The 55578-nt window shown below is 71.6% G+C and carries 53 protein-coding genes and 1 pseudogene (1 of these 54 only partly in view); 27 read left to right on the top strand and 27 right to left on the bottom strand.

The window, feature by feature from the left end:
- From J2Y69_RS11855 to J2Y69_RS11845, 3 genes are all read right to left on the bottom strand, one after another.
- Positions 1-157: the 5' portion of a response regulator gene (locus J2Y69_RS11855; protein ID WP_310020933.1), read on the bottom strand. 59 nt of this gene lie to the left of the window's left edge; 157 of the gene's 216 nt are visible here — the first part of the coding sequence; it begins with the start codon at positions 155-157; its stop codon lies beyond the left edge, outside the window.
- Positions 158-181: 24 nt separating this feature from the next.
- Positions 182-661 carry an A24 family peptidase gene (locus tag J2Y69_RS11850; protein WP_310020930.1) on the bottom strand — a complete coding sequence of 160 codons (480 nt, stop codon included), beginning with the start codon at positions 659-661 and terminating at the stop codon, positions 182-184.
- 84 nt (positions 662-745) lie between these two features.
- Positions 746-1036, bottom strand: a complete 291-nt coding sequence (locus J2Y69_RS11845; protein ID WP_310020927.1) for a DUF1905 domain-containing protein — start codon at positions 1034-1036, stop codon at positions 746-748.
- Between the two features lie 136 nt (positions 1037-1172).
- On the opposite strand from J2Y69_RS11845, the gene J2Y69_RS11840 reads away from it, so the two are divergent.
- Genes J2Y69_RS11840 through J2Y69_RS11830 form a run of 3 tightly spaced genes read left to right on the top strand, consistent with a single transcriptional unit; the run spans position 1173 to position 6882 of the window.
- Complete coding sequence (locus J2Y69_RS11840; protein WP_310020925.1) at positions 1173-1943, top strand: hypothetical protein; 771 nt, start codon at positions 1173-1175, stop codon at positions 1941-1943.
- Positions 1940-3481, top strand: a complete 1542-nt coding sequence (locus J2Y69_RS11835; protein WP_310020922.1) for a DNA polymerase Y family protein — start codon at positions 1940-1942, stop codon at positions 3479-3481. Before J2Y69_RS11840 ends, J2Y69_RS11835 begins: the two co-directional genes overlap by 4 nt.
- The gene (locus J2Y69_RS11830; protein WP_310020918.1) at positions 3481-6882 is read left to right on the top strand and encodes an error-prone DNA polymerase; all 3402 of its coding nucleotides are present in this window, start codon (positions 3481-3483) and stop codon (positions 6880-6882) included. Before J2Y69_RS11835 ends, J2Y69_RS11830 begins: the two co-directional genes overlap by 1 nt.
- 37 nt (positions 6883-6919) lie before the next feature.
- Here the strand turns inward: J2Y69_RS11830 and J2Y69_RS11825 are convergent, their stop codons facing one another.
- The 4 genes from J2Y69_RS11825 to J2Y69_RS11810 form a co-directional block, all read right to left on the bottom strand.
- Positions 6920-7309: a hypothetical protein gene (locus tag J2Y69_RS11825; protein ID WP_310020914.1), complete on the bottom strand. Its 390-nt coding sequence runs from the start codon at positions 7307-7309 to the stop codon at positions 6920-6922.
- A 52-nt stretch (positions 7310-7361) separates the two neighbouring features.
- Complete coding sequence (locus tag J2Y69_RS11820) at positions 7362-7862, bottom strand: flavin reductase family protein (RefSeq protein WP_310020911.1); 501 nt, start codon at positions 7860-7862, stop codon at positions 7362-7364.
- A 161-nt stretch (positions 7863-8023) separates the two neighbouring features.
- The gene (locus tag J2Y69_RS11815) at positions 8024-9814 is read right to left on the bottom strand and encodes an ABC transporter ATP-binding protein (RefSeq protein ID WP_310020907.1); all 1791 of its coding nucleotides are present in this window, start codon (positions 9812-9814) and stop codon (positions 8024-8026) included.
- A complete protein-coding gene (locus J2Y69_RS11810; protein ID WP_310020904.1) occupies positions 9811-11454 on the bottom strand; it encodes an ABC transporter ATP-binding protein in 1644 nt (547 codons plus the stop codon). Before J2Y69_RS11810 ends, J2Y69_RS11815 begins: the two co-directional genes overlap by 4 nt.
- Positions 11455-11605: 151 nt before the next feature.
- On the opposite strand from J2Y69_RS11810, the gene J2Y69_RS11805 reads away from it, so the two are divergent.
- The 6 genes from J2Y69_RS11805 to J2Y69_RS11780 all read left to right on the top strand — a co-directional run bounded on the left by J2Y69_RS11805 (position 11606) and on the right by J2Y69_RS11780 (position 17552).
- Entirely contained in the window at positions 11606-12418 is an 813-nt protein-coding gene (locus tag J2Y69_RS11805; protein ID WP_310021152.1) for a helix-turn-helix transcriptional regulator, read from the top strand.
- Positions 12419-12532: 114 nt separating this feature from the next.
- Positions 12533-13594 (top strand): iron-siderophore ABC transporter substrate-binding protein, encoded by a 1062-nt coding sequence (locus J2Y69_RS11800; RefSeq protein WP_310020901.1) that lies wholly within the window; start codon positions 12533-12535, stop codon positions 13592-13594.
- An 11-nt stretch (positions 13595-13605) separates the two neighbouring features.
- Entirely contained in the window at positions 13606-14520 is a 915-nt protein-coding gene (locus J2Y69_RS11795; protein WP_310020899.1) for a siderophore-interacting protein, read from the top strand.
- Positions 14517-15590, top strand: coding sequence for a FecCD family ABC transporter permease (locus J2Y69_RS11790; protein ID WP_310020897.1), 1074 nt, complete (start codon positions 14517-14519; stop codon positions 15588-15590). Before J2Y69_RS11795 ends, J2Y69_RS11790 begins: the two co-directional genes overlap by 4 nt.
- Entirely contained in the window at positions 15587-16675 is a 1089-nt protein-coding gene (locus tag J2Y69_RS11785; protein ID WP_310020894.1) for a FecCD family ABC transporter permease, read from the top strand. Before J2Y69_RS11790 ends, J2Y69_RS11785 begins: the two co-directional genes overlap by 4 nt.
- 46 nt (positions 16676-16721) lie before the next feature.
- Entirely contained in the window at positions 16722-17552 is an 831-nt protein-coding gene (locus J2Y69_RS11780) for an ABC transporter ATP-binding protein (RefSeq protein ID WP_310020891.1), read from the top strand.
- A 203-nt stretch (positions 17553-17755) separates the two neighbouring features.
- On the opposite strand, the gene J2Y69_RS11775 is transcribed toward J2Y69_RS11780, so the two are convergent.
- Complete coding sequence (locus tag J2Y69_RS11775) at positions 17756-19177, bottom strand: MFS transporter (protein WP_310020889.1); 1422 nt, start codon at positions 19175-19177, stop codon at positions 17756-17758.
- Between the two features lie 83 nt (positions 19178-19260).
- Between J2Y69_RS11775 and J2Y69_RS11770 the strand changes: the two genes are divergently transcribed.
- Positions 19261-19911, top strand: a complete 651-nt coding sequence (locus tag J2Y69_RS11770; protein WP_310020887.1) for a TetR/AcrR family transcriptional regulator — start codon at positions 19261-19263, stop codon at positions 19909-19911.
- Positions 19912-20131: 220 nt separating this feature from the next.
- Here J2Y69_RS11770 and pucL read toward each other — a convergent pair whose 3' ends face one another.
- From pucL to J2Y69_RS11700, 14 genes and pseudogenes are all read right to left on the bottom strand, one after another.
- Positions 20132-21079 carry a factor-independent urate hydroxylase gene (gene pucL / locus J2Y69_RS11765; protein ID WP_310020884.1) on the bottom strand — a complete coding sequence of 316 codons (948 nt, stop codon included), beginning with the start codon at positions 21077-21079 and terminating at the stop codon, positions 20132-20134.
- Positions 21080-21085: 6 nt separating this feature from the next.
- Entirely contained in the window at positions 21086-21427 is a 342-nt protein-coding gene (gene uraH / locus J2Y69_RS11760; protein WP_310020881.1) for a hydroxyisourate hydrolase, read from the bottom strand.
- Positions 21424-21921 carry a 2-oxo-4-hydroxy-4-carboxy-5-ureidoimidazoline decarboxylase gene (gene uraD, locus J2Y69_RS11755; protein WP_310020877.1) on the bottom strand — a complete coding sequence of 166 codons (498 nt, stop codon included), beginning with the start codon at positions 21919-21921 and terminating at the stop codon, positions 21424-21426. Before uraD ends, uraH begins: the two co-directional genes overlap by 4 nt.
- Positions 21922-22121: 200 nt before the next feature.
- The gene (gene bcp / locus J2Y69_RS11750; protein ID WP_310020874.1) at positions 22122-22598 is read right to left on the bottom strand and encodes a thioredoxin-dependent thiol peroxidase; all 477 of its coding nucleotides are present in this window, start codon (positions 22596-22598) and stop codon (positions 22122-22124) included.
- On the bottom strand, positions 22595-23953 hold the full coding sequence (gene allB / locus J2Y69_RS11745; RefSeq protein ID WP_310021150.1) for an allantoinase AllB: 1359 nt from the start codon (positions 23951-23953) through the stop codon (positions 22595-22597). The genes bcp and allB overlap by 4 nt, the downstream gene beginning before the upstream one ends.
- A 9-nt stretch (positions 23954-23962) precedes the next feature.
- A pseudogene (locus tag J2Y69_RS11740) lies at positions 23963-25084 on the bottom strand (glycerate kinase); the annotation flags it as partial.
- Positions 25085-25086: 2 nt separating this feature from the next.
- Positions 25087-26868, bottom strand: a complete 1782-nt coding sequence (gcl, locus tag J2Y69_RS11735) for a glyoxylate carboligase (RefSeq protein ID WP_310020872.1) — start codon at positions 26866-26868, stop codon at positions 25087-25089.
- Positions 26869-26891: 23 nt separating this feature from the next.
- Positions 26892-27770: a 2-hydroxy-3-oxopropionate reductase gene (locus tag J2Y69_RS11730; RefSeq protein ID WP_310020869.1), complete on the bottom strand. Its 879-nt coding sequence runs from the start codon at positions 27768-27770 to the stop codon at positions 26892-26894.
- A gap of 70 nt (positions 27771-27840) precedes the next feature.
- The gene (locus J2Y69_RS11725) at positions 27841-28647 is read right to left on the bottom strand and encodes a hydroxypyruvate isomerase family protein (protein ID WP_310020866.1); all 807 of its coding nucleotides are present in this window, start codon (positions 28645-28647) and stop codon (positions 27841-27843) included.
- Positions 28648-28834: 187 nt separating this feature from the next.
- On the bottom strand, positions 28835-29482 hold the full coding sequence (locus J2Y69_RS11720) for an MIP/aquaporin family protein (protein WP_310020864.1): 648 nt from the start codon (positions 29480-29482) through the stop codon (positions 28835-28837).
- Between the two features lie 41 nt (positions 29483-29523).
- Positions 29524-30360 (bottom strand): bifunctional allantoicase/(S)-ureidoglycine aminohydrolase, encoded by an 837-nt coding sequence (locus J2Y69_RS11715; protein ID WP_310020861.1) that lies wholly within the window; start codon positions 30358-30360, stop codon positions 29524-29526.
- A gap of 41 nt (positions 30361-30401) precedes the next feature.
- Positions 30402-31655: a DUF6986 family protein gene (locus J2Y69_RS11710; RefSeq protein ID WP_310020857.1), complete on the bottom strand. Its 1254-nt coding sequence runs from the start codon at positions 31653-31655 to the stop codon at positions 30402-30404.
- Positions 31652-33280, bottom strand: coding sequence for a malate synthase A (aceB, locus tag J2Y69_RS11705; RefSeq protein ID WP_310020854.1), 1629 nt, complete (start codon positions 33278-33280; stop codon positions 31652-31654). The genes J2Y69_RS11710 and aceB overlap by 4 nt, the downstream gene beginning before the upstream one ends.
- Positions 33277-34713, bottom strand: a complete 1437-nt coding sequence (locus J2Y69_RS11700) for an NAD(P)-dependent malic enzyme (protein ID WP_310020851.1) — start codon at positions 34711-34713, stop codon at positions 33277-33279. The genes aceB and J2Y69_RS11700 overlap by 4 nt, the downstream gene beginning before the upstream one ends.
- A 229-nt stretch (positions 34714-34942) precedes the next feature.
- Here J2Y69_RS11700 and J2Y69_RS11695 point away from each other — a divergent pair, with 229 nt between their 5' ends.
- The 6 genes from J2Y69_RS11695 (at position 34943) to J2Y69_RS11670 (ending at position 41870) form a co-directional block, all read left to right on the top strand.
- Positions 34943-35698 carry an IclR family transcriptional regulator gene (locus tag J2Y69_RS11695; protein WP_310020848.1) on the top strand — a complete coding sequence of 252 codons (756 nt, stop codon included), beginning with the start codon at positions 34943-34945 and terminating at the stop codon, positions 35696-35698.
- Between the two features lie 384 nt (positions 35699-36082).
- Positions 36083-36238: a hypothetical protein gene (locus tag J2Y69_RS11690; protein ID WP_310020846.1), complete on the top strand. Its 156-nt coding sequence runs from the start codon at positions 36083-36085 to the stop codon at positions 36236-36238.
- A gap of 109 nt (positions 36239-36347) precedes the next feature.
- Positions 36348-37820, top strand: coding sequence for a xanthine dehydrogenase small subunit (locus tag J2Y69_RS11685; RefSeq protein WP_310020843.1), 1473 nt, complete (start codon positions 36348-36350; stop codon positions 37818-37820).
- Positions 37817-40201, top strand: coding sequence for a xanthine dehydrogenase molybdopterin binding subunit (gene xdhB / locus J2Y69_RS11680; protein WP_310020841.1), 2385 nt, complete (start codon positions 37817-37819; stop codon positions 40199-40201). The genes J2Y69_RS11685 and xdhB overlap by 4 nt, the downstream gene beginning before the upstream one ends.
- Before the next feature lie 8 nt (positions 40202-40209).
- A complete protein-coding gene (gene xdhC, locus J2Y69_RS11675; RefSeq protein WP_310020840.1) occupies positions 40210-41064 on the top strand; it encodes a xanthine dehydrogenase accessory protein XdhC in 855 nt (284 codons plus the stop codon).
- Entirely contained in the window at positions 41061-41870 is an 810-nt protein-coding gene (locus tag J2Y69_RS11670; protein ID WP_310020839.1) for an SDR family oxidoreductase, read from the top strand. Before xdhC ends, J2Y69_RS11670 begins: the two co-directional genes overlap by 4 nt.
- 10 nt (positions 41871-41880) lie before the next feature.
- On the opposite strand, the gene J2Y69_RS11665 is transcribed toward J2Y69_RS11670, so the two are convergent.
- The 3 genes from J2Y69_RS11665 to J2Y69_RS11655 all read right to left on the bottom strand — a co-directional run bounded on the left by J2Y69_RS11665 (position 41881) and on the right by J2Y69_RS11655 (position 45226).
- The gene (locus J2Y69_RS11665) at positions 41881-43101 is read right to left on the bottom strand and encodes an MFS transporter (protein WP_310020838.1); all 1221 of its coding nucleotides are present in this window, start codon (positions 43099-43101) and stop codon (positions 41881-41883) included.
- Between the two features lie 91 nt (positions 43102-43192).
- A complete protein-coding gene (locus J2Y69_RS11660) occupies positions 43193-44656 on the bottom strand; it encodes an NCS2 family permease (protein WP_310020837.1) in 1464 nt (487 codons plus the stop codon).
- 39 nt (positions 44657-44695) lie between these two features.
- Positions 44696-45226, bottom strand: coding sequence for a nucleoside deaminase (locus tag J2Y69_RS11655; protein ID WP_310020836.1), 531 nt, complete (start codon positions 45224-45226; stop codon positions 44696-44698).
- Positions 45227-45464: 238 nt separating this feature from the next.
- On the opposite strand from J2Y69_RS11655, the gene J2Y69_RS11650 reads away from it, so the two are divergent.
- Genes J2Y69_RS11650 through moaA form a run of 5 tightly spaced genes read left to right on the top strand, consistent with a single transcriptional unit; the run spans position 45465 to position 49817 of the window.
- Positions 45465-45872 carry a TOBE domain-containing protein gene (locus tag J2Y69_RS11650; protein WP_310020835.1) on the top strand — a complete coding sequence of 136 codons (408 nt, stop codon included), beginning with the start codon at positions 45465-45467 and terminating at the stop codon, positions 45870-45872.
- A complete protein-coding gene (gene modA / locus J2Y69_RS11645; RefSeq protein ID WP_310020834.1) occupies positions 45869-46714 on the top strand; it encodes a molybdate ABC transporter substrate-binding protein in 846 nt (281 codons plus the stop codon). Before J2Y69_RS11650 ends, modA begins: the two co-directional genes overlap by 4 nt.
- The gene (locus J2Y69_RS11640) at positions 46711-47550 is read left to right on the top strand and encodes an ABC transporter permease (RefSeq protein WP_310020833.1); all 840 of its coding nucleotides are present in this window, start codon (positions 46711-46713) and stop codon (positions 47548-47550) included. Before modA ends, J2Y69_RS11640 begins: the two co-directional genes overlap by 4 nt.
- The gene (locus J2Y69_RS11635; RefSeq protein WP_310020831.1) at positions 47547-48662 is read left to right on the top strand and encodes a sulfate/molybdate ABC transporter ATP-binding protein; all 1116 of its coding nucleotides are present in this window, start codon (positions 47547-47549) and stop codon (positions 48660-48662) included. Before J2Y69_RS11640 ends, J2Y69_RS11635 begins: the two co-directional genes overlap by 4 nt.
- Positions 48663-48698: 36 nt before the next feature.
- Positions 48699-49817 carry a GTP 3',8-cyclase MoaA gene (gene moaA, locus J2Y69_RS11630; RefSeq protein ID WP_310020829.1) on the top strand — a complete coding sequence of 373 codons (1119 nt, stop codon included), beginning with the start codon at positions 48699-48701 and terminating at the stop codon, positions 49815-49817.
- A 30-nt stretch (positions 49818-49847) separates the two neighbouring features.
- Here the strand turns inward: moaA and J2Y69_RS11625 are convergent, their stop codons facing one another.
- Together J2Y69_RS11625 and J2Y69_RS11620 are read right to left on the bottom strand one after the other, a co-directional pair.
- On the bottom strand, positions 49848-50261 hold the full coding sequence (locus J2Y69_RS11625) for a molybdenum cofactor biosynthesis protein MoaE (RefSeq protein ID WP_310020828.1): 414 nt from the start codon (positions 50259-50261) through the stop codon (positions 49848-49850).
- On the bottom strand, positions 50258-51439 hold the full coding sequence (locus J2Y69_RS11620; RefSeq protein WP_310020826.1) for a ThiF family adenylyltransferase: 1182 nt from the start codon (positions 51437-51439) through the stop codon (positions 50258-50260). The genes J2Y69_RS11625 and J2Y69_RS11620 overlap by 4 nt, the downstream gene beginning before the upstream one ends.
- 90 nt (positions 51440-51529) lie before the next feature.
- Here J2Y69_RS11620 and J2Y69_RS11615 point away from each other — a divergent pair, with 90 nt between their 5' ends.
- The 6 genes from J2Y69_RS11615 (at position 51530) to J2Y69_RS11590 (ending at position 55465) form a co-directional block, all read left to right on the top strand.
- Positions 51530-51778, top strand: a complete 249-nt coding sequence (locus J2Y69_RS11615) for a MoaD/ThiS family protein (protein WP_310020824.1) — start codon at positions 51530-51532, stop codon at positions 51776-51778.
- Positions 51779-51828: 50 nt separating this feature from the next.
- Positions 51829-53139 (top strand): molybdopterin molybdotransferase MoeA, encoded by a 1311-nt coding sequence (locus tag J2Y69_RS11610; protein WP_310020822.1) that lies wholly within the window; start codon positions 51829-51831, stop codon positions 53137-53139.
- On the top strand, positions 53132-53602 hold the full coding sequence (gene moaC, locus J2Y69_RS11605) for a cyclic pyranopterin monophosphate synthase MoaC (RefSeq protein WP_310020820.1): 471 nt from the start codon (positions 53132-53134) through the stop codon (positions 53600-53602). Before J2Y69_RS11610 ends, moaC begins: the two co-directional genes overlap by 8 nt.
- Positions 53599-54078 carry a MogA/MoaB family molybdenum cofactor biosynthesis protein gene (locus J2Y69_RS11600; RefSeq protein ID WP_310020818.1) on the top strand — a complete coding sequence of 160 codons (480 nt, stop codon included), beginning with the start codon at positions 53599-53601 and terminating at the stop codon, positions 54076-54078. The genes moaC and J2Y69_RS11600 overlap by 4 nt, the downstream gene beginning before the upstream one ends.
- A gap of 89 nt (positions 54079-54167) precedes the next feature.
- Positions 54168-54635, top strand: coding sequence for a YqeB family protein (locus J2Y69_RS11595; RefSeq protein ID WP_310020816.1), 468 nt, complete (start codon positions 54168-54170; stop codon positions 54633-54635).
- Positions 54632-55465, top strand: a complete 834-nt coding sequence (locus tag J2Y69_RS11590; protein WP_310020814.1) for a PaaX family transcriptional regulator — start codon at positions 54632-54634, stop codon at positions 55463-55465. The genes J2Y69_RS11595 and J2Y69_RS11590 overlap by 4 nt, the downstream gene beginning before the upstream one ends.
- The last annotated feature ends 113 nt before the right edge of the window (positions 55466-55578 follow it).

Raw genomic sequence — 55578 nt, 5'->3', positions numbered from 1 at the left:
TGGGACCGTCGTCGGAACCGGTGTGCGTGGGCTCGCCGTCGCGCCGGTAGATGACCTGGGTCTCGCTGTAGGGGACGATGAGCGAGTCCTGCCCGGTGTCGTCGAGCGGGAGGATCTGCCCGTCGAGCGGGCCGCCGTGAAGCCGTGCGAGTGCCATGACCTCACCATAGTCCTCCCCCGCTCATCCGGCCGGGACCCCGATCACCGCGCCCATGATCATCCACGGCCCGAACGCGATCTGCGTGCGCGCATCGGCCCGCCGCGCGGCGATGAGCGCACCGGCGGCAGCCGCGCCGAGCACGAAGGCCGCGGCGCCCCCGACGATCAGGGCACGCCAGCCGTGCCAGCCCAGGAGGAGGCCGATCGCGACGGCGAGCTTGACGTCCCCTCCGCCGACGCCGCCCTCACTGAGCCGACGCAGCAGTGCGTAGAAGCCCCCGAGGAGGAGCGCTCCCGCGCTCGAACGGCCGAGGTCCACGGCATCGCCCGACCAGACGGCGTCGATGAGGACGACCGCGAGCAGAGCGCCGATCATGGGCAGCACGATCCGATCGGGAAGCCGGTGCTCGGCGATGTCGATCACGACCAGGACGGCTCCTGCCACGAGGAGACCACCGTGCACGAGCACCGCGGCGAGGGTGCGCACATCCATCGGGTCCATCCGCACATGCTAGGGATCCACGGGCGACGCCGGAGACGCCTGTGGACAACCTGTCGGCGGGACGGGAAAGGGCTCCGCGGTCACTCAGAGGTCGACGATCTCGAGCTCGATCGTGATCACATCGCCCTCGGCGATCCCCTCCGCATCCCGCACCGCGCGCTTCAGCGGCAGCGAGTACGTTCCCCGGGAGAAGAAGATCGAGGTGCTCCAACGGGTGGCGCCCACCCGGACCCGCACCCGCAGCGCGCCGAACCCGCGCGGCGGTGCCGGCAGCTCCCTGATGTCGGCGGACAGCTCTTCGGGGATGACCGCGAAGTACCAGGAGTCGGTACGGGCATCCCATCGCTGCACCTCGGCGTCGAACTCGATCTGCACGTGATCAGGCTAGCGACGGGGGCCGACATGCACAGGTCCGCCGGGCTCTCACGGCATCCGCCGCACCGTGTCCGATGTACGAGCTACGCTCTGTGGATACCTTGCAGAATTCGAAACAATGTTCGAGGATGGATCCATGGGGAACGCACTCCACACCGCCGATCCCGGCGAAGCCGTACGCGCAGGGGACATCCTGCGCCTGCGGCAGGAGATCACCCGCATGCAGCGGCGACGCAGCGACCTTCCGCTGATCCCCCTCCACCCCGCGCTCGCCCCTCTGCTGCCCGAGGGCGGTCTCCAGGTCGGGGCCGTCTACGGACTCTCCGCCTCGCCCGGCCTCGTCGCCGCCCTCCTCGCCTCCGCCTCCCGTCGCGGCTCCTGGTGCGCGGCCGTCGGGATGCCCACTCTGGGCGTCGAGGCGCTCGCCGGGCACGGCGTGGACCTCTCCCGCCTGATCCTGGTCCCCGAGCCGGGCAGCCGTTGGCTGGCCGCGACCTCTGCCCTCTCCGAGGTCGTGCCGCTCATCGCCGTCCGCCCCTCCTCCCGGGTTCGCGATGCCGAGGTCTCCCGGCTGACCGCGCGGCTCCGCGATCGCGGATGCACCCTGCTCGTGGCCTCCGCAGACCCCTGGCCGCAGAGCGAGGGCCGTATCCGCGCCCATGACCCGCAATGGAACGGGCTGGGCACCGGGTGGGGGCTCCTAGAGGCCTGCGAGGTCACCGTGACCGCACAGACACGCCGGTCACCCGTGCCCCGCAGCGTCCGCGTCCGCCTCCCCGACAACCGCGGCATGGTCGAGGCCGCCGGGGCCACCACCACCGGGATCGCCACCGCCGAGGCCCGCACCGTTGAAGCCCGTACCGTCGAGCCTGCGGCGTTCCCCCGGCTCCGGGCGGTGGGCGGATGACCGATCCCACCCGCGTCCTCGTGCTGTGGTTCCCGGACTGGCCCCTCCGCGCAGCGCTCGGGCACTCTCCTCATCCGCCCGCGGCGATCGTCCATGCGAACCTCGTGCAGGCCTGCACCCCCTCCGCCCGCGAGCACGGCGTACGGATCGGGCAGCGACGCCGAGAGGCCCAGGGACTGCTCCCCTCGCTCCGGCTCCTCCCCGCCGATCCGGACCGGGACGAGCGGGCGTTCCACCCGGTCCTGCGGGTCATCGACGCCGAGGCGCCCGGTGTCCAGATGCTCCGTCCCGGGCTCGCCGTGCTCCGCGCCCGCGGCCTCTCCCGCTACCACGGCGGGGAGGACGCGGCGGCGCGGGCGCTCCTCGTCCGGCTCGCCTCCGCCGGCCATCCCGGCATGCGCATCGGCATCGCGGACGGCCCGTTCACCGCGGAGCTCGCCGCCCGAGGCGCCGCGCACGGGGGCGCGGACCCCGACGGCGGACACCTCATCGTCCCGCCCGGAGCCGCTGCCGCCTTCCTCGCCCCGTTGCCGGTGCACGTCCTGCACGACACCGAGATCGCGAGCCTCCTCGTCCGGCTCGGCGTCCGCACCCTCGGCGATCTCGCCGCCCTCCCGGCCCTCGACGTGCGCGACCGGTTCGGCGAACGGGGCGCCCGACTGCATGCGCTGTCCCGAGGCGCCGACTCCCGACCCGTGCTCTCCCGCCCACCGGATCCCGAGCTCGCGGCAGAGATCGCGTTCGAGACCCCTCTGGCCCAATCCGATCAGATCGCCTTCGCGGTCCGGCAGACGGCCGACGCCGTGTCCCTCGCGCTCGCCACCGCCTCGCTGGTGTGCACCGAGGTGCGCATCGACCTCACCGATGACGACGACGAGGTCTTCTCCCGCACCTGGCTGCACCCGACCTGTTTCGAGGCCGCCGACCTCGTGGACCGCGTGAGGTGGCAGCTGGAGTCCCTCGCCGGCTCCGGGGAGGACGAACGCCCCTTCCGGGGGATCGCCAGGGTACGGCTCGCCCCCGTCGCGGTGGACGACGCCGCCCATCACCAACCCGGCCTGTTCGGCTCGGCCGGGGAGGGACGACTCCACCACGCGGTGTCGCGCGTGCAGTCGCTCCTGGGCCACGACGGCGTCCTCGTCGGAACGGTCTCGGGCGGGCGCCGGCTCGCCGACCGGCAGCAGCTCACGCCCTGGGGCGAGCGCGTGGTGGCGGCCAGGGATCCCGCTCTCCCCTGGCCGGGCAGCCTCCCCGATCCGTTGCCCGCGGAGGTCTTCGCGCCTCCTCGGGCAATCGCCGTGCTCACCTCCGACGGCCACGCGGTCGAGGTCGACGGGCGCGGACGCCTCTCCGGCCCTCCCTCGCTCGTGGAGGGCAGCCCCGTCACATCCTGGGCCGGGCCATGGCCGATGCGGGACCGCCGCGGCGAGCGGGACGAGATCAGCGGCGAGCGCCTTCAGCTCGTCGACGAGCAGCAGCGGGCCTGGCTCGTGCTGCACCTGGACGGCCGGTGGTGGGCCGAAGGGAGGTATCACTGATGGGCTGGAGCAATCCGCCGATGTCATGGACCGAGATGGAGCGGACCCTCAGCGGCAGACCGCTCCCGAAGGGCGCGCTCGCCGACGAGGCCCCGTCTCGTGCGCACAAGAGGCCGCCGCTCGACCTCGGCCGCATCTCCCGTCCGGAGGACGCCGTGCCGTACGCCGAACTGCACGCGCACTCGTCGTTCTCCTTCCTCGACGGCTCCTCCTCCCCCGCCGAGCTCATCGCGGAGGCCGAGCGTCTGGGGCTCACGGCCCTCGCGATCACCGACCATGACGGCTTCTACGGCGCGGCGCGGTTCGCCGAGGCGGCCGAGCAGACGAGCGTGCAGACGGTCTTCGGCGCTGAGCTGTCGCTCGGTCTCCCCTCCCGGCAGAACGGCGAGCCGGATCCGGCCGGGGAGCATCTCCTCGTCCTCGCTCGCGGGGAGGAGGGCTACCACCGGCTGTCGGCGGCGATCACACACGCGCAGCTGCGCGGCGGGGAGAAGGGCCGACCGCTCTACGAGCCGGAGGATCTCGCCGCGAGGGCGGGAGGGCACTGGACGATCCTCACCGGATGCCGCAAGGGCGGTGTCCGTCGGCGGCTCGACGCGGAGGGCGCCGACGGGGCCGGGCGCGCCCTCGGCACCCTCATCGACCTGTTCGGCGCGGATCATGTGGCCGTCGAGCTCATCGATCACGGCGACCCCCTCGACTCCCGGCGGAACGATGCCCTGGCCGCTCTGGCGGCGGAACAGTGCCTGCCCGTGGTCGCGACGAACAACGTGCACTACGCCGCGCCGGAGCGGGCGGCGCTGGCCGAGGCCGTCGCCGCGGTGCGCGCCACCCGGAGCATGCGGGATCTGGAGGGATGGCTGCCCGCGCACGGCTCAGCGCATCTCCGCTCAGGGGCGGAGATGACTGCCCGCTTCGCCCGCTATCCGGACGCGATCCGCAACGGTCTGCGCATCGCCGAGGAGAGCGCCTTCCCGCTGCGCAGGGCGAAGCCGGCTCTGCCCACCATGAAGGTCCCCGCCGGGCACACGCCCATGAGCCATCTGCGCGCCCTCGTCTGGGCGGCGGTCCCGAAGAAGTACCCCGCGCTCGATGAGAAGGGGCGCACGCGGATCGAACGAGAGCTGGCCGTGATCGAGGAGAAGGACTTCCCCGGGTACTTCCTCATCGTGCACGGGATCGTCGCCGAGGCACGAGATCGTGGAATCCTGTGTCAGGGCCGGGGGTCGGCGGCGGCGAGCGCGGTCTGCTATCTGCTGGACATCACCGCCGTGGACCCGATCCAGTACGACCTCCCCTTCGAGCGGTTCCTGGCAACCACCCGCACCGAGGAGCCCGACATCGACGTGGACTTCGACTCCAGCCGCCGGGAGGAGATCATCCAGTGGGTGTACGACGAGTACGGACGGGAGTGCGCCGCCCAGGTGGCGAACGTCATCCAGTACCGTCCCAAGAACGCCGTCCGCGACATGGCCCGCGCCCTGGGCTACTCCCCCGGGCAGCAGGACGCCTGGTCCCGGCAGGTCGAGCGCTGGGGCCCTGACCTCTCCCCCTCGGACGACGACGACATCCCCGAAGAGGTCGTCCTGCGCGCGGCAGAGCTGCTGAAGGCCCCCCGCCATCTGGGCATCCACTCCGGCGGGATGGTCCTGACCCAGCGCCCCGTGGGCGAGGTCGTCCCCGTGGAGCATGCGCGGATGGAGAACAGGACCGTGATCCAGTGGGACAAGGACGACGCCGCCTGGATGGGCCTGGTGAAGTTCGATCTGCTGGGTCTGGGGATGCTGGCGGCGCTGCGACACTGCTTCGACCTCGTCGCCGCCACCGGAGAGCAGTGGGCGCTCGCCACCATCCCGAAGGAGGAGGAGGCGGTCTACGACATGATGTGCCGCGCCGACACGATCGGGGTGTTCCAGGTGGAGTCCCGGGCGCAGATGGGCCTGCTCCCGCGCTTGCGGCCGCGGGAGTTCTACGAGCTCGCCATCCAGATCGCCCTGATCCGTCCCGGTCCCATCCAGGGCGGGGCGGTGCATCCGTTCGTCCGACGCAAGCTCGGCGAGGAGGACGTCACATACGCCCATCCGCTGTTGGAGCCGGTGCTGAAACGCACGCTCGGGATCCCGGTGTTCCAGGAGCAGCTCATCCAGATGGCCACGACCCTCGGCGACTGCACCGCCGACGAGGCGGACACCCTGCGCCGCGCGATGGGGTCCAAGCGAGGGCTGGAGCGGATCGACAGCATCAAGGAGAGCCTGTACGCGGGGATGGAGCGTCACGGACTCGACCTGGCGTCCTCGGACCGCATCTACGCGCAGATCCAGGCCTTCTCGGATTTCGGGTTCGCCGAATCGCACTCGCTGTCCTTCGCGCTCCTCGTCTACGCCAGCGCCTGGCTCAAGCTCCACTATCCCGCCGCCTTCCTGGCCGGGCTCCTGCGCGCGCAGCCGATGGGCTTCTACTCCGCCGCGACCCTCACCGCCGATGCCCGGCGCCACGGGGTGGAGGTGCGTCGTCCCGATCTGCACCTGTCCGGGGCGACCGAGACGTTGGAGCCCCTCGTCCCGGCAGCGGCGGACGCCTGCCCTCCGGCTCCGACGGGGCTCGATGCCTGCCTGCATCCGAAGCAGCCGAAGCCCTCGAAGGAGTTCGACCCGACGCGTCCCGACGAGGGCGCCGCGCACCGCAGAGACGGTCGCTTCGCCGTTCGCCTCGGCCTCTCCGGGGTCACCGGCATCGGCGAGCAGACCGCGGAGCGGATCGTCGCCGAGCGCGAGCGGAACGGCCCGTACCGGGACCTCCACGATCTCGTGCGCCGGACGGACGTCACCGCGGCCCAGCTGGAGGCGCTGGCCACCGCAGGGGCGTTCGACTGCTTCGACCTGCTCCGGCGCGAGGCGATCTGGCTCGCCGGCTCCGCAGCGGAGGACCGCGCCCGCTATCTGCCCGATACGACGATCGCCGTGCAGCCGCCGCTCTTCCCCGATCAGACGAGCCACGAGATCCTCGCCGCCGACCTGTGGGCGACCGGGGTTTCGACCGACGATCATCCGCTGACGCACTTCCGTGCGGACCTCGAGGTCCGCGGGGTCCTCCCCTCCGACCGCCTCCGCACCCATGAGGCCGGCCGACGCGTGGAGGTCGCCGGTCTCGTGACCCACCGTCAGCGTCCCGCGACGGCCGGCGGGGTGACCTTCCTGAACCTCGAGGACGAGCACGGGCTCATCAACGTGGTGTGCTCGCAGGGGGTCTGGACGCGCTACCGGAGGATCGCGAGGGATTCCCCGGCGCTCATCGTCCGCGGCATCCTGGAACGTTCCGCGGAAGGGGTGGTCAACGTGCTCGCGGACGCCTTCGAGCCTCTCCGCGTCGGCGTCTCCCACCGCTCACGGGACTTCCAATGACTCCGCACCACGGTGCCCGTTCACCAGAAGCGCCCGTTCACCAGAAGCGCTCGGGCTCCTCCCGCGGCGGCCGGTCGCCGCCGCCCCACAGCGCGGCCTGCGCCCCGGCGGACGCTGCGGCCTGCTCCGCCCCGGACAACGCCACAGCCGCCCCTCCCGGGGAAGCGCCGACGGGCTCTCCGAACGGCAGGAGCACCAGCTCGGTGGATGCCGACCCGCCGCCCTCACCGCGGATCGTGCACGCGATCACCCTCGCCTGCCCCGACGGAAGGAGATCCATCAGCGCAGCACCGACCTCGTAGCGGACGCCCGTGTCGACGTCACGGAGCACCGGTCGCCCGTGGGATGCGTCCTCCCGCTCGACCTCGACGACCTTCCCGAGGGCGAGCGGCGCCGGAAAAGGGAGGACGAGGGTGACGGTCATCATGGTTCCACCCTCGCTCAGGTCGACAGCCGGGGCAAGCCCTTTGACGGTCTGCTCAGCGGACGGGGACAGCCAGTCTGTCGTAGTGGCGGTCGTGGTAGAGCAGCGGATCGCCCTCGACGCCGGGGAGAACCTCGACGACGTCCGCGAGGACCAGGGCGGATCCCCCGACCGAGAGGGTCTCGCGGATCGTGCACCGCAGGGCGACCCGTGCCGACGGCAGATACGGCTCACCGGTGGCGAGCGTCTGCCATCCCTGCTCCGACGTGAACCGCGGCTGCCCCGATCGGGCGAAGGCGTCGGCGATCCCCTCCTGTCCGACGAGGAGGAAGTGGACGACCATGCTCGGCGCGCCGAGGATCCCTCCGGCGCTTCCGGTGGCCTTCGTGACGGAGAAGACGAGGACGGCGGGATCGGCGCTGACCGAGGCGACGCTGGAGAGGGTGAGCCCCACCGGGCCTTCCGCCGTGCTCGCCGTGACCAGAGAGACACCGGCCGGATGACTCCGGAAGGCGTCCTTGAACTCGTCCGCGATCTCGGGGGTCGTGCCGGTCATCGTGCCTCTCATCCGGGCGCCGTCGAGCGGGCGCCCTGTCCTCCACGTTAAGAGTTCAACCGTGGTTGAGGACAAATCCTTCCCTCTCTCATGACCGCGTGTGACCCCGTGTGACCCCCGCATGTCCACATGTGCTCTCGGAGCCTCACGCACGGCCGACATCAGCATCGGGACCCGTCGACCCCGTCATGCCCGTCCCGGCTCCCGGCCCCATCCCCGTCGTCCCCATCCCGTGCCCCGTCGCCCCCGCTCGCGGCCCACAGGCGCGCGAACACTCCACCGGGACGACGGATGAGGTCTTCCCTCTTCCCCTTCTCCACGATCGCACCGCGCTCGAAGACCGCGACGGCGTCCGCGGAGCGAGTCTGGCCGAGGCGGTGCGCGACGACGATCGCGGTCCTCCCCCGGGCGACGGCGGCGAGCGCGTCGTCGAGCTCGCCGCCATGTCCGCCCTGGGCGCTCGCCTCGTCCAGCACCACCACGGGAGGATCGGCGAGGAGCACCCGCGCGAGGGCGATCTGCTGGGCGCGGAGGAGATCGGTCTCCCCGCCGACCCTCCGATCAAGACCTCCGACGGCCCAGGTCGCCCCCACCGCGACGAGCGAGTCCGTCATCTCCCGGTGTGTCGCGTCCGGCCGCCCCAGGAGCAGGTTGTCCGCGAGCGTGCCGTCGAAGAGCCGAACCTCCTGCGTCACCAGCTGCACGGCCGGGCGTCCTCGATACCGTGCGCGTCCGGCAGGAACCCCGCCGATGAGGACATCGCCTCGTCGTGGAACGTGGATGCCGGCGACGATCCGCGCAAGGGTCGACTTGCCCGACCCCGAGGCGCCGACCAGGACGGTGGCCGTCCCCGCCGGCAGCCGGAGGCCGACGCCGTGGAGCGCGTCGGCCTCCGCGGCGGGGTAGCGGTAGGAGACGCCCTGGATGCGCACCTCGGCATCGCGGATCTCCTCGGCGTCCTCGCCCCGGGCACGCCCTGCCCCGGCGAGCCCGACCAGCCGCTCCAGCCCCGCCTGCGCACGCTGGAGATCGTCGAGGCTGCCAAGGAGCGCACCGATCGGCCCGAACAGTCGATGGAAGAACAGCGCGGCCGCGGTCACGGCTCCGACCGTGAGGATGCCGGCGTCCACTCTGAGGAAGCCGACAGCGAGGATGCCGGCGAGCCCCGCGAACTCGGCGAGGTTGAGCCCGCCGTTGAACCCGTTGCGCACCCTGGCCGCGTCCCGCTGGGTCTCCACGGCGATGAGGCTGAGCTCGGCGATGCGGGAGAGCCGCTCGCCCTGGACGCCATAGGCACGGACGGTGCGCGCGCCGTCCACCGTCTCGATAACGGACTGGCCGCGTGCGGCCTCCTCCCGCCGCAATCGGGTGTACAGCGGGCGAGAGCGCCGGAGGAAGCGCATCGTGACGAGGACCTGGATGGGAACGGCGGCGGATGCGGCGAGCGCCAGCCAGGGGTCGAGCGCCGCGAGTCCGACCGCCGTGAGGACGATCGTGAACGTGGCCTGGACGAAGCGGGGAAGGACCCCGGAGACGGCCTCGGTCACGGCCTCGACGTCCCCGGTGACGCGGGAGACGACGTCCGCGCTCCCCGCCCCCTCGACCACGACGGGATCGAGGGAGACCGCTGCAGCGAACACATCCTCGCGAAGCTCGGCGAGCGCGTCCTGCAGGACCCGCACCAGCAGTCGGCCACCCGTCCAGAGGAGGAACGCGGAGAGGAGCCCGGACGCGAGGATGACCGCGCAGATCGCGACCAGCGATCTGAGGGGCGCGGCGGCGATCACCGCGTCGACGAGGGCGCCCAGCGCCGGCGGAGCGGCCAGGCCTGCGGCGGTGCCGATCAGGAGGAGGGCCGTCGTCGCGAGGAGGGCGCCGGAGCGGGCGGTGAGAAGACGACGGCAGACGGCCGCCGTGGCACGAGGAGCCGCGACCGGGAGGGAGATGCTCATGCGGCATGCCCCTCCGCCTCGACGGACGGCGCGTCCTGCACGACATGGCACTCCCGGAGCAGTGCCCGGCTGGATGTGACGACGACGATCGTGCGTCCGAGCCCCCGGAGACCGGCGGCGACCCGTGTCTCGGTGACCGGGTCGAGAGCCGTCACCGGCTCTTCGAGGACGACCACCCCTGCCCGCGAGTGCAGCGCCCGGGCGAGCAGCACCCGTTGCCGCTGCCCGCCCGAGAGGCGGCGTCCGCCCTCGCCGATCTCCTGGTCGGGGCCGCCCAGATCCGCGATCACGTCGTCCAGGGCGATCGCCGCGACCACCGCCGTGTCGAGGACTCCGTCCGCCGTGACGTTCTCCCGCAAGGAGCCGGAGAAGAGCGCGGCGTCGTGCGGCGGTGCGCAGATCCGCGCCGCGAACGCGACGGGCCCTGCCGACCGCGCATCGACTCCGCCGACGAGGAGCTCGCCCGGTGCACCGACCTCCCGGAACGACAGCCGCGCGGCGACCCGTCCCGCCTCGCCGGCATCCGCGACCCGCACCCCGACCAGGCGTGCGGGAAGGGCGCGGATCGGGTCCCCGGCCGACGGATGCCAGCTGAGCGGAGCGGGTTCGGGTCCGGGGCCGATGACCGGTGTCGCCGCCGACACCAGATCCGGATGCGTGAAGCCGTCCGCGAGGACGGCGTGCAGGCGACGGGCGGATGCGCGCTTGTGCGCCCAGTTCGCCCCGAACGTGCCGACATGGGCGAGCGACCCCTGGAGGAACTGCGCGAGGCCCACCACCGTGACGAGCTGCCCGACCGTGATGAGCCCCTCGGACGCCATCCCCGCGGCGACGAGCGCCAGGGCCGCGAGATACAGCACCGAGACGCCCGTGCTCACGGCCTGATAGGTGAGCAGCGAGCGGGCCGATCTCACGGCTCCCCGCTTCGACGCCGCGCTCGCCACGCGATAGCGCCGCGCCATCTCGCTCTGCGCGCCCAGCCCGTGCACGATGCGGAGACCAGCCATCGCGTCGGTCGCGACGTCGCTGGCCGCCGCGACCGACTCCTGCTCGGCGAGCCCGAGGCGCTCGATCGGCCGGGCGAGCACATGCATGGTGACGAGGACGGCCACGGCTCCGAGGAGCACGCCCACCCCCAGCGGCACGGAGATAACCAGCAGGGCGATCGCGGCGACGATCACGGCGGCGGCCGTCGCGCCCTGTTCGGCGATGCTCCAGACGATCCCGGCGACCCGATACGCGTCGCTGGTCGCCACCGAGAGCACCTCGCCCGTGCCCCGCCGACCCGTCGATCCGCGCGGGTGCAGCACCCGGCCGACGGCGAGCTGGCGCAGATCGTGCTCGGCGAGGCAGTAGGAGCGCACGATCCCGAGGATCGACCGCTGGTAGCTGAGCGAGAGCACGACGAAGACCGCGCCGAGGACGCCGAGCCAGAGCAGCAGCGCCTGCGGATCACCGGGAGCGATGGCCCGGTCGATGACGACGCCGATGAGGATCGGCACCGCGGCCTCACAGGCCTGATGGAGCATGAGGCCGGCGGTCCCGGCAACGAGCAGGGCGCCCCGGCGCCCTCGGAGGAGTGCGAGCCGGAGCACGGCGCCGATGGTGAGCCGGTCGGGACGATCGAGGAGAGTCTGCATCCTGACCGACGGTACGGACGCCGGGGGCTCGGCGGCGGACAATATCTGTCGTCGGGCGGACAGTTCGTCCGCGGACCTCGGCTCATTTCAAGCAAGAGCCTCGCTTCAAGTAAGGTTAGCCTTACCTGATAGGAGAATGCCCGTGTCATCCATGCCTCTCCCGCTCACCGCCGAGGCCCCCCGCCTGGTTCCTCTGCACGGGACGATCGTCCCGGACGGCTATCTGCTCACCACGCGGTTCCTCGCCTCACCCTTCATCGACGAGTACGACGGGTGCCGGCAACGGCCGCATGCGCACCCGGAGCACCTGATCTTCTGGCCGCAACGCGGCAGCGCGTCGGTCGAGATCGACGGTCGGCGCTGGGACCTCTCCCCCGGCCACGGCGTCTGGGTGCCCTCGGGGACGAGCCACACGGTCCAACGCGGGCCGGGGACGACCCTGGCCGCCGTCCACATCCTCGTCGAGGCCTGGCACGGCCCGGCCGGCGGGGTCCGGCCCGTCCTCGTGAACGCGGCGCTGCGTGAGCTCCTGAGCCATCTCGCCTCGACCGACATGCCGAGCGAGAGGAGACTGCGCGCGCAACGGGTCTGCATGGAGCTCGTCGCCGAGGCGAATCGTCCCCGCAGGGTCCCGGACGCCCCTCGGGACCACCGCATCCTCCCGATCGCGGAGGCGATCCTCAGAGACCCCGCCGATGACCGTTCGATCGAGGACTGGGCGGTGCTGACGTCCCAGTCCACCAGGACCATCGCCCGGGCCTTCCGTGCGGACACCGGCCTGACCTTCACCCGCTGGCGGACGGAGGTCAGGATGGCGGCAGCCCTCGATCTCCTGCACACCGGCACACCGGTCGGCGTGGTCGCGCGGCGCGTCGGCTACACGACCCTCAGCGCCTTCAGCGCGGCGTTCCACCGCACCGTGGGCAGACCTCCGCACGTCTTCCTCGGTCGATCAGGCATCTGAGCGACTGGGAGGGCTGTCACCTCGGCGACGGAGGTTGTCGGATCGCGACAACCCGCGCTCCGTAGCGTCGAGGACGGCGACTCCGCCTCCGTGACCGACCAGAGAAAGCACCCCATGCCGCGCATCCTCAGACGCCTCGCCTCCCTCGCCGCGATGACCGCGCTGGCCCTCGCCGCCACCGCATGCGCGGGCGGCGCCCCTGCCTCCTCCGCACCGGTCGCGTCCGCCGCGGACGGCGCCTTCCCCGTCACCGTCTCGCACGTCTACGGGAAGACGACGATCCCGGAGCAGCCGAAGCGGGTGGTCACGATCGGCTGGATGACGCAGGACATCGTGGCAGCGCTGGGAACGGCACCTGTCGGGGTCTCGACGAGCTGGGGCGGCGACGATGAGGGCTTCACCCCCTGGTTCCGGCACCAAGTCGAGGAGGTCCTCCATGCGGACATGCCGACCGTCCTCGCCGAGGGCGAGGAGCCGGACTTCGAGCAGATCCTCTCCCTCGCCCCCGACCTCATCCTCGCCCCGCACTCCGGCGTGACGGAGAGCCAGTACGCGCGTCTGAGCGAGATCGCGCCGACCATCGCCTTCGCCGAGCGGCCGTGGCAGTCCGGCACCTGGCAGGAGCTCACCGACGTCGTCGCCACGGCCCTCGGCACGACGGACCGGGCGGCTGGGCTCATCGCGGACACGCAGAAGGGCATCGACGACGCCGTCGCGGCCCACCCGGGCCTCAAAGGCGCCTCGTTCGTCTACGGCGTGACCCTCTCGGAGGGGGCGACGGAGGTCGGCCTCTACGTCTCCGGTGACCCCCGAGTGCGTTTCCTCCGCGGCTTCGGGCTGGTCGACAGCCCCAGCCTCGAGAGCGCCCTCTCGGGGCTGGGCCCCGAGGACTTCTACGGCGCGGTGAGCCTGGAGAAGCTCGACACGGTCGACGCCGACGTCTTCGTCGCCTGGTCCTCCACCCCCGAGGAGACCAAGGCGACGCTGACGAACCCCCTCTTCTCGCGCTGGAAGCCGATCGCCGAAGGCCGTTCCTACGTCCTGGAGGACGCCACGATGGGCATGGCGACGAACGGCCCGACCCTCCTCAGCATCCCGTGGGCGATCGAGAACGGCTTCGTCGACGACCTCGCACGGGCGATCGACGGTGACGCCGTCGTGCGCCCGAGCCGGTGAGGAGACGGCTCATGACCGCGAAGCGCCTCCCGTACCCCGGCCTCCCCGACGCCTACGATCCCCGGGTCCACCGCGCCGAGGTCGTCGCGGTCCGTCGCGTGAGCGACGGGATGGTGCGGATCGCCCTCGGCGGGCCCGACATGCGCGACTATCCGACGACGGGGATCGGCGACGAGTACGTCCGCCTCTTCTTCCCCGATACCCCTGCGGAGCCGGTCCGGCTCCCCTTCCTCACCGAGAGCGGGTGGGACTATCCGGAGGGCGTCGCCCCCTCGGCGATGCGCACCTACACGATCCGCGCGCATCGGGAGGGCGCCGTCGACATCGACTTCGCCACCCACGAAGGGGGGATCGCCGCGGCCTGGGCGCTCCAGGCCCGTCCGGGGCAGGAGCTCGGGATCAACCCGCCGCGGCCCATCTACGAGCGTCCCGTGTGGGCGACACGGCAGCTGCTGATCGCCGACGAGCCGGCGCTCCCCGCCGCGCTCCGGATCGCCGAGCTCACCGCGGGTCAGGTCGACACGACGATCATCGCCGAGGTGCGCGGACCCGGCCATCAGATGCTCGCGGACGCCGACGGGGTCGACTATGTCTGGCTCCGCGGCACCGGCAACGGCCACGGCCCGAGCGAGCTCCTCCCGGCGCTGCGGCGCACCGGCCTCGACGAGCGCACCTATGTGTGGTTCGGCGGGGAGGCGCGGGTGAACCGTGAGGTGCGCCGCCTGCTCAGGCACGACCGGGCGCTCCCGGCCGGGGCGCAGACGACGCTCGGCTACTGGACGGACCGCTCCGAGGAGTGGGGCGCCCGCTACGAGGCCCTCGGCGAGGACTTCCACGAACGGATCCGCCTGCTCTACGAGAGCGATCGCGACACCGAGGAGGTCGTCGACGAGGTGTTCCGTCTCTACGAGGCCGCGGGACTGTGACGACCGGCACCCTGCCGCCCCCGACGGCCAGGAGCGCCTCGTCCGGCACCGCGCCGACCGGCATCGCCCGGGGGCGGGCGGCGCGGCTCGCCGGCCTCATCGGCTGCATCGCCGTGCTGGCGGTCGTGGTCGTCGCGAGCATCGGTGTGGGCGCGCGCCCGATCGCGCCCTCGACGATCTGGGACGCGGTCTGGGCCTATGACGACGCGGTGGACGAGCACGTCATGATTCTGGACCTCCGGATCCCCCGGACGGTCGTCGGCCTCGTCGTCGGCCCGGCGCTCGGCCTGTGCGGGGCACTGATCCAGGCGTTCACCAGGAACCCCCTCGCCGACCCGGGCATCCTGGGCGTCAACGCCGGTGCGACCTTCGCGGTGACGATCGCCGTCGGAGCGCTCGGGGTCACCGCACCGCTCGGGTACGTCTGGTTCGCGCTCCTCGGGGCCGCCGGCGTCACGGTCCTCGTCGCCGCCCTCGGGTCGATCGGCGGCAACCGCGCGACGCCGGCGAAGATGACCCTCGCCGGCGTCGCGGTCAGCGCCGCTCTCGGCGGGGCGACGACCGCGCTCACGCTCGCGGACCGCAAGGCCTTCGACGACCTCCGCTTCTGGGGCGTGGGATCGATCGGCGGGCGCGACCTCGACCTCGTGCTCGCCTTCGCACCGCTGATCGCCCTCGGCCTGATCCTCGGCCTCGCCTCCGCCCGCCCGCTCAACGCGCTCGCCCTCGGCGAGGAGCTGGGATCGTCGCTCGGGGTGCGGATCCGCGCGACGAGGGTCGTCGTCATCATCGCGGTCACGCTCCTCGCCGGCACCGCCACCGCCCTCGCCGGCCCCATCGCCTTCCTCGGCCTCATGGTGCCGCACGTCGTCCGCTGGTTCGTCGGTCCCGATCAGCGCTGGGTCTTCGCCTACACCCTGGTCGTCGCCCCGGTGATCCTGCTCGTCGCCGACATCCTGGGCCGGATCCTGCTCCCCAGCGGCGAAGTCCGCGTCGGGCTGGTCACCGCGCTCGTCGGAGCGCCCGTCCTCATCCTCCTCGCCCGTCGCAGATCGGTCTCGGGCCTGTGAACGCCACCCCCCGCCCCGCTGCACCGTCCGGACACATCGAACCGTCCGAACGCATCGAGCACGGCTACCGTTCGTTCTCCCTGCGCGTCGGTCGGCTCTCGGCGCTGTTGAGCGTCCGCACCACGATCGTCTGCACGGCCCTCGTGATCGGCATCGTGCTGCTCGCCCTCCTCTCGCTCGGAATGGGCAGCTACGCCCTCGACATCGGGGAGGTCATCGCGACCCTCACCGGCGGAGGCGACGCCCAGGCCCGACTTCTCGTCCTCGGATGGCGGCTCCCCCGGGTGCTGCTGGCGATCGCCTGCGGCGTCGCGCTCGCGGTGTCCGGCGCCGTCTTCCAGTCCCTCACCCGGAACCCGCTCGGCTCCCCGGACATCATCGGATTCTCCGCGGGCTCCTACACGGGGGCGATCGTCGTCATGCTCTGGCTGGGCTCTGCACGCTATCTGGACGTCGCCGCCGGCTCGCTGATCGGCGGATGCGCCACGGCGGCGGTCGTCTATCTGCTCGCCGTCCGCGGCGGCATCCGGCCGTTCCGCCTCATCATCGTCGGGATCGGGATCAGCGCGCTCCTGTCGTCCCTGAACTCGATGCTCATGCTGATGGTGGACGTCGACTCCGCCATGCTCGCCGCCGTCTGGTCCGCAGGTTCGCTCAACGGGCTGGGACACGAGCAGGCCTGGCCGATGATCGCGGTGCTGGTCGTGCTGCTCGCCCTCCTCGTCGGCGTCGCCCCGGGCCTCCGGCAGACCGAGCTGGGGGACGATGCCGCCCTCGCGCTCGGGACCTCTCCCACCCGGGCTCGCACCGCGGCGACGTTCCTCGGCGTCGCGCTGGTCGCGCTCGTCACGGCGGCGGCAGGTCCGATCTCCTTCGTCGCGCTGGCCGCGCCGCAGATCGCTCGGCGACTGGTCCGCGGATCCGGCCTGCTCCTGGTCCCCTCCGCGCTCACGGGGGCGGCGGTGCTCCTCGCCTCCGACATGCTGGCGCAGCGGCTGGCCTTCCCCGTCGGGGTCGTGACCGCCGTCCTCGGCGGCGTCTACCTGGCCTGGCTGCTGGCCTCCGAGTTCCGCAGGCGACGGTGAGCGGATGCCGCACCGACGCACACCCGACCACCCGAGAGGACAAGAGATGACCACGATCTCCGAGGATCCGCGGCTGCTGCCCACCCCGGCGCTCTCCGCCGAGGGCGTACGCGTCGGATACGACGGTCGCGTGATCTGCGACGGGGTCGACCTCCGCATCGAGCCGGGCTCCTACACCGCGATCCTGGGCCCCAACGCCTGCGGCAAGTCGACGCTGCTGCGCGCGATGGCCCGCGTCCTCCCGATCGCCGGCGGGCGCGTCGTGCTGGACGGCGCCGACATCGCCGCCCTGCCCGCGAAGGAGCTCGCCCGACGCCTCGGCCTTCTTCCGCAGACCTCGCTCGCCCCCGAGGGCATCCGTGTGGCCGATCTCGTCGCCCGCGGACGCTACCCGCATCAACGCCTGTTCGACCGGTGGTCGACGCAGGACGAGCGTGCCGTCGCCGACGCGCTCCGCGCGACCGGGACCACCGCACTCTCGGGCCGTCTCGTCGACGAGCTCTCCGGTGGTCAGCGGCAGCGCGCCTGGCTGGCGATGGTCCTCGCCCAGCAGACGCCTCTACTCCTGCTCGACGAGCCGACGACCTTTCTCGACATCGCCCATCAGTACGCCCTGCTGGAGCTGTTCGAGCGGCTCCGCACGGATCACGGACGGACCGTCGTCGTCGTCCTGCACGATCTCAACCAGGCCGCGCGCTACGCCGACCACCTCATCGTCATGAAAGACGGCGCGGTGGTGGTCGCCGGGCCGCCCACCACGGTCATCACGGCCGAGCTGGTCGAGGAGGTCTACGGCCTGCCCTGCCGGGTGGAGCCAGATCCCGAGACCGGGACGCCGATGGTCATCCCCCGGGCCGCTCTCCCCGTGCTCCCCTGATCCGGCCCGTTCCTCCCCGTCCACCCCTCCCGCCGCCCTTGACCGGCCGCTGACCGCGAGACTGCAACTGCGTCTCGAGACTGCGCGATTTCTGCGCAGTCTCGGAACGCAGTTGCAGTCTCGCGGAAGCCGAGAGCCGGAAGCGGGGACAGAGAGCCGGGAGCGGGAAACCGGGAGCGGGGAGTCGAGGGCGGCGCGCCGGCTCATCGACTCGGCGGTACCCGGATCGCACCGCCGAGCAGCGCTCCGGCGACGCAGGCGGCGGCCGCCACCGCGAACAGTAGGACGAACCCCCCTCCCCCCGACGCACCAGCACCGGCACCGGCACCGGCACCGGCACCGGCACCGGCACCAGCGATGAGCAGCATCGTCACGGGGGTTCCGAAGGCCGAGCCGACCGTGCGGAGCACCCCGTTCACGCCGACGGCGGCCGCGATCTCGTCCCGGGGCACCAGACGCGAGACGAGATCGGCAGCGAGCGCGAACCCCAGGCCGTTGCCGAGCCCCACGAGGGAGAAGGACGCGATCACGGCGGGGAGCGAGCCCAGGAGAACAGCCGCGCCAACGCTGCCGATCCCCATGAGCAGCAGCGCGAGGATCGCGACCGTCGCCGGGCGGAATCGGACGAGGAGGACGGGGGCCAGCCGTCCACCCAGGAACACGAGGACCGCGCCGGGCAGCATCGCCAGCCCGGTGCCGGCGACCGTCATGCCGAACCCCGAGGGCTCCGGCCCCTGGAACAGGATCGGCAGGCCGACGTAGAACAGATACGGGATGAACCCGAGCAGCAGGGTCAGCAGGTTGGTGAGGGCGAGGGCGGGCCGCGTCAGGACGCGTACGTCCACGAGCGGCGTGGGGATCCGTCGCTCCACAAGCCACAGGGCGACGAACGCCACGACGGACACGGCGAGCAGTCCGATCAGAGCACCCGCTCCCCAGACACTCCCCTGAGCGACGGCCAGCAGCAGGGCGAGGAGGGCGACGCTGAGCAGCACTGCGCCGACGCCGTCGATGCGCCCGGCTTCCTGCTCCCGCGGATGGGGCGATGCGGGGACGCAGAGCGCGACGAGGACGATGCTCACCACCCCGAGGACCGCGCCGGTGCCGAACAGCCACGGCCAGGACAGCGTCTGCGCGATCACCCCGCCCACCACGAGCGCGACTCCGGCACCGAGGCCGAGGGTCCCGCTGAGCCAGCCCACGGCCGCGGCCTGCGCATCCACGGGGAGATGGCGACGCACGATCGCGAGCGCGAGCGGGAACGACGCGGTCGCCGCCCCCTGCAGCACCCGGCCGAGGAGGAACACCGGATACGACCCGCCGAACGCGCACAGTGCCCCGCCCAGGACGAAGACCATCAACGCACCGAGGAGCACTCGCCGATGACCGCGCCGATCGCCGAGGGCGCCGAGGATCGGGGCGGCGACCGCCCCGCTGAGCAGATAGGAGGTGAGGATCCATCCCCCGCCCGCCGCATCCAGTCCGAGATCGGACACGAGCTCAGGAAGGGCCGGGACGAGGAGCGTCTGCATCAGCGAGAAGGACAGCACGGCGCAGAGCAGCGCGGGGAGCGTTCCGGGACGCGATCGGGCCTCGGCGCGGAGGACGGGCACGGGAGCGGTCATCGTCACCTCATATCTTGATCGGAACGGAATCATCCGTTCCGATCAAGATATCGGCATTCTCCGCACCTCGCTACCCTGAGGTGATGCACAGCGCCCCCGACTCCCCCGCCACCGACCGCGGACGTGCCCGCGAGGCGCGTGCGAACGACAGGGCGGTCCTGGAGGCGGCGCGCGACGTGTTCGCCGCTCAGGGCTTCGACGCGCCGACCGCGGCGATCGCCCGGCGGGCCGGGGTCGGCGTCGCCACGGTCTACCGTCGCTACCGCTCCAAGGACGAGCTCGTGCACGCGCTGCGCCTCCTCGCGCTCGAGGACGTGACGCGGATCGCTCAGGATGTGGCCGCCGAACGCCCGCCCCTCGCGATCGGCCGCTTCCTCGTCCGCCACCTGCAGGAGGCTGCGAGCCCGCTGGCCACCACGTTCGGCCGGCTCCTGCCCTCGTCCCCCGAGATCGAGGCGGCATCCGACCGACTGCGCGACGCGCTCGATCACCTCATCGCCCTCGATCGGGATCGCGACCTGATCCCGGAGGACTACACGGCCGGAGAGGTCATGCTCGCGATCGCCCATCTGCGTCCGCACCTCATGGTTCCTCGCGAGCGCGCGACGGAGCTCCATCTGCGCCAGCTCGACCTGTACCTCGCCGGTCTCCGCGAGGTCGCGCAGGGTCGCGCGAAACAGCGGGGCGCTGCCCTGACCTGGGACGAGTGGGTCAGCTTCAACAGCGCACCCTGATCCTGCCCGCCCTCCTCCTCACCCACCCCTCCGCGAGACGGCAACTGCGTCTCCGGACTGCGCGATTTTCACGCAGTCTCGGGACGCAGTTGCAGTCTCGCGGTCAGCAGCGGCGCAGCCAGGGGCGCACGGGGGCGGGGCGGGGCGCGCACAAGGACGGGCGCCGCGATCACCCCCATGATCGCGACGCCCGCCGGCCCGTGCGGGTCGAGGACCCGTCTCAGCAGAAGGAGGTCGCAGCCTCCCACGCGAGGGGGACCTCGTCCTGGTTCTCCCGCGTCACGGTCGCCTCGATCAGTCCGTAGGAGCGGTCGGAGGCGAAGAAGACCTCGTTCGGGTTGTCGAGCCCGAACGGCGAGAGGTCGACGACGAAGTGGTGCTTGTTCGGCATCGACATCCGGATCTCCGCGATCTCCGGGTGCGCCTCGAGCACGACGCGCCCCATGTCGAAGAGCGTCGTCTGGAGGGCCGCCGAGTACCGCCGGGTGAACTCCTCCAGCAGCAGGGTCTTGACGTCCGCATAGATCGCGGAGAAGTCCAGATCACGGGACGAGGCATCGGGGGCGTACCGCCAGCGCGCCGTCACGTCGGTGGCGAGGATCCGGTCGGTCGTCTCCTTCAGCGACGTGTAGCGGTCCTTCGGGTAGCCGACGAAACCGGACTCCGTCGTCTTCAGCACCGTGAGGCCCTTCAGGCCGGCGATGATGTGGCGGTCCGCGCCGTCGGCGACGACGACCGCGGTCCGCGTCTCCTGCCCGGTGCGGACGAAGGAGTGGTCGTGGCCCTCGCCGTCGACGAGGATCCGCTCCCAGGCGTAGCTCTCCGCGGTCCAGCGTCCGCCCTCGACCCAGTCGAAGGAGCCCGTGAAGTGATCCGCGAGACGCAGCAGGAAGCCCTCGGGGGATCCGATGCCGTCCCGGGCGAACGCGAAGACCGTGTTCTTCTGCGTGTCGGTCGGCACGACGTGCGCGTTGTCGCCGTCGAGGTGGGCGGCGGTGAAGTCCCCCCGCAGCTGGGAGGAGACGTTGAGGTCCTCGATCTCGTGACGGTCGGTGTCGCGCGTGACCTTCACGACGCGGACCTCGGCCTTGCCGTACTGGTTGTGCCCCAGCACGATGCCGCCGGTGGCGGGAGCGGTGGAGTCGGTGGCGGTCAGGATGTCGGTCATTGTTCTCTAGCTTCCTCGGTAGGTCGAATAGGCGAAGGGGCTCAGCAGCAGCGGCACGTGATAATGCCGGGCGTCGTCGATGACGAAGGTGAGCAGCGCTTCCGGATAGAAGGTGGGGATGCCGCGTTCGGCGAAGTACGCCCCCGTGTCGAAACGCAGACGGTAGGTCCCGGCGGGCAGCGCCTCCGGCCCGAGCTGCTTCGCCCGACCGTCCGCGTCCGTCACCGCCTCGGCGATGACCTGCCACTGCTCGCCCTCCTGGGCGAACAGCTGCACCGGGACGCCCGGGGCGGGAAACCCCTGGACGGCGTCGAGGACGTGGGTCGTGATGTGCGAGACGGTCGTCATGCGGTCACGGTTCCTTTCAATCGGAGCAGGGCGATCTCCCGCAGCTGCTCGGCGACGATCCGATCCTCGGCCTCGGCGTCGTTGCGCAGACGCTCCTGCAGGCTCGACAGGATCTCCCGCGCGTCGCGGCCGGCGGCGCGGATCAGGAACACCCGGCCGAAGCGCTGCTCGTAGGCGAGGTTGCCCTCGTTGAGCGCCTCCTGCACGGCCTGATCGGCGGGATCGACCCCCGCCTGCTCCGCCCGGGACATCGCCGCCTCGCGGCTGCTCCCGTCGGCGCGCTCCCCGATCCGCGGATGATGGGCGAGGGCGGCGGCGACCTCGTCCGTCGTGAACGGAGCGGCTGCGCCCGCTGCCTCCGCCGCGAGGGCCTCGATCGTGCCGTATGGTCTGCGGTCCGCGATCTGCTCGCACCACCGCGTCACATCGACGCAGGGGCGGAGCGCGGCGATGGCGCCGTCGCGATCCGCGCTGTTGAACTCCTCAAGCAACATTGCTTGATCTTCCTTTTCGTTCTGCTGGCATCCACGGTGTAGGAACACGAGATCATTGATTTCGTATCGTGGAACTGTTATTTCAGCATGCGACAATTCTAACCCGGGATTCGCGATCGGACAAGGCCTCCCGCCCGATTCGTCCCGGATGCGGAGAACCCCGCCCCGGACAGACCGGGACGGGGTTCCGCAGGACGCCGTCAGGCGCCCAGCGCCTCGCGGAGACGGGCGACGTGGCCATGGGGATCGACGTTGTACTCCACCGAGAGCACGCGTCCTTCGGCATCCACCACGACCGTGGAGCGGATCAGGCCGTCGAAGGTCCGTCCGTTCACGGTCTTCTGCCCCCAGGCGCCCCACGCGCGGGCAACCTCCGCCGACTCATCGGAGAGGAGCGTGAAGGGCAGCTGCTCGGCAGCGGCGAACTCGGCGAGCTTCGACACCGGATCCGGCGAGATCCCGAGCACCGCGTACCCGGCGCCCTGGAACGAGGCGAGGTTGTCTCGGAAGTCGCAGGCCTCGGTGGTGCAGCCCGGTGTGAAGGCGGCCGGGTAGAAGTAGACGATGACCGGGGTGCCGCGCAGCTCGGACAGCGAGCGCGGTGCGCCGGAGGCATCGGTGAGGGTGAAGTCGGGGGCGGGACGACCCGCCTCCAGCTCCTCGGACGAGTTGATCATGCCGTTTCTCCGTTCTCGTTCTGTCCGCGGCGCAGCAGCCTGCCGCGGGGATGGTCCTGATCCACGGGCGAGCCCGCGAGGTAGGTCGCATGGACGACCCCGGTGAGCTCGCGTCCGTCGTACGGGGTGATCGGGTGGCGGTGTGCGAGGCTCCTCGCGTCCACGACGAAGGACTCCTCCGGCGCGAAGACCGCGAAGTCCGCCGCATTCCCCACGGCGATCGACCCCTTGCCCTCGAGTCCCGCCCGCGCCGCCGGCTTCTCCGACATCAGCGCCACGACCCGCTCCAGCGGGATGCCGCGGCGCCTGGCCTCCGACCAGATCAGCGGGAGCCCCAGCTGAAGGGAGGAGATGCCGCCCCATGCCGCCGCGAAGTCGCCGTCTCCGGCGTACTTCAGCTCCGGCGTCGATGGCGAGTGGTCCGAGACGATGAAGTCGATCGTCCCGTCCGCGATCCCGCGCCACAGGGCGTCCCTGTTGCCCTCCTCGCGGATCGGCGGACAGCACTTGAAAGCGGTGGCGCCGGACGGGATGTCCTCCGCCGCGATGGCGAGGTAGTGCGGGCAGGTCTCGACCGTGAGATCGACGCCGTCCGCCTTCGCCGCGGCGATCCGCGCCAGCGAGTCGCTGTTGGAGAGGTGCAGGACGTGTGCGCGCACTCCCGTGTCCGCGGCGCCCTGGATCACCTCGGCGATCGCCGCGTCCTCGGCGGAGCGCGGACGGGAGGCCAGGAAGTCGGCGTACTCGTGGCTCGCCTCGTGGACGGAGTCCTCGATGATGCGGGCGTCCTCCGCATGGACGATGAGGAGGGAGCCGAGCTCCGCGAGCGTCGACATCGCCGTCCGCATCTCCGCGACCGAGACATCGGGGAACTCGTCCACGCCCGAGGGCAGCAGGAAGCACTTGAAGCCGTAGACGCCCGCGGCGTGCAGGGGCGCGAGATCGGCGTCGTTGCCGGGGATCACGCCTCCCCAGAAGCCGACGTCGACGAAGACGCGTCCTTCGGCGGTGGCGCGCTTGACCTCCAGCGCCTCGACGGAGACCGTCGGCGGGATGCTGTTGAGCGGCATGTCGACGATCGTGGTGACCCCGCCGGCGGCGGCGGCCCTGGTCGCGGACTCGAAGCCCTCCCACTCTGTGCGTCCCGGCTCGTTGACATGCACGTGGGTGTCGACGAGGCCGGGGAGGAGCACCTCGTCCTCGGAGAGGAGCACCAGGTCGTCGCCCGCGAGGTCGGCGCCCTCCGGCGCCACGCGGGCGATGCGTCCCGCACGCACGCCGATCTCCGCGGAGGCGATCACGCCGTCCACCAGTGCCCGCCCCCGCAGCACGAGGTCGTAGCGCTGCGGTCCGATCGATCGGACGAGGTCCTCGGAGAGCCGCTCCAGCAGCTCTCCCGCATCGGCCATGCTGCGCGCCGCGTCCGGCTCGATCTCCGACAGGGCCCGGACGCCGGAGAACCCGGCGTCCGCGATCTCTGCCGCGCTCAGCGTCGTCCTGCCGCAGACGCCGAAGACGGGGATGCCGGCAGCGGCGGCGGCCCGGGCGACGCCGATCGGTGCCTTGCCCATGAGGCTCTGCGCGTCCAGACTCCCCTCGCCGGTGATGACGGCGTCCGCCCCGAGGAGGCGTCCGCGAAGGTCGACGAGGTCCAGGATCACATCGATCCCCGCACGCCGCTCGGCGCCGAGGACGATGGCGGCGAAGCCGACGCCGCCCGCAGCGCCCGCTCCGGGACGGAGCGCGGCGTCGCCCGCGGGGACCGCGAGCGTGACGCCTGCCGGGTCCGCCGCGCCGAGCACCTCGACCAGCCGTCCGAGGGCGGCGTCGAGGATCGTCACGTCCTCCTCCGTCGCGCCCTTCTGCGGTCCGAAGACCGCGGCGGCACCGGAGGATCCGAGCAGGGGGTTGTCCACATCGCTCGCGAGGACGATCGTCGCGTCGGCGAGACGGGCGTCGAGCCCGTCGAGGTCCACGCTCGCGAGTCGGGCCAGTGCCGCGCCGCCGAGCGGGAGCTCCTGACCGTCATCGCCCAGGAGACGCACGCCGAGTCCTTGCAGGAGGCCTGCCCCGCCGTCGGTGGAGGCGCTGCCGCCGATCCCGAGCACGATGCGACGGCAGCCGGCATCGAGTGCCGCGCGAACGAGGAGGCCCGTGCCCAGGCTGGTCGCTCCCCCGGCGTCCTTGCGCCCTTCGGGCACGAGGTCCAGACCCGAGGCCCTGGCCATCTCGATCACCGCCTCGTCGCCGCGGACGGCGAAGTCCGCGTCGACGGGCGCGCCGACGGGGCCGGGCACGCGCACCGAACGGCGCTCGTACCCGGCCGCGAGCGCAGCGTCCAGGGTCCCCTCGCCTCCGTCGGCGACGGGCACCTGGACGACCTCGACGGACGGGTCCGCCCGGCGGGCTCCCGCGGCGACCCTCCGGGCCACCTCGGGAGCCGTCAGCGACCCCTTGAACTTGTCCGGGGCGATGACCAGCCGCATGGTCAGACCTGCACGAGCGACAGGATCGCGGTGGGCGCGTCGTCCGCCGAGAGGGCCAGGTCCTCGAACTCGTTCACCGCGTCCAGCTCGGCGCCCATGGCGATGTTGGTCACACGCTCGAGGATGACCTCGACCACGACCGGGACGCTGAACTCCGCCATCAGGTCCTGCGCACGGGCGAACGCCGCTCCCAGATCCTCCGGCCGCTCGACGCGGACCGCCTTGCAGCCGAGCCCCTCGGCGACCTTGACGTGGTCCACGCCGTAGCCCTGGGTCTCCGGGGAGTTGATGTTGTCGAAGGCGAGGGACACGTGGTAGTCCATCTCGAAGCCGCGCTGTGCCTGGCGGATGAGGCCGAGGTAGCTGTTGTTGACGACGACGTGGATGTACGGGAGCTGGTGCTGCGCACCGACCGCGAGCTCCTCGATCATGAACTGGAAGTCGTAGTCCCCGGACAGCGCGACCACCGTCTGGTCGGGCTTGCCGCGGACGACCCCGAGCGCCGCGGGGCCCGTCCAGCCGAGAGGGCCCGCCTGCGCGGCGTTGATCCACCGGCGCGGACCGAAGACGTGCAGCAGCTGCGCTCCCGCGATCTGGGACAGGCCGATCGTGGTGACGTAGGTCACGTCCCGCCCGAAGGCGCGGTTCATCTCCTCGTACACCCGCTGCGGCTTGATCGGCACGTTGTCGAAGTGCGTCTTGCGCTGCAGCGTGGCCTTGCGCTCGCGCACCTCCGCCGCCCAGCCCGAGTAGTCCGGGAGGGTCCCCGCATCGCGGCGCTCCTTCGCCACCTCGAGGAAGGCGTCGATCGCGGCGCCCGCATCGGAGACGATCCCGAGGTCCGGTGCGAACACGCGGCCGATCTGGGTCGGCTCGATGTCGACGTGGACGAACGTACGGCCCTCGGTGTACTTCTCCACGCTGCCCGTGTGCCGGTTGGCCCAGCGGTTCCCGATGCCCAGCACGAAGTCGCTCGCCAGGAGCGTCTGGTTGCCGTAGCGGTGGCCCGTCTGGATGCCCACCATGCCCGCGTTGAGCTCGTGGTCGTCGGCGATCGTCCCCCAGCCCATCAGGGTCGGGACCACCGGGACGCCGAGGATCTCGGCGAGCTCGACGAGCCGCTCGGAGGCGCCGGCGTTGATGACCCCGCCGCCCGAGATCAGCAGCGGCCGCTCGGAGGCGACGAGCATGTCGATCGCCTTCTCCGCCTGGAAGCGGCTGGCCGCGGGACGCGTGACGACGAGCGGCTCGTAGGCGTCGATGTCGAACTCGATCTCGGCCAGCTGCACATCGATCGGGAGGTCGATCAGGACCGGGCCCGGCCGCCCCTCGCGCATCAGGTGGAACGCCTTCTGGAAGGCGCCCGGCACCTGCGCGGGCTCCATCACGGTCATCGCCATCTTGGTCAACGGGCGGGCGATGGTCTCGATGTCGACCGCCTGGAAGTCCTCCTTGTGCAGCTTCGCCACCGGTGCCTGCCCGGTGATGCAGAGGATCGGGAGGGAGTCGGCCCACGCGGCGTAGAGGCCGGTGATCATGTCGGTGCCCGCAGGCCCCGAGGTCCCGATGCAGATGCCGATGTTGCCGTCGGCGGCCCTGGTGTAGCCGTCAGCCATGTGCGAGGCGCCCTCGACGTGCCTGGCCAGGGTGTGCCGGACGCCGCCGTTGGCGCGCATCGCGGAGTAGAAGGGGTTGATCGCCGCCCCGGGAAGGCCGAACGCCTCGGTGGCGCCCTCCTTCACCAGGATGGCCACGGCGGCATCCACCGCGCGCATACGTGTCATGGGAGTTTCTCCTGCAGATCGGGTCAGCTGCGGCCGGCGAGGCCGGCGGTCAGCTTGAAGAGTCCGGAATGGTCGAGCCCGCCGTCGCCCTGCTGCACGGTCGCGCCAACGAGCTGGGCCACGTGGGCGCCGAGCGGGATGGTGATCCCGGCCTGGCGCGCGGCGGCGGTGATGATGCCCATGTCCTTGTTGTGCAGGGCGAGGCGGAAGCCGGGGGCGAAGTCGCGGTCCAGCATCTTCTGCCCCTTCTGGTCGAGGACCTTGGATCCGGCGAGCCCGCCGCCGAGCACCTTGAGCGCCGCGTCCGTGTCCACGCCGAACGCCTCGAGGAAGATGATCGCCTCGGCGAGCGCCTGGATGTTCACCGCGACGATGAGCTGGTTCGCGGCCTTCACGGTCTGGCCGGCCCCTGCGGGACCCACGTGGACGATGGTCTTCCCGACCGACTCGAGGATCGGCAGCGCCGCCGCGAAGTCCTCGGACGTGCCGCCGACCATGATCGACAGCGCGGCGTCGATCGCGCCCTGCTCGCCACCGGACACCGGCGCGTCGACGGCGCGGAGGCCCGCGGCGACCGCCTCGTCGGCGAGCTCCTTGGCGACGTCGGGGCGGATGCTGGACGCGTCGATCCACAGCGCGCCCTTCCGGGCGTTGGCGATGATGCCGCCCTCGCCCTGCGCCGCCGCGGCGACGTCCGGCGAGTCGGGGACCATGGTGATGACGACGTCGGCGTCCTTGACCGCGTCGGCGATGTCGGCGGCACCCAGGCCGCCGGCGGCGACGAGCTCTTCGATGCGGTCGGGCGTGAGGTTGTAGCCCGTGACCGAGTGACCGGCCTTCAGGAGGTTCTTCGCCATGGGCAGACCCATGATTCCGAGGCCGATGACAGCGATGTTGGTCATGATGTTCCTTCGTTGGTTGCGTGTCCGACGTGACGCGGGAGGGCGTCACGGAGAGGGTGAGGCGATGCGCTCAGCGGGTTCCGCCGACGGATCCCTCGGCGGCCCAGTCGAACGCGGTCTCGATCGGCGCCTTGTACTCGAGGCCGACGGGACCGGCGTAGCCGAGCTCTCGGCTGCGGGCGATCCATGCGGCAAGGGGCAGGTCCCCGGTCCCCGGCGCTCCGCGGCCCGGGGCGTCGGCGATCTGGATGTGGCCGAACGAGGCCGCGTGGGCCTCGATCACGGCCGGGACGTCGTCCCCGTTGACGGCGAGGTGGTAGAAGTCGGCCAGGAGCGCGAGGTTCGCCGTCCCGGTCTCGGTCCGCACCCGGTCGATGACCGAGAGCGCGTCCGCGGCGGTCCGCAGCGGGTAGCGCTCGGCTCCGCTCACGGGCTCCACCAGCACGGTGCCGCCGATCGGGGCGACGGCGGCAGCGGCCGCGGCGAGGTTCTCCACGGCGACCGCGTCCTGGGTCTCGGGGGCGATCCCGTCGATCCGGTTGCCGTACAGCGCGTTGAACCCCTTCGTGCCGAGGGCGTCGCCGATCGCCGCGACGACCGCGAGGTTGTCGCGGAACTCCGCGGCCCTCGCGGGCCACGAGACCAGTCCGCGGTCACCGCCCGGCATGTCCCCCGCGTGGAAGTTCAGACCGCTGAGCCGGACGCCCGCATCGCGGATGGCCGCGATGAAGGCGTCGACATCGCTGTCCAGGGGCACGGAGGTCGAGAAGGGCCACCAGAACTCGACCGCGTCGAATCCCGCGGCCTTGGCCGCTGCGGGGCGCTCCAGGAGCGGCAGCTCGGTGAGGAGGATGGAGCAGTTCACCGTGTACGTCATCGTTTGGCTCGCTTTCCACTGATCCGAAATTTCGCTATTCGGAAAAGAAGTTCTACTAGATGAAAGTCTAGGTGATGCATCGAGGATGCGTCAACCATCCATCGACGCGGGGATGTCGAGCCGCAGACGCGGAAACGCCCCGCGCCCGAGGGGCACGAGGCGTTTCCGATCGAGGTGCGACTGCCGGCTACTCCGCGCCGGCGGTGCGCACGTCGTCGCTGTTGAGCACGCGGAAGGCGACGGCGGCGAGCGCCGCGCCCACCACCGGCGCCAGCACGTACAGCCACAGGGAGCTCCAGGCGAACTGGCCGCTGATCGCGAGGCCCAGGGCGACGGCCGGGTTGAAGCCGCCGCCGGAGATGCTGCCGACGGTGGTCGCGCCGACGAAGACCGTGGCACCGATCGCGAGCCCGTAGAAGGAGTTGTTCGGGTGGTCCTTCGAGGTCGCGACGTTCAGCACGACCCACACCAGCACGAACGTGAACAGCGCTTCGACGAGGAACGCCGGTCCCGCCTCGATCGAGACCGAGGCCTCCGCACGGGGCCAGAGCACCAGGCTGAGGAGGGCTGCGAGCGCGCCGCCGACGAACTGGGCCACGACGTAGACGATGAGGCCGGTCGCGCTGATCGCGCCACGGAGGAAGACGCCGACGGACACGGCGGGGTTCAGGTGGGCTCCGGAGATGTGCCCCGTGGCGTAGACGAGAACCATCAGCGCAAGACCGATCGCGAGGGGCGTCAGGGCGCTGCCACTGTTGACGGCCGCGATGATGCTGAACACGAAGAGGAAGGTGGCGAGCGTCTCGGCGAGCGCGCCGCGCAGGGTGGAGGTCATCGGTTGCTTTCTGTGTATGGGCGGGGCCGCCGGTGGACCGGTCAGCCCCAGGGACGGGGGTCGCCGCCGCGGGTCAGACGGATCTGGCGGTTCACGTCTTTATACAGCAGATATCGGAATGGACCGGGACCCCCGGCGTAACAGGCCTGCGGGCAGAACGCGCGCAGATGCATGAAGTCGCCGGCCTCGACCTCGACCCAGTCGTCGTTCAGCCGGTAGACCGCCTTGCCCTCCAGCACGAACAGGCCGTGCTCCATGACGTGCGTCTCGGCGAACGGGATGGACCCACCCGGCTGGAAGGTCACGATGTTGACGTGCATGTCGTGGGCGAGGTCGTCCGGATCGACGAAGCGGGTCGTGGACCACGCCCCGTCGGTGTCCGGCATCGGACGCGGCTCGACCTCCTGGTCGCTGGTCACGAACGACGTCGCACGGTATCCGTCCAGCGGCTCATAGGCCTTGCGGACCCAGTGGAAGCTCGTGGCCTCTCCGCCCTCGTTCGCCAACGACCAGACGGAGTCCGTCGCGAGGTAGGCGTATCCACCGGGGGCCAGGACGTGCCGCTCCCCCTCCAGGATGAGGGTCAGCTCGCCCGCGGTCACGAACACGACCCCCTCGACGCCCGCCTCGGACTCCGGCCGCTCGGCGCCGCCGCCGGGCTGGATCTCCACGATGAGCTGCGAGAAGGTCGTCGCGAAGCCGGCGATCGGCCGTGCGATGATCCACGCGCGCGTTCCCGTGAACCCGGGCAGGTTGCTGGTCACGATGTCGCGCAGCACGCCCTTCGGGATGACGGTATACGCCTCTTTGACGATGGCGCGGTCGGTGAGCAGCTCGTTCTGCCCCGGCAGCCCGCCGGTCGGGGTGTAGTAGCCCATGGGGTCTCCTTGTCGTTCTCGATTGTTTCCGCGTCGGCCGCTCAGCCGGCGGCGAGCCTCGGGTGCGCGAGGGCGGCGAGCCCCGCCTCGTCGATGCCGATGTCGGCCAGGACCTCGTCGGCGCCGATCGCCCCGCACTGGACGCCGCGGAGCACGAACCAGGCCAGCGCCCTGGCCGTTGCCGGCTCGTCCATCACCGCGCCCTCGATCCGCTCGCGGTACGCGTGCAGGCGCTCGGCCGCATCGAAGTATCCGCTGCGGTAGAACGCATAGGTCGCGAGGAACCGCGTCGGGAGCTGATGGGGATGGAGGTCCCATCCCTGGTAGAAGCCGCGCTCGAGCGAGCGTCGCACCAGACGCGCGTGGAGCACCCAGGCCTCCGCGGTGCGCTCCCCGATCGGCAGGATGTTCGTCGAGCCGTCGGAGAGGCGGATGCCGGTGCCGGCGACGGCCAGCTGCATCATCTCCTTCGCGAGGTCGGCCGCCGGGTGCTCCATCGACTGATAGCGCGCGGAGATGCCCAGCGAGGCGCTGTAGTCGTAGGTGCCGTAGTGCAGCCCGGTGATCCGTCCCGGCGCCGCCGTCGGAAGCTGCGCGAGCGGGGATCGGCCGTCGGCGCCGAGGACCAGCTGGGGGGTCTCGACCTGCACCTCGAAGCGGATCCGTCCTTCGGGGAGCCCGTGCGCCCGCTCCAGCACGCCGGCGATCTCCGCCATCGCCTCGACCTGGGCGACGGTGGTCACCTTGGGCAGCGTCAGCACGAGGCCGTCAGGCAGGCCGCCGGCCTCGACGAGACCGCCGAGGAAGAGGTCGAGCGTGCGCAGCCCGCGTTCCCGGGTCGGCTTCTCGAAGCACTTGAACCGGATCCCGATGAAGGGCGGGGCGCTCCCCTCCGCCACGGCGGCGGCCACCAGGCTCGCCGCCTGCAGCGCGTCGGCGTCCTCGGCCGGACCGCGGTCGCCGTATCCGTCCTCGAAGTCGAGACGGAGGTCCTCGATGGGCTCGGCCTCGAGCTTCGCGCGGACCCGGGCGGCGATCGGCGCGACGAGCGCGTCGGCGATCCCGACGTGCGCGGCGAGGCGCTCCATGCCCCCCGCCTCGTCCACCGCGGCCAGTGCCTGCGCGCCCCAGCGAGCCGCGAGGTCCGGGGTGAAGCGATCAGCGGGCACGTACACGGTGTGCACCGGCTGCCGCTCGCCGCTGTCGCCCGGATAGGCGACGTCCAGAAGCTCGTCGGTCGCCGCGAGCCGCGCATCGACGCGGGCGCGGTCGGCCGGGGTGAGCACAGCGCTCACGTCGCGTCCTCCGCCTCGCCGCGCGGGCTGGTGAGGATGTCGTAGGCGGGCAGGGTGAGGAAGTCGACGTACTCCTCGTCGAGGCAGATGTCGGAGATGAGACGGGCGGCGGGCTCGTAGAAGGCCGCGAAGGCCCCCGGCTCGACCTCGGCGCGGATCCGGTCCACCTCCTCGTCCAGGATCCGGGTGACCAGCTCGGGGGTCACCGTGTTCCCGGTGTCGGCGAGGACGACGCCGGTCCGCAGCTGCTGCCAGACCTGGGAGCGCGAGATCTCGGCGGTCGCCGCGTCCTCCATGAGGTTGTTGATGGCCACGGCCCCGTCGCCCGCGAGCCAGACCGCCGTGTAGACGACGGCCACCGACAGGTTCGTGCGCAGCCCCGCCTCCGTCACCCGTCCCGGGGCCGAGGCGATGTCGAGCAGCTGATCCGCGGTGACCGAGACCTCGGGGCGCTGCCGGTCGAGCTGGTTCGGACGATCGCCGAGCACGCCGTCGAAGACCTCGCGGCACACCGGGACGAGGTCCGGGTGTGCCACCCAGGAGCCGTCGAAGCCGTCCGCCGCCTCGCGCGACTTGTCGGCGCGCACCTTCTCGAAGGCGGCGCGGGTGACCTCGAGGTCGTTGCGGTTGGGGACGAACGCCGCCATCCCGCCCATCGCCACGGCGCCGCGACGGTGGCAGGTCTTCACCAGCAGCTCCGTGTAGGCCCTCATGAAGGGCGCGGTCATCGCGACGTCAGCACGGTCGGGGAGGACGAACGCCTCGCCCTGGTCGCGGAAGACCTTGATCATGCTGAACAGGTAGTCCCAGCGGCCGGCGTTGAGCCCGGACGCATGCTCGCGCAGCTCGTAGAGGATCTCCTCCATCTCGAAGGCGGCGGGGATGGTCTCGATGAGCACGGTGGCCCTGATCGTGCCGCGCGGGATGCCCAGCGCCTCCTGCGCGAAGACGAAGATGTCGTTCCAGAGTCGCGCCTCCTGGTGGCTCTCCATCTTCGGCAGGTAGTAGTACGGACCGTGGCCGTTCGCGATGAGCTGCCTCGCCGTGTGGAAGAAGTGCAGGCCGAAGTCCACGAGCGCGCCGCTGCCGGCCTCGCCGTCGATGCGGACGTGCCGCTCCGGGAGGTGCCAGCCGCGGGGACGTGCCACGACGACCGGACGCTGGACATCGGTGCGCAGCGCGTAGGCCTTCCCGGTGGGCGAGGTGTAGGAGAGCGTCCCCCGAGCCGCGTCCCGGAGGTTCTTCACCCCCGCGACGACGTTCTCCCAGGTGGGGCTCGCCGCGTCCTCGAGGTCCGCAAGCCACACCCGCGCCTGGGAGTTCAGCGCGTTGATCGCCATCTTCGGCGGCGCCGCGGGGCCGGTGATCTCCACGCGACGGTCGCGCAGCGCCTCGGGCGCCGGCGCGACCCGCCACTCCCCGTCCCTGATGGCGGCGGTCTCCGGGAGGAAGTCCAGCCTGCCGGTGCGCGCGACCTCCTCGCGGCGGGCGCGGCGGGCGGCCAGGAGCTGGATCCTGCGGGCATCGAACCGGTGGTGCAGCTCCTCGACGAGCGCGAGGGCCTCCACGCTCAGGATGTCCTCGGCGCCGTCGATCCGTGCCGGACGGGTGATCTCGATGGTCATGCGACCGCCTCTCCTTCAATGCTCTCGATGTCGATGACCTCGCCGGTGCGCGCGTTCTCCGCGGCGTGCGCGACGGCATCCGCGACGGATCTGGCGACCGTCGGGTCGAAGACGCTCGGGATGATGTAGCTGGCGTTCAGCTCGTCGTCGCCGACGGCTCCGGCGATCGCGCGCGCCGCGGCGACGAGCATCTCCGGGACGATGTCGGACGCCTGCGCGTCCAGCATCCCGCGGAAGAACCCGGGGAAGGCCAGGACGTTGTTGATCTGGTTCGGGAAGTCGCTGCGTCCCGTCGCGACCACCGCGGCGTGACGGGCCGCGAGCATCGGATCGACCTCGGGATCGGGGTTGGCCATGGCGAACACGATGGCATCGGAGGCCATGCTGCTCAACTCCGCCTCCCCGATGAGGTTCGGCGCGCTCACACCGATGAACACGTCGGCGCCGACCATCGCATCGGCGAGCGAGCCGGTCAGGCCGTCCTCGTTGGTGTGGGCGGCGATCCAGCTGCGGTGCTCGTCATCGTAGTGCTCGCCGCGGTGGAGGATGCCACGGCGTCCGGCGGCGACGATCGAGCGCGCCCCCTCGGTGCGCAGGAGCTGGATGATGGCGCTGCCGGCCGCCCCCACGCCGGAGACGACGATCCGGACGTCCGCGAGCTCCTTGCCCACGATGCGAAGGGCGTTCACGAGGGCGGCGAGGGTCACGATCGCCGTGCCGTGCTGATCGTCGTGGAAGACGGGGATGTCGAGCTCGTCCCTGAGCCGCCGCTCGATCTCGAAGCAGCGCGGCGCCGCGATGTCCTCGAGGTTGATGCCGCCGTAGACCGGGGCGATCGCCTTGACGATGCGGATGATCTCCTCGGTGTCCTGGGTGTCCAGCGCCACCGGCCAGGCGTCGACGTCCGCGAACTGCTTGAACAGCGCGGCCTTGCCCTCCATCACCGGGATCGAGGCCGCCGCCCCGATGTTGCCGAGCCCGAGGACCGCCGACCCGTCGGTCACCACGGCGATCGTGTTGCCCTTCACCGTGTAGCGCCGGGCCTCGGCCGGGTCCTCGGCGATCGCCAGGCAGACCCGCGCGACGCCGGGCGTGTAGGCGCGGGAGAGGTCGTCCCTGTTGCGCAACGGCGTCTTGGGCATCACCGCGAGCTTGCCGCCGACATGCATCCGGAAGGTGCGGTCGTCCACCTCGTGCACCACGACGCCGTCTCTGGCCCGCAGCGATTCGGCGATCTCCGCGGCGTGCGCGGCGGAGATCGCGTTGCAGGTGAGCTCGATCATCACCCTGTCGTGCCTGGACTCGCTGACGTCGACCGCCGTGACGACGGCGCCCGCGTCGGCGACGGCGGCCACCACCTCGCTGGTCGCCGTCACGCGCGCGGAGACCTCCACGCGCAGCTGAATGGAGTATCCGGGACTCGGGTTCGCCATCGATCTGTGTCCTCTCGAACGCGGTCGGGGCGGTGATTGTCACCGTGACCGGTCAGTATTCGCTATACGGAGATTAATATCCACCATGCGAAATATCAAGAGGGACATGCTCGTGACCCGACACACACGGCCGCCCCGGAGTCGCCCTCCATGCGGAATGGGATAGCCTGGCCGACAGATTGTTTCCGCGATGCGGATACTCCCCCATCTGCAGACGAGAGGTTTCCGCATGGCCACAGGGGCATCGGACGGCGTCAAATCGGTCGCGCGCGTCTTCGATCTGCTGGAGCTCATCGCCGATGCCGGCGGCGACGTCACCCTCAGCGAGCTGTCCACATCGGCCGACCTGCCGCTGCCGACGATCCACCGCCTGCTGCGCACCCTGGTCTCCCTCGGCTACGCACGGCAGCTCGCCAACCGGCGATACGCCCTCGGCCCGCGGCTGGTGCGGCTGGGCGAGGTGGCCAACCGTCAGTTCGGACAGGTCGCCATGCCCCAGCTGAAGGAGCTCGTCGAGCGCCTCGGAGAGACAGCGAACCTCGCCACGATCGACGGCGACCGCGTCATCTACGTCTCCCAGGCGCCCTCGCCGCACGCCATGCGCATGTTCACCGAGGTCGGCCGCCGCTCACACCTGCACTCCACGGGCGTCGGGAAGGCGATCCTCTCCCAGCTCTCCGACGCCGAGGTCCGCGACATCGTCTCCCGGACGGGGCTCCCCCGGGCGACCGAGCACTCGATCGACGACCTCGACGCCCTGCTCGCCGATCTCGCCGTCGCGCGCGAGCGCGGCTATGCGATCGACGACGGCGAACAGGAGATCGGCGTGCGCTGCTACGCGATGCCGGTCCCCGGCACGCCGATCCCCACCGCGGTCTCGGTCTCCGGCCCGATCGCCCGGGTGGACGAGGACTTCGCCGCCCGCGCCGTCCCGGTGCTGAACGAGGTCGTCGCCGAGATCTCGGCGTCCGCCCGCGCCTCCTGACCACCCCGCACGCGCCGCGCCCCCCTGCCCGCGCTGCCCTTCCCCGCCGGCGCTGCACTTCCCTGCCCGCGCTGCACTTTCCTGCAGGTGCCATCCCGCCCGACCGCGCTGCACTTTGCCGGCTGCGCTGCTCTTTCCTGCCCGCGCTGGCGAAAACTCCGCAGCGCGAACAGGAAAGAGCAGCGCGAGAGGGACGAGCAGGACAGGAGCAGGTGACCGGAGCAGGCGGCGGGGGCAGCTCGCAGGGCGGCACGGCGGGGTCGGGGCTTCGGCCGAGCCCCTTGACCTCGGCCTCCGCACGACCTACTCTTTCCATAGTTCAAAACTTTGTTTCCGAATCTCGGAAATACAGATCATCGATGACCGGATGGAGAAGAGGCGACGATGCCGAACCAGACGAGTGCCTCCGCCGCCGAGCGCGGCGACCGCGCCGACGAGACTCCGCTCATCACGATCGATCCCGACTTCCACTTCCCCGCCCAGCGCGAGCGAGGTTCCTTCCTCCGCGCACTGCGGCAGCTCTTCCCGCGAACACCCTGAGTCCGCGACCCACCCACCCGGGGTCTGCGCCGGACGCTTAGACTCGCAACGAGCCAGAGCAGGCACCAGGACCCGCGATCACCATCGTCGGATCTGAGGAGATCGACCTATGAACGACATCGCCGTCACCGTCAACGGGCAGAGCCGCCCGCTCGCCGGCACCCCCGCCCACACCACGGCCCTGGACTGGCTGCGCGACAGCGGGCTCTCCGGGAGCAAGGAGGGCTGCGCCGAGGGCGAGTGCGGTGCCTGCGCGATGCTGGTCGCCACGCCGTCCGCCGACGGCGGTGCCGCCTGGACGCCCGTGAACGCCTGCCTCGTCCCGGTCTACGCGCTCAACGGCCAGGAGGTCGTCACGGCCGAGGGGCTGGGCGGACGCGAGGACCTGCACCCGGTGCAGGAGAAGCTGGCGGAGGCCGGCGGATCGCAGTGCGGCTACTGCACTCCCGGCTTCGCGTGCAGCATGGCCGGCGAGTACTACCGCGCCGACCGCGCCCCCGAGGCCGATCACGTCGGCGACGAGGACTCCTGTCCCGTGCACGACCCAGAGCACGGCCCGAACGGCTTCGACCTGCACGCCCTCAGCGGCAACCTCTGCCGCTGCACCGGCTACCGGCCGATCCGCGACGCCGCCTACTCGCTCGGCTCCCCCGCGGAGGACGACCCGCTCCTCCGCCGTCTCGCGGATCCTGCGCCCGCCGCGGTCCCGACCGATGCCGCCGTCGACGGCGCCCGCTTCCTCCGCCCGGCGACCCTCGCCGAGACGCTGCGCCTGCTCCGCGAGGAGCCGGAGGCGCTGCTCGTGGCCGGATCCACCGACTGGGGCGTCGAGGTGAACATCCGCGGCCGCCGCGCGCCCCTCGTCGTGGCGATCGAGCAGCTGGAGGAGCTGCGCACCCTCACCGTGTCCGACGACGTCGTCGAGATCGGCGCCGCCCTCCCCCTCTCCGAGGTGGAGAAGCGCCTGGACGGGAGCATCCCGCTGCTGGCCCAGCTCTTCCCGCAGTTCGCCTCCCGGCTCATCCGCAACCGCGGCACGTTCGGCGGCAACCTCGGCACCGGCTCACCGATCGGCGACACGCCTCCCGCCCTCCTCGCCCTGGACGCGCGCATCGTCCTCGCCTCCGCGGACGGCGAGCGCGAGGTGGAGCTGGCGGAGTACTTCACCGGCTACCGCCAGTCGGTGCGTCGCCCCGATGAGCTGATCCGCGCCGTGCGGATCCCGCTGCCGCTGTCCTCGGTCACCGGCTTCCACAAGATCGCGAAGCGCCGCTTCGACGACATCTCCAGCGTCGCCGTGGCCTTCGCCCTCGACATCGAGGACGGCATGGTCACCACCGCGCGCATCGGTCTCGGCGGCGTGGCCGCCACGCCGCTGCGCGCCTACGCCACCGAGCAGGCGCTCGTCGGCAGCCCGTGGGACATCGCCACCGTCCGCTCGGCCTCGGAGATCCTCCGCGGCGAGGGCACGCCGATGTCCGATCACCGGGCTAGCGCCGACTACCGCTCGCTCATGCTCAACACGGCACTCCTCAAGCTCTACAGCACCACCGTCATCGAGTCGAAGGAGGTGTCGGCATGAGCGCTCTCGCCGACCGTCCCGTGAACCCCGTCGTCGGCGCCAGCGCCCCGCACGAGAGCGCCGCGCTGCACGTCACCGGTGCCGCGATGTACACCGACGACCTCGCCGCGCACACGGCGGGGGTCCTCACGGCGTGGCCGGTGCAGGCCACGAACGCCCACGCCAAGGTCACGGTCGACGTGTCCGGCGCGTACGAGGTGCCCGGCGTCGTCCGGGTCCTCACCGCCGAGGACGTGCCCGGCATCAACGACGCCGGCATCAAGCACGACGAGCCCCTCTTCCCCAGCGAGGCCATGTTCTACGGTCACGCCCTGGTCTGGGTGCTCGGGGAGACGCAGGAGGCAGCCAGGCTCGGCGCCGAGCGCGTCTCGGTCGAGTACGAGCCGCTGCCGTCCCTGATCACGGTGCAGGACGCCATCGATGCCGACTCGTACCAGGGCATCGCCCGCACCGTCCGGCGCGGGGACGCGGAGGCGGGCCTTGCGAACTCGGCACGCGTCTTCGAGGGCGTCACCGAGTTCGGCGGGCAGGAGCACTTCTATCTCGAGACGCACGCCTCGCTGGCCCTCCGCGACTCCGAGGGCCAGTACTTCGTGCAGTGCTCCACGCAGCACCCCTCCGAGACCCAGGAGATCGTGGCGCATGTGCTGGGCATCTCCTCGAGCGAGGTGACGGTGCAGTCCCTCCGGATGGGCGGGGCCTTCGGGGGCAAGGAGATGCAGCCGCACGGGTTCGCCGCGATCGCCGCCCTCGGCGCGAAGCTGACCGGCCGTCCGGTGCGCCTGCGGCTGAACCGCACGCAGGACATCACGATGACCGGTAAGCGGCACCCCTTCCACATCTCCTGGACCGTCGGATTCGACGACGACGGCCTGCTCCAGGCACTGGACGCGGTCCTCACCTGCGACGGAGGGTGGAGCCTCGACCTCTCCGAGCCGGTGCTCGGCCGGGCGCTGTGCCACCTGGACAACTCCTACTGGATCCCGAACGTGCACGCCCACGGACGCATCGCCCGGACCAACAAGGCCTCCAACACCGCGTTCCGCGGCTTCGGCGGTCCGCAGGGGGTCTTCCTCATCGAGGACATCCTCGGCCGGGTCGCCCCCGCCCTGGGCATCGATCCGATGGAGCTGCGCCGGAAGAACTTCTACCAGCCCGGTCAGAGCACGCCCTACGGGCAGCTCGTGAAGGACGCCGACCGTCTGGAGACGATCTGGTCCCAGCTGAGCGACGAGGCCGCCATCGTCTCCCGGCGCGCGGAGATCGCCGCGTTCAACGCCGGGAGCCCGCACGCCAAGCGCGCCCTCGCGGTGACGCCGATCAAGTTCGGCATCTCGTTCAACTTCGCCGCGTTCAACCAGGCCGGCGCCCTCGTCCACGTCTACAAGGACGGGTCGGTGCTGATCAACCACGGCGGCACCGAGATGGGGCAGGGCCTGCACACGAAGATGATGCAGGTGGCCGCCACCGCGCTCGGACTCGAGCTGCACCAGGTGCGCCTCGCCCCGACCCGCACGGACAAGGTCCCCAACACCTCTGCGACCGCGGCGTCCTCCGGCGCCGATCTCAACGGCGGCGCCGTGAAGAACGCCTGCGAGCAGATCCGCGAGCGCATGTCGAAGGTCGCCGGCCGACTGCTCGGCGTCGACGAGCGGGACGTGCGCTTCTCCGGCGGCTTCATCACCGGTCTCGGCAACACGACGCAGCGCCTCACCTTCGCCGAGGTCGCGAACGCCGCCTACCTGCAGCGGGTGCAGCTGTGGGCCGCCGGGTACTACCGCACCGAGGGCCTGCACTGGAACCCCGAGATCATGCAGGGGTCCCCCTTCAAGTACTTCGCCTACGGGTGCGCTGCCACCGAGGTCGAGGTCGACGAGTTCACCGGGTCCTACCGGATCCGTCGCGTCGACATCGTCCACGACGTGGGCGACTCGCTCTCGCCGATGCTGGACATCGGGCAGATCGAGGGCGCGTACGTCCAGGGGGCGGGATGGCTCACCCTCGAGGAGCTCCGCTGGGACAGCAGCGACGGACCGCACCGCGGCCGTCTGCAGACGCAGTCCGCCTCGACCTACAAGCTCCCGAGCTTCTCGGAGATGCCCGAGGAGTTCCACGTGCGCCTCTTCGAGAACGCCCGGGAGGACGGCGCGGTCTACGGCTCCAAGGCCGTGGGCGAGCCGCCGTTCATGCTGGCCTTCAGCGCCCGCGAGGCGATCCGCGAGGCCGTCGGCGCCTTCGGTCCCGAGGGGCACATGGTCGAGCTCGGCTCGCCCGCGACGCCCGAGGCGGTGTTCTGGGCCGTCCGTGCGGCGCAGGAGGCGTCGGCCTCCGCGACGGCGACGGTCGAGGACGCTGACCGCGCCCTCGCGACGGCGCACTGAGGACGAGCATGGACTGGCTGGACGCCCTCCAGGATCTGCGCACCCGGCGAACCCCCGCCGTGGTCGTGACGCTGGCGGTCGTCCGTGGGCATGCCCCGCGCAACGGCGGCGCGAAGATGGTCGTCTCCCCCGACGCGGTCTTCGGCACGGTCGGCGGCGGCAACCTCGAGGCGACGGCGATCGAGCGCGCACGCGGCATGCTCGCCTCGGGCGCCGCCGAGCCCGAGCTCCTCGTGCTCACGCTCAGCGACAAGGCCACGACGGAGTACGGCGTGCAGTGCTGCGGAGGAGAGGTCACCATGCTGCTCGAACCCATCCGCGTGGTGCCCGCCGTCGCGGTGTTCGGACTCGGACACGTCGGACTCGAGCTCGCGCGCATCCTCGCCCGACACGAGCTGGACCTGTTCCTGATCGATTCCCGGGCGGAAATGCTCGCCGCTGACCGCATCGGCGTCCCCGGACGATCCGGCGCGCTCGGCGACGCCGTCGCCCGCGTCCGACCGATCCATGCCCCGGTGCCGGAGGCCGCGCTCGCGGACCTGCCGCCGGGAACCCACGTCCTGGTGATGACCCACGATCATGTCGAGGACCTCGCCGTGGTCGATCAGTCGCTGCGCACGGAGGGTCTCGGCTCGATCGGGCTCATCGGGTCCTCGTCCAAGTGGACGCGGTTCCAGAAGAAGCTCCGCGAGCTCGGCCAGGACGACGATTCCCTGGGACGGGTGACGACGCCCATCGGCATCCCCGAGGTCTCGGGCAAGCAGCCGGCGGTCATCGCGGTGAGCGTCGCCGCCCGCATCCTCCAGCTGATCGACGACGCGGCACCCGTCGAGGTCCCCCGCGCCACTGAGGACGACGCATGACCGCGCCCGCTGCCCTGGTCACGCCCGCTGCCCTGGTCACGCCCGCTGCCCTGGTCACGCCCGCCGCTCTGGTCACGGGGGCCGGCAGTGGCATCGGCCGCGCGATCGCCCGCGCGCTCCTCGCGGACGGCTTCTCCGTGACCCTGGTCGGGCGGCGGCAGGGACCCTTGCAGGAGACCGCGCTCGTCGACGGGACGACGCATCCGCTCGCCCTCGTGGTCGAGGCCGACGTGACCGACCACGCCCAGGTGGAACGGATGATGTCCGCACACGTGGCGCGCTTCGGGCGCCTGGACGTCCTCGTCAACAACGCCGGGGTCTTCGGTCCCTCCGCGGACGTCGGCGAGCTGGATCCCGCCGACTGGGAGGCCGTCCTCGCCGTCAACGTCACGGGTGCCGTGCTGTGCGCGGGCGCGGCGTTCCGCCAGATGCGCGCGCAGACACCAGCGGGCGGCCGCATCATCGACAACGGCTCGGTCTCCGCCCAGTCGCCGCGCCCGAGATCGGTCGCCTACACCACGACCAAGCACGCCATCGCCGGGCTCACCAAGTCGATTGAGCTGGACGGGCGACCGTTCCGGATCACCGCGACCCAGCTCGACATCGGGAACGCGCGGACCGGCCTCGTGGACGCGCTCGTCGGCGACGGCGCGCTCCAGGCGGACGGCTCCCGCCGCCCCGAGCCGACGATGGACGTCGGCCACGTCTCCGACCTCGTCGTGCGCCTCGCCCGGCTGCCGCTGGAGGTGAGCGTCCCCCAGCTGACCGTGACGGCGGCGGGGATGCCCTTCATCGGCCGAGGCTGAGCGCTCGCGCTCAGCCCGCTCGGTCCCCGTCGGCAGTCGACGCGGGCTGCCTGCGCCCACGGACGAACGCGAGCGGAAGGGTGACGATCGAGATCGCCGCCGCGGCGAGCAGAGCCGTCGAGAAGCTGGAGCCGGTCGCGATCGCACCGACCACGACGGCCCCGATCCCGGTCCCCGCGTCGAACCCGATGTTCCACACCGCGCTCGCGACGACCTGGTCCCGCCGCGGCACGGCCGCGAACGCGGCGCCCATCGTCAAGGTCTGCAATCCGCCGTAGCTCACGCCGACGAGCGCCATCCCCGCCAGGAACGCGACGCCCCCGCCTCCGCCAGCCACCGACCAGGAGACGAGGCCGAGCCCCAAGGCCGTGACGATCACGAACGGCCAGAGGAGACGCCGGGGGCCGAACCGGTCGGCGACGTGGCCGATCCCCCAGCGGACGAGGGCCGCGAGACCCGTGAGCAGCAGGAGCCCGACCATCGTCATGGTCGCGTCCGGCGCGAGCTGCGGGGTGAATGTCAGCAGGGCGCCGCCCGCGAGCGTCACCCCCAGGAGCAGCACGACCGGCGGGAGGAGACCGCGGAAGCGGCGGAGCCCGCCGTGAAGGTCCGCGTGCTCCGGTTCCGGGTGCTCCGGCAACGCGTCAAGGCGCCGGCCGAGCCGGATCGCCCCGAGGACACCGAGCACAGGGCAGGCCGCCGCGGCGAAGACGACCCCGAACCCGAGATGCTCGGCGACCCAGGGAGCGAGCGGCAGGAGGATGACCTGAGGACCGGCGATCCCGAGTCCGAACACACCGATCGCCCTCCCCCGCCGGGCGGGCTCCACGAGCTCGGCCACGGCGCTGCTCCCCGCGACCGTGAGGATCGCGAAGCCGGCGCCGCGCACCGCCGCGATCGCGAGCACCGGCACCAGCTCATCGGAGAACAGGAGCGCGAGTGCGGGGAGCCCGAGCAGGAGGAGGCCGGCGACGAGGACCGGTGTCCAGCCCAGCCGCCGAAGGGCCGCGGGGACGAAGAGCTGGGCGAGGACAGTGCAGAGCATGAAGACGCCGGTGACCAGGCCCGTCCCGGTCGCGTCCGCGCCGCCGTGGGCCGCCCACAGCGGCGCGACGGGCATGAGCAGTGCGTAGCCGGAGAAGCCGGCCACGGCCATGACGACGAGCGCGGGCATGCCGGGCGTGCGCCACACCGAGGTGGACGGGGTCCTCTCCGCGGCAGGTCGCATCATGCCATCCCCCTCATCCATCGTGGAAAGTCACCGTCGAACGACCGTGCCCCGGCTCGCCGTGAGGCGGTCGGGGCACGATCGTTGCCGGGCGTCAGCCCGCCAGAAGGCTCTCGATCGGTCCGCGCACGAAGTACAGCGCGAACCCGGCGGCGACCAGCCACATCAGCCAGTGCACCTTGCGGGAGCGACCGGAGAGCGCGTTGACCAGCGCCCAGGAGATGAAGCCGACGCCGATGCCGTTGGCGATCGAGTAGGTCAGCGGCATGGTCACGATCGTCAGGAACGCGGGGAGCGCGACGGCGAACTTGTCGAAGCGGATCTCGCGGATCTGCGCCATCATCATCGCGCCGACCACCACCAGCGCTGCCGAGCCGACCTCGATCGGGACGACCAGGGTGAGCGGCGTCAGGAACATCGACAGCAGGAAGAGAACACCGACGGTGAGGGAGGCCAGACCCGTTCGAGCCCCCTCCCCGATGCCGGAGGCGCTGTCCACGTAGACGGTGTTCGAGGAGGTGGAGGTCGCCCCTCCGGCGACGGCGCCGAGGCCTTCGACGACGAAGGCGGAGCGCAGGCGGGGGAAGGTCCCGTCCTTCGCGGCGAGCCCGGCGTTCTTCGCGAGGCCCGTCATGGTGCCCATCGCGTCGAAGAAGTTCGAGAACACGAGGGTGAAGACGAGCATGGTCGCCGAGAGCGCACCGATCCGGCCGAAGGAGCCGAACAGATCGAACTGCCCGATGAGGCCGAAGTCCGGGATCGTGACGAGGGAGCCCGGGATCTCGGGGATGGTCATGTGCCATCCGCCCGGCTCCTTGAAGCTCGGACCGAGCTTGAGGATCGCCTGGACGATGATCGCGATGATCGTCGTGGCGACGATGCCGATCAGGATGCCGCCGGGGACGCGACGGGCCACCAGGATCCCGATCACGATGAGGCCGAGCAGGAAGATGAGGGTCGGCACGGACGTGATCGACCCGCCGTCGCCGAGCTGCACGGGCGGTCCGCCGGGCGTGCGGTTGACGAAGCCGGAGTCGACGAAGCCGATGAAGGCGATGAACAGGCCGATGCCGACGGTGATCGCGGCCTTGAGCGCCTGCGGCACCGCCTTGAAGATCGCGGTCCGCGCTCCGGTCGCCCCGAGCAGCACGATGATGATGCCGTTGATCATGACCAGGCCCATGGCCTCCTGCCACGTCACCTGACCGACGACCGAGACCGCGAGGAACGAGTTGATCCCGAGGCCGGCGGCGATCGCGAAGGGAAGGCGTGCGAAGACGCCGAAGAGGATGGTCATGACGCCGGCGGTGAGTCCGGTCGCGGCGCCGATCTGCGCGGCCTCCAGGGCATGGCCCTCGACATCCGCGGCGCCGCCGAGGATCAGGGGGTTGAGGATGACGATGTAGGCCATCGTCACGAACGTGACGATCCCACCGCGGATCTCCCGCCCGACGGTGGAGCCACGCTTGGTGATCTCGAAGAAACGGTCAAGCCCGCTCGTCTTCGAGACGGGTTCAGGGGCGTCCGCTTCTTCGCGGACTTCGGCGGTCTGAGACATGAAAGTGCTCTCCTGCTCGATCTTCAGATGGGATGGAAGTCAGTACTCGGTGCGAGCGGCCGTCTGGCTCCACTCGGTGAACGGTGCCACGCGACGATCGGCCGGGAGCGCCTCCTGCGCGACCGGCATGATCGCGCGGTCCGCGTCCGTGCCCTCGAAGTAACGGTAGAAGACCGCGTCGTCGAAGCCGGCATCCGCGGCGTCCTCGCGGTCCGCGGCGAAGTAGACCCGCTCGACCCGCGCCCAGAGCGACGTCGCCAGGCACATCGGGCACGGCTCGCAGCTGGTGTAGAGGACGGCGCCGGTGAGGTCGAAGGTGCCGAGCCCCTGGCATGCGTTGCGGATCGCGGTCACCTCCGCGTGTGCCGACGGGTCCAGATTCGCGGTGACGCGGTTGACGCCCTCGAAGACGCGTCCGTCGGCCGAGACGACGATGGCGCCGAAGGGCCCGCCGGCGTTCCGGACGTTCTCGGTCGCGAGCTCGACGGCGCGCGCCAGGTACTCGGCGGGCGTCGGCTGGGTGTCCGCGGCGTTCGCCGAGTCGGACGGGGTGATTCCGATGGTGTTCATGACGGAGAGCTTCCTTGCTGTCATCGCGGCGTCGACGAGGGGATCATCGGGTGTCGCGGAATCCTCGTCGATCCGCTGTGCTGCCTTTCCTGGCCCTCGCCGGTTCCTCGTGCGGCATCCGGGGGCGGGATCGACTGTAACAGCGAAACCCCACCCCGTCCAGCATTTTCGGAATTGCTCTTCCACTATACGAGATTTTCTCTTGCATATCCGTACCCACGGAGATATTGTCCCCTTTATGACGCATTTTCGGATAAGTGAGGCAGCGGCACTCGTGGGGGTCAGCGATGACACCGTGCGCCGATGGGCCAACGACGGCATCCTCTCGATCTCGCTCGACGCCGCGGGGCGCCAGGTCGTCCCCGGTGCAGAGCTCGCCGCCCGGGCCAAGGCACTGGCGGCGGAGGTGTCCGACGTCGGAGACGTGCGCAGAAGCGCCAGGAATCGGTTCGTCGGCCTCGTGACCAAGGTGCAGGTCGACGGGCTCATGGCCCAGGTCGAGCTGCAGTGCGGCCCGCATCGGGTCGTGTCGCTCATGTCGGCGGAGGCGGCCCGCGAGATGGGCCTGGAGGTCGGCACCAAGGGCGTCGCCGTGGTCAAAGCGACCATGGTCATCGTCGAGACGGACAAGGAACCCCAGCGATGAGCGCACCCCGCACCCGCGGCATCGCCGCCGTGTCCCGCCGCATCGCCGTGGCGTCCTGCACCGTCGCCGCCGCCCTCGCCCTCGCCTCCTGCGCGGGCGGCTCGTCCGCACAGCCGTCGGGATCGCCCTCCTCCTCCGCCTCTTCCTCCGCCTCAGCCGACGGGCCGAGCGGCGAGCTCCGCGTGTTCGCCGCCGCATCCCTCAGCGGGGCGTTCGACGAGCTCGCCGCGGACTTCGAGAAGGCCAACCCCGACGTGGACGTCGTCCCGATCACCTACGACGGCTCGTCGGTGCTCGCGACCCAGCTCATCGACGGCGCACAGGCCGACGTGTTCGCCTCCGCCGACGGCAAGAACATGGCCAAGGTCACGGAAGCCGCCCTCGCCGTCGAGCCTGTGCCCTTCGCGACCAACGTGCTCCAGATCGCGGTCGCCCCCGGCAACCCGCACGGCGTGGACGGGCTCGCCTCGTTGTCGGACACCGCGCACAGCGTCGTGGTCTGTGCGCCGGAGGTGCCCTGCGGGAACGCCGCGAAGACGCTCCTCACCGCCGCCGGCGTCACGGTGACCCCCGCGAGCGAGGAGCAGAACGTCAGCGCCGTGCTCGCCAAGGTCAAATCGGGAGAGGCCGATGCCGGGATCGTCTACCGGACCGATGTCACCGCGGCAGGATCCGCCGTGACCGGCGTGCAGATCGACGGCGCCGAGAACGCGACCAACGTCTATCCGATCGCGGCCCTGAAGGCCGCCCCCAACCCGAGGGCGGCGGAGGCGTTCGTCGCCTTCGTCCTGTCTCCTGCCGGCCAGAAGGTCCTCGCGGGCTTCGGCTTCGGGGCTCCATGACCCTCGCCGCTCCCCCCGCGCGCCGCGATCGGACATTGTCTCCGATCGCGGCGCGCGTTCCCGTCTGGCTGGCGCTGCCGGCGGCGCTCGGGGCGCTGCTCCTCGTCCTGCCCTTCGCCGCCCTGCTGCTGCGCCTGGACTGGGCGCAGGTCCCCGCGGCGATCACGGCGCCCGAGGCGATGCAGGCCCTCGGCCTGTCCCTGGCGACGGCGACGATCGCGACCGTGGTCTGCGTCGCCCTCGGGATCCCGCTCGCCCTCGTGATCGCGCGGAGCCCCGGATGGCTCGCCGCGATCCTGCGCACGCTGGCGACCCTGCCGCTCGTGCTCCCCCCGCTCGTCGGCGGCATCGCGCTGCTCGCCCTGCTCGGACGCAGCGGGCTGCTCGGCGGCGTCCTCGCCGTCGCAGGCATCCGCATCCCGTTCACCACCGCGGCGGTCGTCATCGCCCAGGTCTTCGTGGCACTGCCGTTCCTGGTCATCTCGGTCGAGGGGGCGCTCCGGACCGCGGGCACCGGGCATGAGCGGGTCGCCGCCAGCCTCGGCGCCCGGCCCTTCACCGTCTTCCGCCGGGTGACGCTGCCGCTGGCAGGACCCGGCCTCCTCGCCGGGACCGTGCTGTGCTTCGCCCGGGCACTCGGCGAGTTCGGCGCCACCGCGCTGTTCGCCGGCAACGCCCCCGGGGTCACGAGGACCATGCCCCTCGCGATCTACACCGCCTTCAACGGCGCGGGGGTCCGCGAGGACACCGCCATCGCGCTGTCGCTCCTGCTGATCCTCGTCGCGGTGGCCGTGCTCGTGCTGATGCGCGGCTGGCGAGCGGACACGATCCGATGAGCCTCGACGTCGATGTCCGCGTCCGTGTCGGCTCCTTCCAGCTTGAGGCCGCCCTCACGGCTCGCCCCGGGGAGATCCTGGCCGTCCTCGGACCGAACGGCTCGGGCAAGTCGACCCTCCTCGGCGCGATCGCCGGGCACGCGCATGAGGTCTCCGGTCAGATCGTCCTGGACGGACGGATGCTGGACGGCCCGACGCCCGACCGTGCGGCGGGGCGCCGTGTCCGTCTGCCGGCGGAGGATCGCCGCGTCGGCCTCCTCGGCCAGCGAGCGCTGCTGTTCCCGCACCTGTCAGCGCTGGAGAACGTCGCCTTCGGCTCCCGGGCGCAGGGCGTGCGCCGCGGCGAGGCCCGCGAACGGGCAAGGGACTGGCTCGCGGAAGTGGGTCTCGGCGACCTCGAGGACCGACGCCCCTCGGCCCTCTCCGGCGGACAGCAGCAGCGCGTCGCGATCGCCCGAGCGCTGGCGGCCCGCCCCGACGCCCTGCTCCTGGACGAGCCCTTCGCCGCCCTCGACGCGCAGACCGCGACCCGCGCCCGTCGGCTGATCGCCGAGCAGCGGGATCGGGCAGGGGTGCCGATGGTACTGGTGACCCACGACCCGATGGACGCCGTCGTGCTCGCCGCGCGCACCGTGATCCTGCACGGCGGGCGTGTCATCCAGGACGGGCCGACCGCCGAGGTCCTCGGCCACCCGCGATCGGAGTTCGTCGCGGCGGTCGCGGGGGTGAACCTCCTGATCGGGACGGCGGGGCCGGACGGGCTTCTCCGGACCTCGGATGCGCACGGCGCCTCCCTCGCCTGGGCGGGATCCGGCGAGGGACTGCAACAGGGCGAGGCGGGGAGCGCGGCCTTCGCCCCTTCCGCGGTCCGGATCCGGGATGCGGAGGGCACGAGCGGCGGCGGGTCGGAGCCCGGCCGGGTGAACGCGTGGACGGGGACCGTGGCACTCATGGAGCCGGTTCCCGGCGGCGTCCGACTGCTCACCGAGGAGCATCCGGACGTCGCCGTCATCTGCCCCTCGACCGTCGCGGCCACCATCGGCATCCGTCCTGGCCGGCAACTGGCCTTCTCGATCGCGGAGGACGACGTCTCGGTGCGACGGACCGGCTGAGCGGTGTACGGTTGACCACTCGAAAGGGAGTGAGCGATGACGATCACGCCGATGGCGGGTGCAGGACGAGGTGTCCGCGGTGCCGTCGAGACCCCGCGCGGCGCGCGGATGCTGCCATCCTCCGGCGATCTGCGCGACCGTTTCGCCCGCCCGATGCGGGACCTCCGGATCTCGGTCACGGACCGCTGCAACTTCCGCTGCGTGTACTGCATGCCTCGAGCGGTATTCGGTCGCGACTATGCATTCCTCGATCGGGATGAACTGCTGACGTTCGACGAGATCGAGCGGATCTGTCGGGTCGCCGTCGCCCACGGCGTGCGCAAGCTCCGGCTCACCGGCGGCGAGCCGCTGCTCCGGCGCGGCATCGAGGACCTCGTCGCGCGGCTCGCCGCGCTGCGGACTCCCGACGGCTCTAAGCCCGAGATCGCGCTCACCACCAACGGCTCGGCGCTCGCGGTCAAGTCCGCGTCCCTGAAGGCTGCGGGCCTGGATCGGGTGACCGTCTCGATCGACTCGCTGGACGAGGCGCTCTTCCAGCGCATGAACGACGTGCGCTTCCCCCTGGCCCGGGTGCTCGACGGCATCGACGCCGCCCATCGCGCGGGCCTCGGTCCGATCAAGCTGAACATGGTCGTCAAGCGCGGGCTCAACGACGGCGAGATCGTCGACATGGCGGCGCGCTTCAAGGGCACCCCGTACACGCTGCGGTTCATCGAGTACATGGACGTGGGCGCCACGAACGGTTGGTCGCTGGAGGACGTCGTCCCCTCGGCCGAGATCGTCGACCGGATCGGGGCGGCCTTCCCGCTCGAGGCCGTCGGCGCGACGGCGCCGGGCGAGACCGCGAAGCGCTGGCGGTACACGGACCGCTCGGGCGAGATCGGCGTCATCTCGGCGGTGACCAACGCGTTCTGCGGAACCTGCAACCGCGCGCGGATCTCCACGGAGGGCCGACTGTTCACCTGCCTGTTCGCGAGCGAGGGGCACGACCTGCGCTCGCTGCTGCGCGACGGCGCGGACGATGCCGCGCTCGGGGCCGCGATGGCGTCGATCTGGGCCGGCCGCGACGACCGCTACTCCGAGATCCGCTCTGAGCTGACGCCGGAGCTGCGCGCGGACCGGGATCGCGTCGAGATGAGCTACATCGGCGGCTGAGGATCCGCTGCGGCCCGGACTCAGCTAGGCCTACAGCCCGACCCACTCCGAGACGCCGTCGTCGTAGTGCTGACGCTTCCAGATCGGCACGCCGCGCTTGATCTCCTCCACGAGACGCTCGCAGACGGCGAAGGCCTCCGCCCGATGCCCCGCGGACGCGGCGGCGTACAGGGCGACGTCGCCGATCCGCAGATCGCCGACACGGTGCGCGGCGGCGACGAGCACACCGGTCTCCGCGCGGACCCGCTCCACGATCTCGGAGAGGAAGCGCTGCGCATCGGGGTGTGCCCGATAGTCCAGCGAACGGACTGCACGGCCGCCGTCGTGGTCGCGGACGACGCCGCAGAACAGCACGATCGCGCCGTGGGCGTCCGCGCCGACGGCCTCCCGCACCGCCGCCTCGTCGAGAGGCTCCTCGGTGATGATCGCATCCGACCTGGTCATGCCTGCTCCTCCTCGCCCGTGGTCCGCCCACCCACGGCCGCATAGGCCCTGATGCCGCCGACCAGATAGCTCACGTCATGGCCCCGCTCGCGGAGGATCCGGGCGGCCCGCTGCGAACGCGGATCGCGCTCGCAGTACAGGACCACCGCGCCATCGCGCTCCGGCCCGTGCTCTGGCCCGTGCTCCGGCCGATCCACCGGCCCGTGCTCCGGTTCCTCCCCCGATTCGATGCGTGCGAGGGGCAGTGCGATGGCGCCGGGGATCCGTCGTCGGCGCATCTCCTCGGGCTCGCGCACGTCGTACAGAGTGACCGTCTCGGCGGAGCGCACCCGGCGCAGCAGCTCGGCGGCGGAGAGCGAGGGGATCGTGTCGTCGCGGGTCCCGCAGAACAGCTCGTAGTCGATGAGTCCGGTCACGGGCTCCGCGTCCTCCGATGCCTCGAAGGCGATCTCGCGCGTGCGCGCCGCGAGCGCGTCGTAGAACAGCACCCGCCCGATGAGGGGGTCGCCGATGCCGGTGACGATCTTGACCGTCTCCGCCGCGAGGAGCGAGCCGACCGTGGCGCAGAGGCTCGGGAGCACTCCGCCCAGCTCGCAGGAGAGCACGCCGTCGGCGGCGGGCGGCACGGGGAAGAGATCGCGGAAGGTCGGTCCCCGGCCGCGCCAGGACACCCCCACCTGGCCGTGGAAGCGGAGGATCGATCCCCAGATCAGGGGTTTTCCCGCGAGGTCCGCCGCGTCGTTGATCAGATACCTGGTCGGGAAGTTGTCGCTGCCGTCGATGACGAGGTCGTAGCCGGAGAGGATGCCGACGATGTTCGCCGAATCCGCCCGCTCCCGGCGGAGGACGACGTCGCACTCCGGGTCGATGGCGCGGACGGTCTCCGCGAGCGACTCCGTCTTGAGCCGGCCGACGTCCGCGACCCCGTGGCTGAGCTGGCGCGGCAGATTGGACAGCTCGACGCGATCGTCGTCGAGGACCCCGATCGTCCCGATCCCGGTGCCGGCGAGGAGGGGGACGACGGCGCTGCCGAGCCCGCCGGCGCCGATCACGAGCACCCGGGCGGCGCGGAGCCGGCGCTGGGCGTCCTCCCCGAATCCGGGCAGCATGAGCTGGCGGCTGTAGCGGGCGATGCGCTCGGGCTCCAGGACGGGACCCGGCTCGACGAGGGGGAGCATGTGCGCAAGTCTACGAGGAGCCGACCATCCGTGGACGTTTTCTTCCATGATGCGAATATCCGATTCCGTGTCGCGGGCTATCATGGGCGCATGGCGATCGTGACGGTGCGGTACTTCGCCGCGGCCTCGGAGGCGGCGGGACGCGAGGAGGAGCAGATCCTCCTCGACGGCTCCCCGAGCCTCGGTGGGCTCCGCGACGAGCTCGAGCGTCGGTACGGCGAGCCGATGGCCCGCGTGCTCCGCTCCGGGTCCTTCCTCATCGACGGGCGGGTCAGCCGGGACCCGGATCGCCCGCTCGGCGCCGCCGTGGACATCCTCCCCCCGTTCGCGGGCGGTTGAGCGGCTCCGCGTCTCCCCCGAACCGATCCCGTCAGGAAGGACGTCAGCGGATGGCCCCCTCGCATCCCGTCACCCCCGTCGAGCACGCGCAGGCCGTCGCGGCGTTCCTCGCCCCGCTGCGAACCCGGATCGAGCTCCCCTCCGCCGCCGAGACCATGCCGCTCGCCGAGGCGGAGGGCCGGATCCTCGCCGCCGATGTCCTCAGCACCGTCGCCGTCCCCCCTTTCGCCAACTCGCAGATGGACGGCTACGCGGTCCGGTCAGCCGATCTCGCATCCGCCGGCCCCGACTCCCCCGTCCGCCTCCCGGTCGGGCGGACGAGCGCCGCAGGGGATCCGATCGGGGAGCTCCGCGAAGGCACGGCCGCGCCGGTGATGACCGGTGCGCCGATCCCCGCCGGCGCGGACGCGGTCGTGCCGATCGAGGCCGCCGACCCGCCCCGCTTCCTCGGAATCGGCAGCGGGACGGGCAGCGGAAGCGGAACGGACCGTCACGATGTCCCCGAGGGCACGACGGTCGCCTTCGCCGCCCCGGTCGCGCCGGGCTCCTTCGTGCGCGCGGCGGGTGCCGACCTCGTTCCCGGCGCCGTGATCCTCACCGTCGGGACACGTCTCGGTCCTGCACAGCTCGGATCGCTGGCGGCCGCCGGGATCGCCGAGGCGCCCGTGCGCCCGCGTCCGGTCGTCCTGCTGCTGTCCACCGGTCACGAGCTGCGCCCGCCGGGAGAGTCCCTCGGATCCGGCCAGATCCACGACGCGAACACCGCCTCGCTGTCGGCGGCGCTCCGGGAGTCCGGTGCGGTCGTTGCCACCGCCTTCGCGCCCGATGACGCCGACGCTCTCCTCGCCGTGGTCCTGGCGCACCCCGAGGCCGACCTCGTCCTCACGACCGGCGGCGTCAGCGCCGGGGCGTTCGAGGTCGTCCGCGACGCCCTGGAGCCCGTCGGCGTCGCCTTCGGTCCGGTGGCGATGCAGCCCGGCGGGCCACAGGGCCTCGGCATCGCCCGCCTCGCCCTCGGCGATGCCGTCCGCGACGCCCCCGTGATCGCCTTCCCCGGGAACCCGGTCTCGGCGCTCCTCTCCTTCGAGATGTTCCTGCGCCCCGTCCTCCGGGGGATCGCGGGGCTCCCGCCCCGGCGCCCCGTGCAGATCGCCCCGCTCGCCCACGCCCTGTCCTCGCCCGTCGGCAAGCACCAGGTCCGGCGCGGAGCGATGCGCGGGGACGGTAGCGTCGAGGTGGGAGCACCGGGCTCGCACCTGCTGCACGACTACGCGCGGGCGACGGTCCTGGTGCACGTGCCGATCGGCGTCGACGCGCTCCCGGCCGGCGCCGAGGTCGAGGTCTGGAGGATCGATGAGTGAGCTGACGCATCTGCGCGCCGACGGCTCCGCGCACATGGTGGACGTGACGGACAAGGCCGTCACCCGCCGCGAGGCGCGCGCACAGGCGGTGCTGGTGACGACCGAGGATGTCGTCGCCCGGATCGCCGACGGGTCGCTGCCCAAGGGCGAGGCGCTCGGCACGGCACGGATCGCCGGCATCATGGGCGCCAAGCAGACCTCCGCGCTGATCCCGCTCTGCCACCCCCTTCCGCTGACGAAGCTCGCGGTCGACCTCGAGCCCCTGGGCGACCGCGTCCGCATCGTCGCCACCGCGATCACGACCGGGGTGACCGGCGTGGAGATGGAGGCGCTGACCGCCGCGAGCGTCGCGGCGCTGACCCTCTACGACATGATCAAGGCCGTCGACAACCGCGCCGTCATCACGGACGTGTGCGTGCTCGCGAAGTCCGGCGGCAAGAGCGGCGACTGGTCGCGGGAATGACCGCTCGGTCGGCGGCGGTCCTCGTCGTCTCGACGCGGGCGGCGGCCGGGCACTACGCCGATCGGACCGGTCCGGTCATCAGGGACTGGCTGACCGCGCGCGGCTTCGCGGCGATCACCCTCTCCGTCGTGCCGGACGCCGAGGTACATGAGGCGCTGCGACAGGCCCTCGCCGGCGCACCGGAACTCCTCCTCACGACCGGCGGAACCGGGGTGTCGCCCGACGACCGCACCCCCGAGGCGACGAAGCCGCTGCTGGACGCGGAGCTTCCCGGCCTCGCCGAGGAACTCCGCCGCCGCGGAGCCGCGGTCGCCCCGACCTCCCTGCTCAGCCGGGGCCTTGCCGGCGTCGCGGGGCGCACCGTCGTGATGAACCTGCCGGGATCGCCCGGCGGGGTCCGCGACGGGCTCGGCGTGCTCGGCGAGGTCATCGACCATCTCCTGGACCAGCTCGCAGGCCACGACCATTCAGAATGAAAATGATCGTTGATGATACGATCGTTTTCATAATGAACGATTCTTCTTTTCCATCCGCCGTCGACGCCGATCGCGAGACGGTCCTGAGCATGACCACCGAGACCAAGGTGTTCCTCTGGGTCGTCTGCGGAGCCGCCGGCATCGGACTCGGGTTCGCCCTCCCCTGGATGCTCCAGTGGGCGTCGACCCTCCCACTCCCCTTCATGGACGTGCTGAGGTTCCTCGGCTCTCTGGACGCTCCGATCATGGCGATCGGACGCCCCGCGGTCCTCGGCGTCGTCGGGCTGATCATCGCCTTCTTCCTGACCCACGAGAGCGCCATCCTCCGCATCACCGACGCGCAGATCGTGATCGTGCAGGGCGATGACCAGCGGATCGTCACCCGCGATCAGGTCGCCGGGGTGCACCTCCGCGGCGGAAAGGTCAAGATCGAGTCCCCCGAGGGGCGCGTGCTGTTCGAGGATGACGTCGAGGGCGGACGCACCGCGATCGCGGCCGCCTTCCAAACACACCACTACCCGTGGGAGGGCACCCCCGACGGCAAGGCCGAACGATGATCCCCGAGCAGATCGCGGTCACCCCCCGCACCGTCGTGGAGTCCTGCTTCGAGGGGACGGGGTCTGCCGATCTGTCCTTCGTCTACGACGTCGGGCTCGCCGTCGGCGTCGCCGAGCAGGCGGTCCGTCTCGCGGTGCGCCGCCTCGCCGACGCCGGGGTCCTCGAACAGGAGGGCCGCGGACGGCGCGGGGTCATCCGCCTCCTGCCCGCCGGGCTCTCGCGCCTCCACGCCGACACGAGGATCGTCGAGTTCGCCTATGCCCAGGACGAGGGCGGCGTCCCCTGGGACGGTCTCTGGCGACTGCACACCTTCTCGGTGCCGGAGCAGGAGCGTGCGACCCGCGATGCGCTGAGACGCACCCTCGTGCGCTACGGGGCGGCCCAGCTGACCCCGGGCGTGTACGTGACGCCGCACGACCTCGGCGGAGAGCTCGGCGAGGAGCTCCCCGCCGATGCTCTGGCGCAGCTGTACACGATCGTGGCGTCCGCCATCGACGGCCCCGGATGCGAGACGCCCCTCTCCACGGCGGAACGGCTCTGGCCCGCCGCTGCGACGATCGAGGCCTATGCGCCCATCTCGCGATTCCTGGACGAGGCGCATCCGCCGGCACGCGACACCGGGCGCGCCGCGCAGATGGCCTATGCGCTGCGGCTGATCGAGGGGCTCGGACAGGGACTCGAGGAGGACCCTCTGCTTCCGGCGGAGCTGCGCGCCTCGCCCTGGCCCCCGCGTGAGATCAGAGCCCGCTTCCTGACCGCCTGGAACGCTCTCGCCCGCCTCGCCCCCGACCTGCCCGTCTTCCGCAGCTGGCGGACGCAGGACGACTGACCGGCGCCATCCGCGACTGTGGGGGGCGGCGGGCCGGCCGCGCGGCCCGCCCCCGGCGCGCGGGCGGGGGCGGGGGGCGGCGCCCCGCCGCGGGCCAGCCCCCCCGGGCGGGG

The sequence above is a fragment of the Microbacterium resistens genome, assembly GCF_031456305.1.
Classification (GTDB): domain Bacteria; phylum Actinomycetota; class Actinomycetes; order Actinomycetales; family Microbacteriaceae; genus Microbacterium; species Microbacterium resistens_A.
This window is presented reverse-complemented; position numbering and strand designations above follow the sequence as displayed.

Coding starts and splice junctions, on each gene's coding strand:
- J2Y69_RS11850 (WP_310020930.1), bottom strand. CDS start 661: ATGGACCCGATGGATGTGCGCACCCTCGCCGCGGTGCTCGTGCACGGT.
- J2Y69_RS11840 (WP_310020925.1), top strand. CDS start 1,173: ATGGGGAACGCACTCCACACCGCCGATCCCGGCGAAGCCGTACGCGCA.
- J2Y69_RS11835 (WP_310020922.1), top strand. CDS start 1,940: ATGACCGATCCCACCCGCGTCCTCGTGCTGTGGTTCCCGGACTGGCCC.
- J2Y69_RS11830 (WP_310020918.1), top strand. CDS start 3,481: ATGGGCTGGAGCAATCCGCCGATGTCATGGACCGAGATGGAGCGGACC.
- J2Y69_RS11825 (WP_310020914.1), bottom strand. CDS start 7,309: ATGATGACCGTCACCCTCGTCCTCCCTTTTCCGGCGCCGCTCGCCCTC.
- J2Y69_RS11820 (WP_310020911.1), bottom strand. CDS start 7,862: ATGACCGGCACGACCCCCGAGATCGCGGACGAGTTCAAGGACGCCTTC.
- J2Y69_RS11815 (WP_310020907.1), bottom strand. CDS start 9,814: ATGAGCATCTCCCTCCCGGTCGCGGCTCCTCGTGCCACGGCGGCCGTC.
- J2Y69_RS11810 (WP_310020904.1), bottom strand. CDS start 11,454: ATGCAGACTCTCCTCGATCGTCCCGACCGGCTCACCATCGGCGCCGTG.
- J2Y69_RS11805 (WP_310021152.1), top strand. CDS start 11,606: ATGCCTCTCCCGCTCACCGCCGAGGCCCCCCGCCTGGTTCCTCTGCAC.
- J2Y69_RS11800 (WP_310020901.1), top strand. CDS start 12,533: ATGCCGCGCATCCTCAGACGCCTCGCCTCCCTCGCCGCGATGACCGCG.
- J2Y69_RS11795 (WP_310020899.1), top strand. CDS start 13,606: ATGACCGCGAAGCGCCTCCCGTACCCCGGCCTCCCCGACGCCTACGAT.
- J2Y69_RS11780 (WP_310020891.1), top strand. CDS start 16,722: ATGACCACGATCTCCGAGGATCCGCGGCTGCTGCCCACCCCGGCGCTC.
- J2Y69_RS11775 (WP_310020889.1), bottom strand. CDS start 19,177: ATGACCGCTCCCGTGCCCGTCCTCCGCGCCGAGGCCCGATCGCGTCCC.
- J2Y69_RS11770 (WP_310020887.1), top strand. CDS start 19,261: ATGCACAGCGCCCCCGACTCCCCCGCCACCGACCGCGGACGTGCCCGC.
- pucL (WP_310020884.1), bottom strand. CDS start 21,079: ATGACCGACATCCTGACCGCCACCGACTCCACCGCTCCCGCCACCGGC.
- uraH (WP_310020881.1), bottom strand. CDS start 21,427: ATGACGACCGTCTCGCACATCACGACCCACGTCCTCGACGCCGTCCAG.
- uraD (WP_310020877.1), bottom strand. CDS start 21,921: ATGTTGCTTGAGGAGTTCAACAGCGCGGATCGCGACGGCGCCATCGCC.
- bcp (WP_310020874.1), bottom strand. CDS start 22,598: ATGATCAACTCGTCCGAGGAGCTGGAGGCGGGTCGTCCCGCCCCCGAC.
- gcl (WP_310020872.1), bottom strand. CDS start 26,868: ATGACACGTATGCGCGCGGTGGATGCCGCCGTGGCCATCCTGGTGAAG.
- J2Y69_RS11730 (WP_310020869.1), bottom strand. CDS start 27,770: ATGACCAACATCGCTGTCATCGGCCTCGGAATCATGGGTCTGCCCATG.
- J2Y69_RS11725 (WP_310020866.1), bottom strand. CDS start 28,647: ATGACGTACACGGTGAACTGCTCCATCCTCCTCACCGAGCTGCCGCTC.
- J2Y69_RS11720 (WP_310020864.1), bottom strand. CDS start 29,482: ATGACCTCCACCCTGCGCGGCGCGCTCGCCGAGACGCTCGCCACCTTC.
- J2Y69_RS11715 (WP_310020861.1), bottom strand. CDS start 30,360: ATGGGCTACTACACCCCGACCGGCGGGCTGCCGGGGCAGAACGAGCTG.
- aceB (WP_310020854.1), bottom strand. CDS start 33,280: ATGACCATCGAGATCACCCGTCCGGCACGGATCGACGGCGCCGAGGAC.
- J2Y69_RS11700 (WP_310020851.1), bottom strand. CDS start 34,713: ATGGCGAACCCGAGTCCCGGATACTCCATTCAGCTGCGCGTGGAGGTC.
- J2Y69_RS11695 (WP_310020848.1), top strand. CDS start 34,943: ATGGCCACAGGGGCATCGGACGGCGTCAAATCGGTCGCGCGCGTCTTC.
- J2Y69_RS11690 (WP_310020846.1), top strand. CDS start 36,083: ATGCCGAACCAGACGAGTGCCTCCGCCGCCGAGCGCGGCGACCGCGCC.
- J2Y69_RS11685 (WP_310020843.1), top strand. CDS start 36,348: ATGAACGACATCGCCGTCACCGTCAACGGGCAGAGCCGCCCGCTCGCC.
- xdhB (WP_310020841.1), top strand. CDS start 37,817: ATGAGCGCTCTCGCCGACCGTCCCGTGAACCCCGTCGTCGGCGCCAGC.
- xdhC (WP_310020840.1), top strand. CDS start 40,210: ATGGACTGGCTGGACGCCCTCCAGGATCTGCGCACCCGGCGAACCCCC.
- J2Y69_RS11670 (WP_310020839.1), top strand. CDS start 41,061: ATGACCGCGCCCGCTGCCCTGGTCACGCCCGCTGCCCTGGTCACGCCC.
- J2Y69_RS11665 (WP_310020838.1), bottom strand. CDS start 43,101: ATGATGCGACCTGCCGCGGAGAGGACCCCGTCCACCTCGGTGTGGCGC.
- J2Y69_RS11660 (WP_310020837.1), bottom strand. CDS start 44,656: ATGTCTCAGACCGCCGAAGTCCGCGAAGAAGCGGACGCCCCTGAACCC.
- J2Y69_RS11655 (WP_310020836.1), bottom strand. CDS start 45,226: ATGAACACCATCGGAATCACCCCGTCCGACTCGGCGAACGCCGCGGAC.
- J2Y69_RS11650 (WP_310020835.1), top strand. CDS start 45,465: ATGACGCATTTTCGGATAAGTGAGGCAGCGGCACTCGTGGGGGTCAGC.
- modA (WP_310020834.1), top strand. CDS start 45,869: ATGAGCGCACCCCGCACCCGCGGCATCGCCGCCGTGTCCCGCCGCATC.
- J2Y69_RS11640 (WP_310020833.1), top strand. CDS start 46,711: ATGACCCTCGCCGCTCCCCCCGCGCGCCGCGATCGGACATTGTCTCCG.
- J2Y69_RS11635 (WP_310020831.1), top strand. CDS start 47,547: ATGAGCCTCGACGTCGATGTCCGCGTCCGTGTCGGCTCCTTCCAGCTT.
- moaA (WP_310020829.1), top strand. CDS start 48,699: ATGACGATCACGCCGATGGCGGGTGCAGGACGAGGTGTCCGCGGTGCC.
- J2Y69_RS11625 (WP_310020828.1), bottom strand. CDS start 50,261: ATGACCAGGTCGGATGCGATCATCACCGAGGAGCCTCTCGACGAGGCG.
- J2Y69_RS11620 (WP_310020826.1), bottom strand. CDS start 51,439: ATGCTCCCCCTCGTCGAGCCGGGTCCCGTCCTGGAGCCCGAGCGCATC.
- J2Y69_RS11615 (WP_310020824.1), top strand. CDS start 51,530: ATGGCGATCGTGACGGTGCGGTACTTCGCCGCGGCCTCGGAGGCGGCG.
- J2Y69_RS11610 (WP_310020822.1), top strand. CDS start 51,829: ATGGCCCCCTCGCATCCCGTCACCCCCGTCGAGCACGCGCAGGCCGTC.
- moaC (WP_310020820.1), top strand. CDS start 53,132: ATGAGTGAGCTGACGCATCTGCGCGCCGACGGCTCCGCGCACATGGTG.
- J2Y69_RS11600 (WP_310020818.1), top strand. CDS start 53,599: ATGACCGCTCGGTCGGCGGCGGTCCTCGTCGTCTCGACGCGGGCGGCG.
- J2Y69_RS11595 (WP_310020816.1), top strand. CDS start 54,168: ATGACCACCGAGACCAAGGTGTTCCTCTGGGTCGTCTGCGGAGCCGCC.
- J2Y69_RS11590 (WP_310020814.1), top strand. CDS start 54,632: ATGATCCCCGAGCAGATCGCGGTCACCCCCCGCACCGTCGTGGAGTCC.